The sequence below is a fragment of the Flavobacterium johnsoniae genome, from assembly GCF_001879205.1.
Classification (GTDB): Bacteria; Bacteroidota; Bacteroidia; order Flavobacteriales; family Flavobacteriaceae; genus Flavobacterium; species Flavobacterium johnsoniae_A.
The window spans coordinates 230,686-288,356 of the sequence record NZ_MLFK01000011.1 but is presented as its reverse complement, the minus strand read 5'-3'; the positions used below and the strand labels follow the sequence as shown (position 1 = coordinate 288,356).

Here is a 57,671-nt window from a genome sequence, read left to right as displayed (position 1 = left end):
TTCCGGATTTGTTTATTTTAAATCAGATCGAAAAAATACCCACGGTTTCGGTTAAGATAACTTATAATTCTAAATTTATTACTAGCTTAATGGGATATTTTCAGTCACTTAGAATATTTAATATTATGTCTTTAAGAGAAAGGCAGCTGATGTTTGGTTCGAGTGGGAATGGAGATCAAACCGTTTTTGAAGTTGTTGTTAAAACTCAGGATAAAACAAAAAAAATAAGCTTACAAAGTGTTAAAGGTCAGGCTGAGTTAACCGCTTTTTCTACAGTTTTGCATATTGAAAAAATGTTGAGCAATACTTTATTAAAAGGAAATTATTTCAGTCATCAAATACATTCGTCTCAGGAAATTTATGAAGCATTAGAGAGTTATGCTGCAATTAATATTAAAACCAGCTAATTAACCATGAAAAATATTCTAATCATCAATGGGCATCCAAATCCGTTAAGCTTTAATTTTGGAATAGCCGAATCCTATTTAAAAGGTGCAGTTGCTTCGGGAGCAACAGTAGAAACAATTACAATTGCGGATTTAAAGTTTAATCCAAATTTACAGTTTGGTTATCAAAAACGTACTGAACTGGAACCGGATTTGCTGGAATCCTGGGAAAAAATTAAAAGAGCTGATCATTTGGTTTGGATTCATCCGGTTTGGTGGGGTGGACTTCCCGCAATAACAAAAGGGTTTATTGATCGATTATTTTTACCAGGAATGGCATTTCAATACCGTGAAAACTCGGTTTGGTGGGATAAATTATTAAAAGGAAAAACAGCACATATTATTACCACTTTAGATCAGCCGGGTTGGTATTATTGGTTTTCTTTCGGGAGGCCAAGTGTAAATCAGTTGAAGAAATCTACTTTGGAATTTTGCGGTGTCAAACCTGTCAAAGTCACCTACATCGGAATTATAAAAGGTTCTGCCGATCTGCAAAGAGCAAAATGGCTTGAGAAAGTCTATAATTTAGGATTGAAGAACAAATAATTTACTTAACTCGAATTACATTTATTTAAAAAGAATTAAAGTGAATTCGTGTAATTCGCTGAAAACAAACTATACATGTAAATCCAGCCCAAATGTAGAACGCAGCAGTTCGATATTTGGGTTGATTTCGAGAAGTCGGTTATAGCGGTCCTGGTCGTTGTAGCTTCTTTTGGTTTCTACTTTTTCATTAACCACAATTTCAATTGTAATGTCATGATTGTGTAAATGACCTTTCAAATGTCCTAACAAACCGTTGATTTGAGTTTCAAAATCTAATTTAGAACCCTCATTTGGAAGTTCTAAAGTAATCTTAGTCCCGTCTAAAGTTGGATCGTTTATCAGCAGTAAAGATTCCATGATTTTGAAACCTTTTTGACCTAAACGCTCTGCATATTTGTTCCACTGCACCAACATTTCGGTTTCAGTAAAATCTTCTGTAGGTAAAACCGACGTTGGCTTAACGTAGCTTTTACTGCTTTCCTCCATTTCTTTTTTCTTGCGGATACTCGCCAAAGAAAACGCCGAAACTTTTGGTTCACCGCCTATTTCAACTCGTGGAGTTTCAATTTTTGGTGTTTCAGCCTTTGGGATTTCAGGAGCTGGAGTGTTTACAACACTGGAACTGGCATTGTCATTTTGATTGACATTGGCGTTTTCGTCCGTATTTGGAGTTTGCGATTTTGAATTTGGAGTTTTAACCTCAGTTATCGAGAAACTCCCATTTTTATAATAAGTGGGAGGAATTATGTATTGCTCAACTTTTTTTTTTCTCCATCAAAGTTGATAGAGGCCAATTGCATCAGGCATAATTCAACTAAAAGACGCTGATTCTGACTCAATTTGTACTTCAAATCACAGTCATTTGCAATGTCAATTCCTTTTAATAAAAAATCCTGAGAGCATTTTTGAGATTGAACGCCATACATTTGCTGTGCCTGCTCTCCAACTTCAAGTAAGGCAATAGTAGCAGGTGTTTTGCTTACTAACAAATCTCTAAAATGAGAGGCTAATCCGGCAATGAAATGATGTCCGTCAAAACCTTTAGAAAGAATGTCGTTGTATGCAATTAAAAGATCCGGGATTTTATTTTCCAGAATCAAATCAGTAATGCTGATATACGTTTCGTAATCTAAAACGTTTAGGTTTTCGGTTACGGCCTGACGTGTTAAATTGGTACCGCAATACGAAACCACACGATCAAAAATAGATAAAGCGTCGCGCATTGCACCATCTGCCTTTTGGGCAATAATATGCAAAGCATCGTCTTCAAAATTGATTCCCTGACTTTGAGCAACATCAGCTAAATGTTCTTTAGCATCTTTTACGGTAATTCTTTTGAAATCAAATATTTGACAGCGAGATAAAATCGTTGGGATGATTTTGTGTTTTTCTGTTGTTGCCAAAATAAAAATGGCATGTTTTGGCGGTTCTTCTAATGTTTTAAGAAAAGCATTAAAAGCAGCCGAAGACAACATATGAACCTCGTCAATAATATATACTTTGTATTGTCCGGTTTGCGGCGGGATTCTAACCTGATCGATAAGGTTACGAATATCATCAACCGAGTTGTTTGAAGCAGCATCTAACTCAAAAACGTTAAAAGCAAAATCTTCATTTGGATCATCATATCCGGGCTGATTTATTTTTCGGGCCAGAATACGGGCACAGGTTGTTTTTCCAACTCCACGCGGTCCGGTAAATAAAAGAGCAGAAGCAAGGTGATTGCTGTCAATAGCATTCAGCAAAGTGTTGGTAATGGCTTTTTGTCCCACAACATCCTTAAAGGTCTGCGGGCGATACTTACGAGCCGATACTACAAATTGTTCCATATTCTGTTTTTATTCGATAGCAAATATAGCCCGAAAATTACCAAATCACAAATCTGAAAATCATAAATATTTAAGGGAATTTTGAGAGGTTTGAATGTGAGGAAGTAAGACGCTGTTGTAAATGATTTTATTATAGTATTCAGAAAATTGAGGACTAATAAACTGGATTTGTTATATCAAAAATACAGATTTAGGCAGATTTTTTTTCGTTATATTTGTTTTTCTGCCCTCCCAATAAAAAGGTAATAAGCCATCACAATCGACAATCAAATCTTCACTAGGAATTAAGAAGTCTCATGAAGAGAGAAAACTAAATCTAAGATCTATTTTATCCAAAATAAAATGAAAGTTTGCAACGTTCCAAAATCAATAATTCTTCTTTTATTATTTTTAATTTTCCCAAAATCAATTTCCCAAACTATGAATCTTAATCAAGTAAATTTCAAGAAAATTACAAATCAATTTTCTGTAAAGGATTTTGAAAAGGTTAAAAACTTTATTTTAGAAAACGGAAAGACGACGACCTATCGCAATTACGATAATAATAATCCGTATTATGATTTTGGCAGATTTCAGGTTTATTTGAGTGCAGATATTGGACAGAAGAACATCAATAATGATCCTAAGTTATCTGACTTTAATGAAATGACTTTGAAAGATGAAGATCTATATTACAAAATTTTAATCGTGAGAAAAGGAGATATTCTGGCTTTAAAAACGGGAGTATTAGACGGAATGGGGGAAAATGAAGTATACTATATTGATAGTTATTCTATTGGAGTAGATGAGAAGTCAGATCTTTTGTCAGATTATTTAAATATAATGAAAAGGTTAAAGTGATGTTTTTAATGCATTTACAAGTCATAATTAATGTTTTAATTATAAAATTCACATGTTGAAATTTTGTTTCACAATGGAAAAAATGTAAAAATTGTAAGATTATTATGTAATATTTAAGTTTTTAATTCGTTTAACTTTAGTATAAATTAATTAAAAATATCCATTATGAAAATTAAATCAGTTTTATTGGGATTAAGCCTTGCTGTGGCATTCGTGGCTTGTAAACCTAAAGATGCAGATATTGAAAAAGATATTGCTGCAAAAATTGGCGGTCTGCCGGGAGTTGAAGTAACAGTACAAGATGGTGTTGCCACCATTACAGGTACATGTAAAGATGATGCTTTTAAACAAAATGCAGAAAGCATAGTGAAAGGTGTAAAAGGGGTTAAATCAGTAGTAAATAATTGTGAGATTCCAGCTCCGGAACCTGTAGTAACTGCTCCTGTAGAAATTAATCCTGATGCTGTTTTAACTACTTCGGTAAATGAGGTTGTAAAAACATACAGCGGTGTAACTGCTGCAGTTAAGGATGGTGTTGTTACACTTACGGGAGAAATTAAAAGAAGCCAATTGCAGTCTTTAATTAAAAGCGTGCAGGAATTGAAGCCGAAAAAAGTTGAAAACAAATTAACTATTAAATAACTAGGTTATGAGTTTAAAAGATAAATATAAAGAGCTGACAGATTTGGCTTCTAATTTAGGAATAGCTGATTTGCAGGTAAGGGAACAAGATAATGTTTTGTATGTTGATGGAACAGCAAAATCTGCAGATGACAAGGAAAAACTTTGGAATGCTTACGGAAAAATTGATCCTGATTTTAGATCAGCAGATGTAGTAATGAATATTGAAGTTGCAGAAAGAGCATCGACAGAATATACTGTTGTAAGCGGTGATTCTTTATCTAAAATAGGAAAAGCACACGGCGTTTCATGGCAGGCAATTTACGAAGCCAATAAAGATGTTGTTAAAAATCCCGACGTGATTCAGCCGGGGTGGAAATTAAAAATACCAACAGTATAATTTTTTATTTATGTTGATTAAAAAGTCCGTCTTATTGATGGGCTTTTTTTTGGGTTAATTCCCATTTTATATCATTTCGACGAAAGGAGAAATCGCAGTTATAATTCGACAAGTTTAACGATTCACCTTTATGGAGTTTCTCGTGAGATTTATTTCGTTTGTTTGCTGTCGATTGAGTCTGCTTTCGTCGAAATGACAAAACTGAATGGAAAAAGCAAAAGAAACTACCTTCCCCTAATACTTAAATCAAATAAAAATTTGGCAGTTTCCTGATCTGAATCAGCAGAAAAACCTGCTACATAAACTCCTTTTTTGCCCGTAGTGGACTTAATTCCGTATACAACTGCCTCATCGCCAGGGTCCGAATCCCCTTCGTATCGATACACATGAACAATTTCAAATTTCTCAGGATTTTTTTTAATCATGTCTGCATTTCGATTAAAATCGCAGGTAAATCCTTTTTCATTCAATTGATCTAAAGCCTTGGAGACAGTTGCGTAATGATACATTCTTTTCATGATAACTGAATTTAAAATTATAGATTTTTAAAGATAACTATTTTAAAATTAAAAAGTTATGATAAAATTCATAAAATCGGAAATTTAAAACCAATATAGTTAAGTGATAAAATCGTACTTTTGCCACGCAGACCGCCTTATCGCTGTTCCTCCTGATAGCTATTGGGATGGGAGAGAGGAAAGTCCGGACACCACAGAGAAGCATAGCGGGTAACGCCCGTCGGTCCAGATAACTTGTTATCAGGATTAGGACAAGTGCAGCAGAAAGTATGTACAGGTAATGCTGTAGTGAAACCAGGTAAACTCTATGCGGTGAAATACCAAGTATATCAGCATTTAAGGGCTTCTCGTCCGTTGTTGAAGGGTAGGTAGCTTGAGTTCCGAAGTAATTCGGAATCTAGATAAATGATAAGGCCTTGATTTATCAGGGACAGAATCCGGCTTACAGGTCTGCATTTTTTATATATTTGTGAACTATCTTAACCTGCTTTCATGAATATAAACACTCCAAATCCCGCTTCAAAAGCAAACAAAGGCATTTTTTATGCTGTAATTACCAATCTTACTTTTTGGGTTTTGATAGCCATTATTGCCGGGGTTCTGCTCGGACATTTTTCGCCCGAAAACGGAGTGAAAATGGAAATTTTGGGTGCTAAATTTATCAGTTTAATCAAATTGTTTATCGGGCCTATTATTTTTCTGACCATTGTTTTGGGAATTTCCGGAATGGGAAATCTAAAGAAAGTTGGCCGAATTGGCGTAAAAGCCCTGACCTATTTTGAAATAGTTTCTACTGTTGCGCTGGCGATAGGCGTTGCAGTTGCTTACCTTTTTCAGCCGGGAAAAATCGATAAATCTAGTTTAACACTGGGCGATGCAAGTCAATATACCGGCGGAGCTGCAAAGCAGTTTTCGTGGCTGGAATTTTTCTTGTCAAATTTTACACTGCAGGTTTTACTGGCTGCAATTGTATGCGGTATTGCGCTGAATTTTTATAAAAAAAGAGAGCAGACGATTCTAGTTTTAGAACGAATTTCAAATGTGGTTTTCCTCGGATTAAAATATGTAATGTATCTCGCTCCAATTGGTGCTTTTGGAGGAATGGCCTACACCATCGGAAAATTTGGTTTAGGAACTTTGATTCCGCTTGGAAAATTAATGCTCTGCGTTTATCTCACTATGGCGCTTTTTGTATTTTTAATTTTAGGAACCATTTTAAGATATTATAAAATAAGTATTCTTTCAATCTTAAAATACATTAAAGAAGAACTTTTATTGGTTTTGGGAACATCTTCTTCTGAGGCAGCTCTGCCAAGTATTATGGTAAAGCTGGAAAGAATGGGATGCAGTAAATCGGTTGTAGGATTGGTGATTCCTACAGGTTATTCATTTAATCTCGACGGGACCTCAATTTACTTATCAATGTCGGTAATATTTTTGGCGCAGTTGTATGATGTGCATTTGAGTTTTTTCGAAATCCTGACGGTTATCGGTATTTTGATGATTACTTCAAAAGGTGCAGCAGGTGTTACCGGAAGCGGTTTTATTGTGTTAGCTTCGACTTTAACGGCGCTGCATAAAATTCCCGTAGAAGGTTTGGCTTTTTTATTGGGGGTGGATAAGTTTATGAGCGAAGCCAGAGCCATTACAAATCTGATTGGCAATACAGTAGCAACCATTATAATCTCAAAAACGGAGAGAGATTTTACTGAGCTTGATCTGAATCCTGTATTAGAAGAGTAATAGATATTAGCAAATTAATTAACGGATTCTGTCATTGTGAGAAACGAAGCAATTGCACTGTTTCATTTATGATTTATTGGAATTTGGAATTTAAAAATTGTAATTTAAAATCTTATGAAAAAAATTGGAATTTTAGGACTAGGCGGAGTAGGTGGTTATTTCGGTGGCTTATTAGCTAAAGCGTATTACGAATCAAATGATGTGAAAATCATTTTTATCGCACGCGGTGAAACCCAAAAAGCGATTGCAGAAAACGGATTAAAAATTGTAACAGATGATTCTGAAATGATTGTTCATCCTGATTTGGTTTCAAACGATCCATCGGAAATTGGTGAATTGGATTATTTAATTTGTGCTACCAAAACCTACGATATAGAAGAAAGCCTAACGTCTTTTAAAGAATCTATTAAAAAAGAAACCATTATTCTTCCTCTTTATAACGGCGTTGACGCACCGGAAAGAATTCAAAAATTGTTTCCTGAAAATGAAGTATTGCAAGGCTGTGTTTATATTGTTTCAATGATTTTTTCGCCGGGAACCATTCGTAAAATTGGGTTTTATGAAAAGTTATTTTTTGGTTCTAAAACGGCCTCATTTTCAAAATTGGAAGAATTGCAAAATATACTGCAAAAAGCAAAAATCGAAAGTAATCTTGTTGAAAATATCGAGGAAACCGTTTGGGAGAAATTCATTTTTATTTCAGCTTTAGCTTCGGCTACTTCTTATTTGGATCAGAATATTGGTGATATTTTAAGTAATTCAGAATCTAAAGTAACTTATATCGAACTGCTTCATGAAATTGAAGATGTCGCTCAGGCAAAAGGGCTAAAATTACCGCATGATATTGTTGCGCAGACTATACAGAAATTAGAAAAATCACCAAAAGAAGCAACTTCGTCTATGCATAGGGATTTTCTGGCCGGAAAAAATACAGAGGCAGTTTCGCTCACGCAATTTGTAGTAAATGAAGGAAAAAAATATGGAGTAAAAACTCCTCTTTATGAGAAGATTGCTGCCGTTTTGATAGCGTAAAATCTCTTTTAAACACACAGAAACATAGATTTTCGACTTTTTTGTGTTTTAAAGCTATATTTCTATGTGCCTAAAATACTACGATTCGTCTTTTGTTGTACGAACCAGACTGATTCCCGACATAAAAAAAACGATTCCCAAGATACCATAAATAATTAATGATTTAATATCTCTGGTTTCGCCCGAAGTGCCGGCAAAAATTACGGCAGTATAAATAAGTCCTACTATTCCGAGGATTGTCAGCAATCCTCCGAAAAATCTTTTTAGGTTCATGATTTTAGATTTATAAGTTCTTATCAAATGTATAATTTCAATTGCTATGAATTGTTATACAATTGTTTATGAAAACTTATATGATTTGCAGGATTACTTTTGAATTTTAAATTCCAAACCAATATTTCGCACACTTTCAATCTTGATTTTTGGATCTGAATTAAAATATTTTCTAAGTCTGCTGATAAAAACGTCCATGCTTCGGCCTGAGAAATAATCGTCTTTTTTCCAGACAGACATTAAAATTTGGTCTCTTTTTAGTAACTGATTATGGTTTAGATATAAATATTCAATAAGAGAAGCTTCTTTCTCCGTAAGCTGCTGAACGTGATTTTTATTATTAAGAGTTAAACGTTCGTTATCAAAAATATACGAACCAATTTCAATGATATTATTTCCTTCCAGACTTCTCTTTTGTTCAATTCTCTTTAGAATATTCTGCAAACGCAAAATCAGTTCGTCGACTTCAAAAGGTTTTATAATATAATCGTCTGCACCAAGTTTTAATCCAATAATTTTGTCTTCCTTTAACTTTCTTGCAGTCAGAAAAATAAAAGGAATTTCGGGGTTGATTGTAATTATTTTTTCGGCCAGTGAAAATCCGTCTAATTTGGGCATCATTACATCAAAAACACAAATATCAAAAGTTTGGTTTTTAAAATAGTCTAAAGCTATTTCGCCGTTTTCTGCCCAGGTTACTTCAAATTGATGCAGTTCTAAGTATTGTTTTAAAATTGCTGCAAAATCAAAATCGTCTTCAGCTAAAAGTAATTTTTTCAAAATAAGGGAATTAAACTTTTAATAAAATAGTAAACTCTGTTCCTTTTCCTAAATCACTAATAACGTTAACAGATCCCTGATGTGCTTTAATGATTTGATCCACATAATACAATCCTAAACCTAAACCTTTTGTATTGTGAAGATTTCCTTGTTCTACACGATAAAATTTTTCAAAAAGAAGCGATTGGTTGTTTTTCGAAATTCCGATTCCGTTATCTTCAATGCTTATAGAAAACTGATTTTCAATTTGTTTTGTTTTTATGATGATCTTATTAGAACCATATTTTACAGCGTTTTCCAAAACGTTTAAAAGTGCCGTTGTTAAATGAAACTTATCCAGAACAAGAGTGGTTTTTTGAGTTTGAAAATGGGTTTTGATATCGATTTTGGGATAAGTGATTTTAAAATCATTTACAATAGTCTGCAGAAAATCTTCTGTTTCAATCTTTTCCTTTTGCAGTTCGATTTCATTTTCAGCCAGAGAATTGGCCATAACCTGATCGATTAGACTTTGAAGGCGATTATTCTGGCGTGAAATTGTATTGACAATGGTATTGAAATTTTCGTCGTTGTCACGAATGTTTTTCTGTTCCAGAATTTTGGTAGAAATGCTCAAAGTAGCCAAAGGCGTTTTAAGTTCGTGTGTAATATTATTGATGAAATCGGTTTTTACATCGCTTACCTTTTTCTGTTTTATCAAAGCTTTTAAGGCAATTACAAAAAGTGTAATAAGCGTAAGAATAGACAGTAAAGATAAAACCAGAACGAAAGCCATTCGTCTTAAAATAATCATTTCCCAATCGATAACAGAGACATACATAGAATCTTCTGTTAGTAATTTATAGTCTTGATTTTCAAAAGTTCCGTTGGTCGTTCCAACATAACTCCGAACCAAAAAGGCATGATTTAATGAAGCCAGATTTCCGTATAATTTGTTTTGAATAAAAGGTTTTTCTGAGAAAATAGTATCGGCCTTTTTAGTGTTTTTATACAGAATGAATTTGTTGAGGACAATCGCAAAATCAATTTTAAAATTAGGCAGATCTCTTTCGAATTTTCGCTGAATTTCCTGTGTTAACGAACTTTGAGATTCATTTTCCAGAATTCCGTTTTTAATATCAATTTTAGAATTTTTTCCCTGAATGTATTGCTCGGATAATTTTTTGTAAAGTGCCTCTTTTTTAGAAACTAATGCCGAATCAATATCGCTGTAGTTATTCGAAATTTTGGCAATTTCATTTTTAATCTGCGTATGAAACTGCGCCACTTTATAATCATAAGTGGTTTTTACCAAATAACATTGCACGGTCGATAAAACGATTAACGCGATAACCGAAAATGTTATTAATAAATTAATTCTTTGTTTCATTTCTTTTATTTGGCCCGCGGATAATGCGGATTAAACGGGTTTACACAAATTTATTTTTTTATGCAGATTGAAAATTATCTGCTCAATCTGCGAGAGATTATAGCTCACGGATAACGCGGATTGAACTGGTGTAAACAGATTATATTTTAGCTGAATTTTAAAGAATAAACCAGTGCAAACCAGTTTAATCTGTAAAATCCGTGGTCTGTTTTCCCGATTCAAAAATAAAGCTTTTATCAGACAAAAATGATATTAACCCCCCATTAACCTTCAATTAACCTTTGTAACTCTTTTTTAGAAGCATTTTTGCATCATCTCAAAACCACAAAATCTTTTAAAAAATGAACCTTTATTTGCCTTTAAAATTTCTTATAGCACTTTTACTTTTTTTTCTTTCACTTACTGCAAATGCTCAAAATGAGAAGTCTAAAGATTCGATTTCAAATCAGCAGTTAAAAGAAGTTGTAATTACTCAAAACAAAAAAACTTTTACGAATTCAAACGGAAATATAAAAGTTGACGTTGCGAACTCTGTTTATAATTCGATTCCGAACACGGTTGATTTACTGGCCAAACTGCCAACAGTTCAGGTTAGTTCCGACAAAGAAAATATTACGATTATCGGGAGAGGAAATCCGTTGATTTATATTGATAATCAAAAAGTAGGTATAAACGATTTAAATGCTTTGGTTCCGGCTGATATTAAAACGATCGAAATTATTCAGAATCCGTCTTCGAAGTACGAAGCCGAAGGGCGTTCGGTTATTTTAATTACCAGAAAGTTCAGTAAAAAAGACAGTTTTAGAACAGATATTTCTGAAGTTGCTTCTTTTAAGAAAAATTACAACAACTATTTGGGTTTTAATTCGAGTTTTAAGAAGTACAAATTAGAATGGAAAGCCAATTTTGATTATAATCGTCTCAATCCCTGGGAAAGTCATAGTATTGATTATGAGATTCGAAATGCTGATATTAAGTCAAAATATGATGTAACAGCCACTACAAAACGAAAACAATATGTTTTTGGCGCCGGGTTATTTTATAAAATTAACGATGACGATTATTTTTCGTTCAATTTTAGTTCCAGACTTCGTACAGACACTTTTCCTATAAATACATTCACATACAATAAAAATCAAAATGTCGAAAATAATGTTTTGACCTGGAGTGATAACTCTAGTAAAAAAGATTTTATAAACTCTTTTCTGAATTATTCAAAGAAAATAAAAACCATTGATACGCAGCTTTTTGCAGGTTTTCAATATTCTAATTTTCAGCAGAATTTAGAAACTATGGTAAAAAATAATTACAACGAAACAGAATTTGATCTGGCTCAAAATCGGAATCAAAAGTTTAATGTAGATGTTTTTTCGGGCAGGATTGATTTGGAAAAAAAGTTTAAAAATGAAATCAATCTCGAATACGGCGGACTTTATTCCGCAGCAAAATCAAAATCAGATACTGATATTTTTGATTTCGAAAAAAATGAAAATGCAGCTTTAAATTATGATTTTAAGGAAGCGAATCTGGCAGCTTACACACAGCTTTCGGGAAAAATTAAAAAGATTAGTTTTTCTGGCGGACTTAGAGTTGAAAATACCAATGTAAGCGGAAAATATAAAACAGATTCTACGCCCTTAATTGATAAAAACTACACGAATCTTTTTCCAAAATTGCAGATTTCTATGGAAATAGACAGTACAAAAAGTATTAATTTGAATTATGCTAAAAGTATTTCGAGACCTAATTATTCATCGTTAAGCAATATTGCAACTTACATAAATCCTTATTTTATTTATGCCGGTAATATTAATCTGGGGCCTTCATTTGTTAATGAAATTTCGTCGACTTTTCAATACAATGATAAATCAGTAAAATTGAGCTATTATCAAGTTAAAAATCCGGTTTACAATAGCTTTTTGTATGATAAAGCTAAAAATATAATGACTTTTAAAGATATAAATTTTGATAAGGAAACGGGTTTTAATCTTGATTTTGAATTGCCTTTTACTTATAAATTTTGGACAACGACTAATTCAATACTTTTCTTTCTGGAGAAAGTTGAAGATCCTTCGGCAGAGTTTTTAGACTCAAAACCTTATTTGTATTATTATTCCAATAATGAGTTTAAGCTTCCAAAAGACTACACTTTTGTTTTAAGTTTTTGGGGATTAACCAAACAGAAGAAAGGTGTTTTTGAAAGAAGTCCCAGGTTTGTTGTAGATATGGCACTTTCCAAAACATTTTTTAAAAAATGGAATTGTACTTTAAGCTGTAATAATGTATTTAAAAATGTAACCGAAACAGAAGAATTTACAATTAATGATACCAGCTCGAAAGCAAGATATGTGGTAGATGCTCATGAAATTTCGATCTCGGTTAAGTATTCTTTTGGGAAAATTAAAAATACTGAATTCAAGGAAAAAAGTGTAGATGAGAATTCAGATAGAATTCGATAAAATGAAAAATTCCAAAATTAAAATCCCAAATTCAACTGAAGTTTGAAATTTGGGATTTTAAAAATTTTAAAAATTGATATCGATTATCCTTCGTCTTCCTCAACAATTTTTAGAGGAGAATCATCGGGAAGTTCTTCATCGTCATCGGTTGAATGCAATTCGAAGAAACTAAAAAACGAACCGCCGTAACTTTTCTGAAATGAAAAATTACTTAAATGGTCCATTTTGGTGTATTTAGAATGTTCAATAATCATCATGCCGTCTTCTGAAAGTAATTCTTTTTCAAAAACCGTAAGAACAATTTTCTCAAAAGCATTCTGATCCAGTCCATAAGGCGGATCGGCAAAAATAATATCGTAAGATGTTTTACAGTTTTCCAGAAATTTATAGACATCACTTTTAGTGGCCGCAATGTCGAAATCATATTCTGATGAGACTTGTTTGATGAATTTTACGCACCCAAAATCGCCGTCTACAGAAGTGATTGGAGCACTTCCGCGTGAAGCGAATTCATAGCTGATGTTTCCGGTTCCCGAAAATAAATCTAAAACCTTTAAGCCGTCAAAACTAAAATGATTATTCAAAACATTAAACAATGCTTCTTTACTCATATCAGTCGTAGGTCTTACAGGAAGGTTTTTTGGTGGGAATATCCTACGCCCTTTGTATTTTCCTGAAATGATTCTCATGATTGAAATAAGATATAATGTTTTTGATTTTGAGCAGTTGTGTAATTATTTTTTTCTTTTAAAGTACTTACGTCCAGAAAAGAAACATTACGTATGTATTTGTAAGCTATTGCGTAAAACGGATCATTTTGGTTAATGGTGCCCAGTAATTCCAAATGAAAGATCTCCGGATTTAGATTTAGTTGTTCTGCGGTGAAAAGCAGGTAATAAACAAAATCTTCGGGAGTTTGATATTCAAAAGAATTGAACAACAATAGTTTTTGATTTTGTACAACGATAATCTCAAAACGCTCCGGGCTAAAATTAACCACCATTTTTTTCTCGTCGTTGTTTTTTGAACCTTCCAGAATTTTTTCGACCAAAATGCTGTTTACGTGTTTGTAATCGAACGAGCCTACATTATCAATTAAAAAGTTGTTGATGTTGATGTAAGGAATGTAAACCGAATGCATTTCATAATTTGATATTTGATCGAAAGTAAAAAAATCAGTATCAAATACTTTTGTAGTGTACTGCAGATAACTTCCTAAATAATCTTCATCAAACAATGGAGTTGGTACAAAAGTCGAAAGGTTATTGTTGTGTATGACTAAAATATCATCATACGTTTCCTTTAATTCAGGATAATTCTTAAAAGCCGAAGCGTATAAATCTTCAATTTTATTTTGTTTTTGAGAAGTATCAAACTGAACTTCATCAAACGCTGTAATCGTATTATTTAGGGTATCAAAACAACAAAATGAAAATCCGTTCAGGGAAACCTGAATAGAAAGTTTTTTGTAATTTTTTGATGTGATATTTGTATTGTGTAATGACATAGTTGATTTACAATTCGTTACCTGTTTTGTTTCAAGAAAGAATTTAAGGCGAGCACAAACTTACAAAATTAAAAAGGAACAATTATAATTGCAATTTTAAAAAACAATATTACAAGAAGGTTAGCGAAGCATTATCGTTGCGTTATTTTTTTTAACCATATAAGTTATGTATGTAATTTAAGCCTGCAGTGCAAATTATACAATTTAAAAAAATTAAAATACCATCAATAAAACTAAAATAACTTATATCACTTATATGGTTTTAAATTATTGACATTGCCATTTAAAAAGCCGAACTTTGTATTTCAAATTTACCTTATGAATTCAGCATTGTTTTACGGCATTTTACAAAAAAGATTTCCTTTTGCGCCTACTTACAAACAGGATATTTTTTTTCAAAAAATTGCCATTTTTTTAACCGAACCGGCAAACGATACCATTTTTGTTCTGAAAGGATATGCAGGAACCGGAAAAACAACAGTGATTTCGACTATTGTAAATAATCTGGGAGATATTAATAAAAAGTTTGTTTTGCTGGCTCCAACCGGACGCGCAGCAAAGGTAATTGCTAATTATTCGAACACACCTGCTTTTACTATTCATAAAAAAATATATTTTCCTAAAAAATCATCAGGCGGGGGAGTAGCTTTTACCAAGCAGGTCAACAAACATAAAAACACCATTTTTATAGTCGATGAGGCCTCGATGATTTCAGACAGTACTCTCGACAGCGGTTCGCTTTTGGATGATTTGATTAATTATGTTTATTCCGGAAGCAATTGTAAGATGATTCTTCTTGGAGATACAGCACAGTTACCGCCGGTAAATTTAGATATTAGTCCGGCTTTAGATATTCAGACTCTGGGTGTTCATTATGATAAAGAAATCGAACATATCGAGCTCGATGAAGTAATGCGTCAGGAAGAAAGTTCCGGGATTTTATTTAATGCAACCGAATTGCGTGAATTACTCAAAGAAAGTTTTATTACTGAGTTTAAATTCAATGTCAAAAAATTTAAAGACATTGTTCGTTTAACCGATGGTTATGATATTCAGGATGCTATAAATACAGCTTACAGCAATTATAGTATTGAAGATACCGCTTTTATCGTTCGTTCGAATAAAAGGGCAAATCAATACAATGAACAAATCAGAACCCGGATTTTGTTTAAAGAAAGTGAACTTTCGGTTGGCGATTTTTTGATGGTGGTCAAGAATAATTATTTCTGGCTCAAAGAAACAGATGAAGCCGGATTTATTGCCAACGGAGATATAATCGAGGTTTTAGAATTATTTGGAATCAGGGAATTATATGGATTTACTTTTGCTAAAGTAAAAATCAGAATGGTCGATTATCCGGACCAAAAACCTTTTGAAACGGTATTGATTTTAGATACAATTAAAAGTGAATCTCCGTCTTTGACGTACGAAGAATCAAATCGTTTGTACGAAGAAGTAATGAAGGATTATGAAGACGAAAGTACAAAATACAAGAAATTCCAGAAAGTAAAAGAAAACGAATATTTTAATGGTCTTCAGGTGAAATTTTCTTATGCCATAACCTGTCATAAATCGCAGGGAGGGCAGTGGAACACTGTTTTTATCGAACAACCATATTTGCCAAACGGAATCGATCGTGATTACATTAGATGGCTTTATACCGCTATGACGCGTGCTAAAAATAAATTATATTTGATAGGATTTAAAGACGAGAGTTTTGAGGAATAAAGGTTTGCCACGAATTAGACTAATTTTTAGAGCTTAAAAATAATTAGTGAAATTCATGGCAGAAAAGAACTTTAGCAAATGACAACACTAAACGATTTACATTCGATTTCATCAGCGTTTTCGAATACAGATAAAATGCCGGTTCTTTTTCTGGGACATGGCAGCCCCATGAATGCCATTGAAGAAAATCAGTTTGTAGCGGGTTTTCGAAATCTGGCTAAAACATTGCCACAGCCCAATGCAATTTTATGTGTTTCGGCGCACTGGTTCACAAAAGGAACAAAAGTAACTTCTATGGAAATGCCCAGAACAATTCACGATTTTGGAGGATTTCCACAGGCACTTTTTGATGTGCAGTATCCCGCAAAAGGAAGTCCGGAACTGGCTTTAGAAACTAAAAGAATCTTAGATCCGGTACAGATCGATTTAGACGAACACTGGGGGCTGGATCATGGCGCGTGGAGTGTGATCAAGCATTTATATCCGGAAGCAGACGTGCCGGTAATTCAGTTAAGTATTGATTATACAAAATCCGGGCAATATCATTTTGAGCTGGCTCAGAAATTACAATCCCTTCGTCATAAAGGCGTTTTAATTATCGGAAGCGGTAATATTGTTCACAATCTTCGTTTGGTTGATTTCAGGAATTTTGACAAAGATAATTATGGTTACGATTGGGCAATTGAAGCCAGAGAAACTGTAAATAATTATCTGTTGGACGGAAATTTCCAGCCTTTAATTGATTTCGAAAAAATGAATAAAGCAGTGCAGCTGGCAGTTCCAACCCCGGAACATTACCTGCCTTTATTATATACTTTAGGATTAAAAGGAAAATCAGAAGAGGTGAGTTTGTTTAATGACAAGCTTTTGGCTGGTTCTTTAAGTATGACTTCAGTCAAAATTATGTAGAAGTTTAACCGCAAAGCACGCAAAGGTTTTTATTATGGATTACCCTTATTAAACGCCAAGTTCGCAAAGCTATATTGATAGAGCTTTGCGAACTTTGTGTTTTTATAAAACTATTTAATTTAAAATCTTTGCGTGATTTGCAATTAAATGCAAAAAGAATTATTTTTCTAAGTTATAAGCATATAAATATCCATCAGCACTTCCAAAATAAATGGTATTGCTGCTTATAAACGGCGAAGAGAGAATAGATCCTAATCTGTAAAATTGATCCATTACTTTTTTGTTGTTATCGTAAATTGATAAATCTTCATTTTGAGCAGTGTACCCAAAATCCAAAAGGTCATTTTTTAAAGTAGAAGCTGCAAATTGTTTCCGGTTTTCGGTACTTACAGAGTTAAATTCTTTTCCGTTAGAAAGTAGGTTTAAAGCAAAGAAATTCCCTGTGAAATCTCCAAAATAAACCGTATTTCCTGCAATTGCGGGAGATGAATAAACATAACCGTTTGTTTTAAGTCGGTATTTTTCTTTTCCGGTTTTTAAATCTAAAGCCAGTAACGCATAAGTATCCGAAGTTCCTACATAAATTGTATTGTCCTTAATTACAGCCGAACTTAAAATCCAGGAATTTTCGGCATCGTATTTCCAGTTTAATTTTCCTGTTTCAGCATCAAGCGAAAAAAAATGCGGATCACGTGCTCCAAAAAGTACTTTTCCGTCAGCAACAGCAACAGTAGATTGAATTCCTTTAAAACCCATTTGTGTTCCGGTTGCAAACTGCCAGATTTCTTTTCCATTTTCGACATTCAGGGCATATAAAACAGCGTCCCATCCTCCAATATAGATTTTGTTTTGATCAATTACCGGAGTTCCATGAACAGGTCCATTGGTTTTAAATTTCCAGATTTCTTTTCCTATTTTAGCATCAACAGCATAAATATTTCCGTCACTGCTTCCAAATAAAACTAAATTCGTTTTCCCGTTTTGATATACAATTGGAGACGATAAATAAAAATCCCATAAATCCTCCATATATTCTGTTTCAGGTTTCATTCCCCATAATCCAATTTCGCCCAGCCAGTGTTCGCCTCCGGTTTTAAACTTCCAGATTTCTTTTCCGGTCTGGATATTTACAGCGTAATAATAACCATCAAAACTGCCAAAATAAATGGTTTTTTCTGATATGCTTGGCGAACTGTGAATAGCGCCATTGGTTTTAAATTTCCATTTCTCATTTCCTGTTTTCTCATCAACGGCATAAAGAAAACCATCTTCGCTGCCAATGTAAACAATTCCGTTTTGAGCAATTGGAGAGGAGAAGATTCTGCCTTCGGTTTTAAATTTCCATTTTAAACTGGCAAGAGGCTGATATCCTTTTCCGTTAAAAATTTGATTGGAAAAAGCATTAAGCGTTTTGTTATTTTGGCTTAAAGCCGAATTGCTAAAAAATAAATTCACTAAAAGAAGCAGCACGATCAACAGTTTTCTCATGATTTTTTTTCTCATAAATATAATATCTTTTTTAAGACACTGCCAATCAGTTTTGTAACGATCTGTTTCAATTATGTTTTTTATCTAAGTTTTGAATACTTACATTTGTTTTGCTTAAAATTAATTTAAAATGAAAATAATAGCGGTAATTCCGGCAAGATATGCTTCAACACGTTTTCCTGCAAAGCTTATGCAGGATTTGGGAGGCAAAACAGTAATTCTACGAACGTATGAAGCGGCGGTTTCGACAAACTTATTCGACGTTGTTTTTGTAGTAACCGATTCAGATTTGATTTTTGACGAGATTGTTTCTAATGGAGGAAAAGCCATAATGAGTATCAAAGAACACGAATCTGGAAGCGACCGAATTGCCGAGGCTGTTGCCAATCTTGATGTAGATATAGTGGTGAATGTGCAAGGAGATGAGCCTTTTACAGAAGCCGGGCCTTTAGAACAGGTTTTATCTGTTTTTAAAAATGATGAAGAAAAGAAAATTGATTTAGCCTCTTTAATGCGTGAAATCACCAATGAAGACGAAATCAACAATCCGAATAATGTAAAAGTTGTAGTTGATCAATCGCAGTTTGCGTTGTATTTTTCAAGATCTGTAATTCCGTATCCGAGAGATAAAGAGGCTGGTGTTCGTTATTTTCAGCATATCGGAATTTACGCTTTTAGAAAACAGGCATTATTAGATTTTTACAGCCTTCCTATGAAATCTTTAGAAGCTTCTGAGAAACTGGAGCAGTTAAGATATTTAGAGTTCGGAAAACGCATTAAAATGGTTGAAACAACACATGTTGGAATTGGAATTGATACGGCTGAAGATTTAGAAAAGGCTCGTGCAATGTTGAGAGATATTTAATTACTCGTAGTTTGAACGGATTCGCTTTCGCAAAGACGCTGATTTAAACGGATTTTTTTTGTTTGTTTTTGTCAGGCTGAGCGAAGTCGAAGCCCTCAAAGTAAATAAACGCAATCTTGTCACCCGAGGAACGGAGAGATCTCTGTGAGTAACGCTGCAAATATTGCATAAAGAACTTTGTCAAAGTTTAAAACTTTGACAAAGTTGACAAAGGGTAAAAAATAAAAAAGCTCCAATTTGGAGCTTTTTTTGTATCTAAAACATTCTAAATTACTGATATAAATTTGGAAATTTAGAAGGATTAACTTCGTTCATCATGCTGTATACTTTCTCGAAAATATCTTCGGCAGAAGGTTTAGAGAAATAATCACCATCCGTTCCGTAAGCTGGTCTGTGCGCTTTTGCAGCAAGAGTCTGCGGTTTGCTGTCAAGATATTTGTAAGCATCCTGTTCTTCCAGAATTTGTTGTAAAATGAAAGCAGAAGCCCCGCCCGGAACATCTTCGTCTATTACTAAAAGACGATTTGTTTTGGCGATACTTTTTACAATGTCTTTATTTACATCAAATGGAAGTAAAGATTGAATGTCAATAACTTCACAGTCAATTCCTAAAACTAATAACTCCTCAGCGGCTTGCTGCACCAGTCTTAAAGTAGATCCATAAGAAACTAAAGTGATATCAGCACCTTCTTTTAGGGTTTCAACAACACCAATCGGCGTTTTGAACTCACCAAAATTAAGGGGAGTTTTTTCTTTTAAACGGTAACCGTTTAGACATTCGATTACCAATGCCGGCTCGTCACATTCCAGCAGCGTATTATAAAATCCTGCAGCTTGTGTCATATCCCTCGGAACCAAAACGTGGATACCGCGAATGGCATTTATAATCATTCCCATTGGAGAACCAGAATGCCAGATACCTTCTAAACGGTGTCCACGTGTTCTGATAATTAATGGTGCTTTTTGTTTTCCAACAGTTCTGTATTGCAATGTAGCCAAATCATCACTCATGATTTGAATTGCATATAATAAATAATCAAGATATTGGATTTCGGCGATTGGACGTAAACCTCTCAATGCCATCCCAATTCCCTGACCAATAATGGTAGCTTCACGAATTCCGACATCGGCAACACGAAGTTCTCCATATTTTTCCTGCATGCCTTCTAAACCTTGGTTTACGTCACCAATGTTTCCAACATCTTCCCCAAAAATTAAGGTTTCCGGATATTTGCTAAATAAAGCATCAAAGTTGTCACGCAAAATCATTCTTCCGTCTAAGTCCGGTTTAGCATTTTCAGCATATTCCGGAAGCACTTTTTTAACTGAAAATACATTTTGATCCGATTCTGAATGTAAATTACTGCTGAATTTTTCTTGAGTAATTTCTATAAAGTTTGTGATCCAGTTTGATAAAATGACCTTACTGTTTGGAACCTCAATAAAGCGTAAAATCTTTCTTGCGATTGCCAGCATTTCCTTTTTTAAAGGCGATTTTATAGCACTTAATTCTGTAATGTATTTTCTGATTCTTTCTTTATGGTTAATACTTGCTTCAGCAATCTGCTCCAATAAATTCAACAAATTTTGCTGATCTTCAATTATTGGATTAATGAAAGAATTCCATGCTTCTTTTTTAGCTTCAAGAACTTCTTTTTTCAATTCAAAATCAAGTTCTGCTAATTCTTCAGGCGAAGCAATATTGATTGCAATCATCCATAAACGCATCTGGCGGATACAGTCAAAATCCCTCTCCCAAGCGAGTCTTTCTGCACTTTTATAGCGTTCGTGTGAGCCAGAAGTAGAGTGGCCTTGCGGTTGTGTTAATTCGTTTACGTGAATTAAAACCGGAATATGCTCTTCGCGCGCAATGGCACCGGCTCTTTCGTAAGTAGAAACCAGTTCGGCATAATCCCATCCTTTTACCCTAAAGATTTCATATCCTTTTGAGTCTTCATCACGCTGATATCCTTTTAAGATTTCAGAGATATTTTCTTTTGTAGTCTGGTGTTTAGCATGAACCGAAATTCCGTATTCATCATCCCAAACGCTCATTACCATCGGAACCTGTAAAACTCCTGCCGCATTGATGGTTTCAAAAAATAAACCTTCAGAGGTGCTTGCGTTTCCAATTGTTCCCCAAGCCACTTCGTTTCCGTTTACAGAGAATTTGTCTTTGATTGTAATATCGTCAACATTTCTGTAAATTTTAGAAGCCTGAGCCAATCCCAATAATCTTGGCATTTGCCCTGCTGTAGGTGATATATCTGAACTTGAATTTTTTTGTTTTGTTAGGTCTTTCCAGGATCCGTCTTCGTTTAAACTGTGTGTAACAAAGTGTCCGCCCATTTGTCTTCCGGCCGACATCGGATCGTATTCTAAATCAGTATGACCGTATAGACCTGCAAAAAATTGTTTTGCTGTTAGTTCGCCAATCGCCATCATAAAAGTTTGATCGCGATAGTAGCCAGAGCGGAAATCCCCATTTTTAAAAGCTTTTGCCATTGCAAGCTGTGGTACTTCTTTTCCATCACCAAAAATTCCAAATTTGGCTTTTCCTGTCAATACTTCTTTACGACCTAAAAGGCTACATTCACGGCTGGTAACTGCAATTCTGTAGTCGTTCAATACCTCAGTTTTGAAATCTTCAAATGTTAACGTAGTATTGCTTTTTTCTGTTATCATAATCTGTGGGGTCATGTTGAGTCTGCGAAATTACTTAAAAACAATCAATAATCATAATTCTTTAAAATAAATATAATTTAATTATTTGTATTTAAAATCAAAAAACTACGTAGTTTGTTTATGTTATTTTTATTGTTTTTGTTCTTTTTCTGATAATAATTTATGTTTTTGATTAAAATTTATTCAATTAAAACCATTTTCTAGTAAAAAGAGTGACTAATGTTTTTGGAGCAAAAGTGACAACAAATCTAATTTTTTCACTGTATTTATTTTGAGAAATTTCCCATCCATTATTGGAATAGACCGGAAAATAAAGTTCAAAATAATCCGGAACTAAGTTTAAACGTATTCCACTGTCGTATCCGAAGTACTCTTTTTGATGTTTATTTTTTACAAGACCAACGTCGCCATAAACTTCAATCCAGTTCCATAAAGCATAACTCACATTTAAAGTTGTCATCCACTGGTTAGCAAATGCCGGGTTTAGTTTAGATTTAAAACCACCCTCGGCTATTACATACTGCTGACTAAAAAACCCGGTGGTTTCTGATCTTCCAAAAATATTGTAATCAAATAAATAATCAGTAGGCTTGTCTAAACCAAAACTAAAATAGTCGGAGTTTGTTGTGTTATATAAGAAGCTTCCGGCAAATAATCTCAAATTTATTTTGCGATTGTTTTCAAACAATCTTCGGTATTCAATTTCTCCGGAAATTTTCCCAAAACCACTGGAAAACTGGACATCTGTCATAAAATTAAAATGATCAACCAGCTCGGTTTTAGTGTTTACGTACCGCGCATTGAAAATCGAATAATTAGGTTTGGAATTATCCGTAATAAATTGACTTGCTTCTCGATTTACGATTACCTGACGAAATAAGATAAGCTGTTTTCTATTGTCTCTAAAGTTCTCTTCACGAATTCGAAACTGAACCATTGGATTCAATCTTAGATAAGTGGCATCTGGCGCATAATGAAAATAGTTCTGGCTTAGAGAATATCGTACATTATACAAAGTGCTGTTTCGATAGTACTGACTCCAAGAAAAAGCAGACGATCCTGATAATGTTCCGGCCTTTAAAGAGTAGGCGGGATTAATGTCAAAAATAAAAGGTTTGTCTAGTATCGTTTTATTGTGAAAACGAACTCCAGGTGTAAATCCGTCATAATAATTGTAAGTAAGCGTCGGAATGTATAAGATCTGGTTGTAATAGGGATCTTCTAAATCTTTTGCAAAATTAAATTTTATAGGTCTATTTGTGATCACCAGACTTTTTAATGATTTCCAGTTGTTTCTTTGATTGAATTCAGGAACTTCATTGTCATAATTGATAACCAGTTTGTCAGCATTTTTGCGATCAAACTGATAAACAGAATCGGCTTTTTTGGGTTCAATCCATTCTTTAAAAACGATTTCATTTTTCTTTAAGCCATATACCGGAATTGGAGCATAAATATCTGTTTTGTTTTTTATCGAAAATTTTACACTGTCTGCAGTTCTTGATACGTTTGTAAATTTATAGTCAATAATTTCCCGCGAATCGATTATGGTGTTAAAGAACCAGTCTAATTTTTTCGGACTTTTCTCAATCAGAATTTTTTCGAAATCAAAACGATTTGTCTGCTGTACCTTATTTAAATTATAAAATTCCTGAACACTCTCGGGAACAATATTATGATTTAAGTAATCGTCTAAATAACTCAAACTTAAACCTGCGCGGTATTTGCTTGCAATTTGTTCGTTAAACTTTATCAGCGTATTTTTTGGATCCCCAAGAGGCTGATCCAGGTTTTTACGTGCCATCAGCATATAATAATAGCTGTATTGCTCGTTAAAAGTCAGGTTGGTAATGTTGTAGCTTTTAAAGAGTTTCATTTTAGAAAGTCTTCCCAGCATTTTTTCGTCCAGATGATTTTCTTCCATATATTTCATCATGGCATAAATCTGGATTCCATCGTAAACCCAGTTATCTTTTCGCGGATCAAGACGGAGTGAATTTTTTAAATAATTGTTTAAATAAGTTTTGAAGAAGGTAATCTCAAACATAAACTCATCAGAAAACGGACTTATAAATGCCGGAAGCTGATTTAAACCATAAAATGGATTTCGCTCATAATCTGCCTGAGAAACAGTAATCTTTTCATGCGGGTATTTGCCCAGAAATTCATTTGCAAAGGCAGCAACTCTGTTGATTACGATTGCTTTTTGAATTTCGGTAATCTTCTTGTTTTTTAAATCCGAAAGTACTTCAATCGTTCCGTTATTATAACTTCTAAAATTATTTTGTTTTTCAATAAACATATTGAAATCAGTTCTGTTGTTTCCTGAAAATAAATAAGTGCTGTATGCTGTATTAGAAACGTCTTTTGAAACCGAATTTAAATCGGTTGTAATCGTATAATCGTTTGGAATTTTTATTTCAACTTCATAACTCGTAACCGCATTGGCAATATCATCAAGGTTGAAATTGTTGTATCTTGTAAAGCGGTGGTTTTCAAAACGCGCCGGACTCAAAAACCAGTTCTTTAAATTCATTCCGTTTGGGTCAAATCCATAATGCGTGAATTTACTGCTCGGAATTTTTGAAATATAAGTGATATGAAGATCAATCTGTTCTCCCGGACGCAGCTTTTTATTTAGCCTTACAACAATAAAATCAGGATTTTTGTCTGTTCTTTCCCATTCAAGTGCCATAGCGTTTGAATCGGTCAGGTTTAAAATGGTGGTATTTCCTCTTTCCGCAGCTTTTGCTAAATGAAAACCGCGATAAAATTCATCTGAAAAGCGTTTTGCTAATGGAGTATTTTTATCTGAAAAGGCATTATTCCAGTCATTCAGAACAATCGAAACCAATGTATCGTTAGAAGTATTAAAATAAGTAATATCCTGTTTTACATTCAGTGTTTTAAGTTCAAGATTGACCGCCACTTCCATCTTAGACTGATGTTGTGCATATTGTTTTATAGAAGTAAATAAAACAAAAAGGAGGATTATAATTTTATATAATGATTTCAAAAATTGGCTTAAAATTATAGATATACCTTAAATTACGTGCATAAAGTTGTTTTGGTTTTATGTAAAAATAGCATAAAAAAAGCTGTTTTAAAAAACAGCTTTCATTTTTTGTGATAATATAGAACTCAAACTTTAGAAGTTTGGACTCAAATCGTATTTCTTGTAGAATTTATCCAGAACGTCAACTACTTCATCTTCAGTATCAACGATCTTAAATAAGTTTAAATCTTCCGGACTTACAGTGTGCATTTTTTCCACTAAAACTGTTTTTACCCATTCGATCAAACCAGACCAGAATTCAACACCTACTAAGATAATTGGGAATTTTCCAATTTTTTTAGTCTGAATTAAGGTGATTGCTTCAAACATTTCATCCAAAGTTCCAAAACCTCCAGGCATAACCACAAAACCTTGCGAATATTTTACGAACATAACTTTTCTCACAAAGAAATAATCGAAATTCAGGTTTTTATCATGGTCAATATAAGGGTTAAAGTGCTGTTCAAAAGGTAGTTCGATATTTAACCCAACTGAGGTTCCGCCTCCTAAATGCGCACCTTTATTTCCAGCTTCCATGATTCCGGGACCACCTCCTGTGATTACTCCGTAACCTGCTTTACTGATTTTATACGCAATTTTTTCAGCCAATAAATAGTACTTATCGTCCGGCTTTGTTCTCGCTGATCCAAAAATTGATACGCACGGACCAATACGTCCCATGCTTTCGTAACCGTTTACAAATTCGGCCATGATTTTAAAAATCGCCCAGCTGTCGTTTGTTCTAATTTCATTCCACGTTTTTTGTTTCAAACGGTCCTGAATTACTTTGTCCTCATCATTATCAAAATCTTCTAATCTCATTTTAGGTATTTTAATTATTTATATTTTTATTTCTAGCTTTGTCTTTCATTGTGGTCAAAGTTGTCATCCTGAGCGTAGTCGAAAGAGAAGGAGTTGTTTACTTCGTTAGTTCGCTATCGCTTGTGTCCTGATGTCCACTATAATTCCCAATAAACAAAAAACTCCGGCTAAAAAGCCTTGTTTTCTAAGTCGGGAGATGCCGCTCCATCAGGGCTAGTACATCATTTTTCAATTGAAACAATCGTTTTTGCCCATAAAAAATTGCCAAAATCAAAAATTTGACAAAAAGGGCGTACTAAATTACTGCTTTTTTCGAGAATTGTCACAAGAATGTCTATTTATTAATTTAAATGTAACATTTCTTGGGTGTTGACTTTGGTTGTGGATTCATTATCAGGAGATTGGTGTGTTGAATATTGGCTTTACTATTTTAACCACACTCAGCATATCAATTTTAATTCTTTTTTGAATTGTGTAATCACATTTTGTTCCAATAAACAAAGGATGAAAAAAACGTGTAGACTAAATTTGAACGTAGACCTTTGTCAAAGTTTCAAATTTTGACAAAGGCCTCGCTGCTTAAGATTTTTTTAGTAAAGATTTTAAGCTTCCAATTCTTTTTTCAAGAATTTAGCCGTATAGCTTTTTTTGTTTTTTGCTACTTCTTCCGGAGTTCCTTTGGCGATCAATTGTCCGCCGCCTTTTCCGCCTTCAGGACCAATGTCTATTATGTAATCGGCAAGTTTGATAACGTCCATGTTGTGTTCAATAACCAGAATTGTATTTCCTTTATCAACCAGTTTATTGATAACATCCATTAGAACTCTAATGTCTTCAAAATGCAGTCCGGTAGTAGGTTCGTCCAGAATGTAAAATGTATTTCCGGTATCTTTTTTAGACAATTCTCCGGCTAGTTTGATACGTTGCGCTTCACCACCGGAAAGCGTTGTACTTTGCTGTCCAAGTGTAATATATCCTAAACCAACATCCTGAATTGTTTTTACTTTACGGTAAATTTTTGGAATGTTTTCAAAGAACGGAACCGCTTCATCAACCGTCATATCCAGAACATCCGAAATAGATTTTCCTTTGTATCGAATCTCTAGTGTTTCTCTGTTGAAACGTTTTCCCTGACAGGTTTCACATTCTACGTAAACATCCGGTAAAAAGTTCATTTCTATCGTTCTTACACCAGAACCTTCACAGGTTTCGCAGCGTCCGCCTTTTACGTTAAAGCTGAAACGACCCGCTTTGTAACCGCGAATCATACTTTCAGAAGTCATCGTAAACAAGTTTCTGATTTCTGTAAAAACTTCGGTATAAGTTGCCGGGTTTGAACGCGGTGTTCTTCCAATCGGACTTTGATCAATATCAATTACTTTGTCAATATGTTCTAAACCTTCAATCTTTTTATAAGGCTGCGGTTTTTTTACGCCGTTAAAATAATAAGCATTCAAAATAGGGTAGAGCGTTTCGTTAATCAAAGTCGATTTTCCGCTTCCTGAAACTCCTGTAACGCATATTAATTGACCTAAGGGTATTTCGATAGAAACATTTTTGAGGTTATTTCCTGTAGCACCGGTTAGTTTTAAAAACTTTCCGTTTCCTTTTCTTCGCTCTTTCGGAATCTCGAGCTTCATTTTACCGTTCAGATATTGAGCAGTAATAGTATTAGATTTTAGAGTTTCTGCCGGAGTGCCAATACTGATGATTTCTCCTCCGTATTTTCCTGCTTTTGGTCCAATATCAATTACATAGTCTGCTGTTTCGATCATGTCTTTATCATGTTCTACCACAATAACCGAGTTCCCGATATCACGTAACTGCTCCAGAGATTTAATTAGTTTTTCATTGTCTCTTTGGTGTAAACCAATACTTGGCTCATCCAGAATATATAAAACACCAACCAGTTGCGAACCAATTTGTGTTGCTAAACGGATACGCTGTGCTTCTCCGCCCGAAAGTGATTTTGAACTTCGGCTTAAAGCCAGATAATTCAAACCAACATTCATCAGGAAGTTCAAACGATCTTTGATTTCTTTAACCACTTCAGAAGCAATTAAAAGCTGTTTTTCAGATAAATGAGTGTTCAGATCCTGAAACCATGCGGTTAGGTCAGAGATATCCATATCACATAATTCTGTGATATTCTTTCTGTTTACTCTAAAAAACTGTGCTTCTTTTTTTAAACGAGAACCTTCGCAAACAGGGCAGTTAATTTTGTCCATGAAATCTTTTGCCCAGCGTTTTATGCTTGTGGTTGCGCTTTCGTCGTATTGGTTTTTGATGAAATTAGAAATTCCTTCAAAATCAATTTTGTAATCTCTGGTAACGCCCAGATCTTTTGAACTAACAGTAAATTTATCTTTTCCGCCATGTAGAATCATGTTCATGGCTTCTTCCGGAATTTTTTCAATTGGATCTGTAATCTTAAATCCGAATTTTTCTCCTATGGTTTCTAACTGCTTAAAAATCCAGGATGATTTATATTCGCCAAGCGGAGCAAATCCACCCGCTTTAATTGATAATTTCGGATTTGGAATTATCTTTTTAACGTTGATTTCGTGAACTGTTCCCAATCCGTTACAATGCGGGCAAGCTCCTTTTGGAGAGTTGAAAGAAAATAAATTCGGCTCCGGATTCTGGTATGAAATTCCGGTTGTAGGGCACATTAAATTTCGGCTGAAATAACGTACTTCATTGGTATCCTGATCTAAAATCATTAATACATTTTCACCATGATGCATGGCTGTATTGATACTTTCAGCCAGTCTTTTTTGATTATCTTCTGTATCTTCAATCAGCATTCTGTCAACGACAATTTCAATATCGTGGGTTTTATAACGATCCAGTTTCATTCCTGCCACTAAATCCTGAACTTCACCATTTACACGGACTTTCAAAAATCCTTGTTTGGTAATCTGCTGGAACAATTCGGCATAATGACCTTTTCGGGTTCTAATAATCGGCGCCAGAATATTGATTCGTTTTCCGTTAAAATCCTGAATAATCAAATCTTTGATTTGTTCATCAGAATACGAAACCATTTTTTCGCCTGTGTTGTAACTGTAAGCGTCTGCGCCACGAGCGTATAAAAGTCGCAGGAAATCATATATTTCAGTAATCGTTCCTACGGTCGAACGCGGACTTTTACTGGTTGTTTTTTGTTCAATCGCAATAACGGGAGAAAGTCCGTCGATCTTATCTACATCCGGGCGTTCTAATCCGCCAAGGAATTGTCTGGCATAGGCCGAAAAAGTTTCGACATAGCGACGCTGTCCTTCGGCATAAATCGTATCAAAAGCCAAAGAGGATTTTCCCGAACCAGATAAACCGGTAATAACCACCAGTTTTTCACGCGGAATAGAAATGTCGATATTTTTTAGATTATGAACTCTTGCACCAAGAACTTCAATAGTATTGTCTTTTTCTAACATAATTTTGAGCAAAACGCAAAGTTACCACTTTGATTTGTTCTTTTTGTGCTCGATAGCAAAACTTTATGTTACAAATAGTAACAAAATGAAATCGTTATTAACGCTTTACTTGTTGTGAAATAGTGAATAAGGTTATTCAATCGTCATAGCACGAAGCTTTGTTCGATAAGCTTCAAGTGCGATAGATTTTGAGATGATTCCAAAATATTTTTCATTTCGCAGAACAGGAAGAAAAGCTGATTTTGATCTTTCAAATTTAGTCATTACAATTTCCATGCTGTCATTAGATGAAATTGTGGCAGCAGGGGTTTTCATTACATCTTTAATCAAAGTATATTTTACGCGGTAAGCATTGAAGATAATTTCGCGGATATCATTGAAATGTACGATACCAACAAGATCTCTTTCGTTGTCTACAACAGCAAAAACGACCTGATTAGAATGGGAGATAAGATCCACCAATTTACTTAAATGATCTTCCGGGGAAACCGTTAAATAATCCGTTTGAATAATAGTATCGATGTCAAGTGTAGATAAAATATTCGAATCTTTATTGCTGGTAAAAGCGTGTCCTTTTTTTGCCAGATTTTTTACGTCAAGCGAATATTTTTCAAAACGTTTTGAAATGGCAAAGCTTATTGAAGACACAATCATAAGCGGAATCATCAAGCCGTAACCTCCTGTAATTTCTGCAATAAGGAAAATTGCGGTAAGAGGGGCATGAAATAGACCACTCAAAATTCCGGCCATTCCAACCATTGTAAAATTACTAATTGGCAATTTGGATAGCCCAATGAGTGTAATGAATTTTGAAAAAAAATAGCCTAAATAAGATCCTAAAAATAGAGAAGGAGCGAAGTTACCACCATTTCCGCCACTTCCTATTGTAAGTCCGGATGCGAATACTTTTACCATCATGGTGCAGCCAACAAACAAAAGCAAAACCCAATGATTGTTTCTCCAGCTGGCAAACAATGTATTGTCTAATAATTGTCCCGGATCACTTTCAGACAAAGTTTTGATGCTTTCGTAACCTTCCCCAAAAAGTGTGGGGAAAATAAAAATAAGCAATGCTAAAAGAGAAGAACCAATCAGGGCTTTTTTATACGGTCCCATTTTTAGTTCTGAGAAATAATGCTCAACTTTCTGAAAGTTTCGTGCGTAATAAACCGCAATAAATCCGGTTAACAAGCCCAAAATAACATAGAAAGGAATGTTGTGATAATCGAATGTTTCTTGTTTTTTAAACGATAAAAGGATGCTTTCGTCTAATACAATTGCCGAAACCAAGGCGCCTGTTGCGGCAGAAATCATAATAGGTGTGAAGGCAGAAATACTAACATCAACCAGTAAAACTTCAATCGCAAAAAGAACTCCGGCAATAGGGGCGTTAAAGGCAGCGGCAATCCCGGCCGCAACCCCGCAGCCAATAAGCAGAGTCCTGTCTTTATACGTCAGTTTGTAATTTTGGGCATAATTGGAGCCAAAAGCGGCACCTGTAATTACGATAGGGCTTTCCAGACCTGCAGACCCTCCTAAACCAACTGTTAAGGAGCTGGTTATAATCTGGGCATACATTTGCTTTTTCGGAATTATACTTGCTTTTTTAGCAACGGCATACAATATTTGAGAGGTTCCTTTTTGAATGGTTCCGTTTAAAACTTTGTTGACAACCAAAACCGTCAGCAAAATACCAATAATAGGCAGGATACTGTTAATAAAACCTAATTTTAAAATACCGCTGATGTAAGTGGCAAAAGAAAATACGCTATGCGCAAAAGTTTTTAAAACAATTACTGCAAATGCGCAGGAAATTCCAACCAAAACACTTGATAAAAAAATAAATTGCTTTGGTGTCAAAATAGATTGAGACAAGGCAATAATGCTTTCTAATTTTCGAAACAGTTTTTTTATCATTATTTTTTTTAAATTTACAGAGAATGCAAATTTAGCTTTAAACATTCTATTTTGTCAAATTTTTCTATTTAAATCTTTTTGTCTAAAATCCTGCCGCTTTATCATCACCCCGAAAATCAGCGCCTCCTTCAAGTTTATTATCAGGCAGCACCAAAATAGCATCCACTTTGCCAATTACCGGCGTGGTTTTCTCATTAATCAAATAGCCTTTTTCTTTTAGGCCCTGTAAAGTTTTAGAGCTGAAAGTATTGGGTTCGAAAGTGATTAAATCCGGAAGCCATTGATGGTGAAAACGAGGTGCATTTACCGCTTCCTGCATGCTCAAATTGTATTCGTAAACATTTAAAATAGTCTGGAGAACAGAGGTTATAATAGTAGATCCGCCCGGTGAACCTACAACCATAAATAATTTTCCGTTTTTCTCGACAATGGTTGGTGTCATAGAACTCAGCATTCTTTTTTGCGGTGCAATGCTGTTCGCTTCGTTTCCAACTAATCCAAACATATTTGGCGATCCCGGTTTTGAGCTGAAATCATCCATTTCATTGTTCAGGAAGAAGCCCAGTTCATCACAATAATATTTTGATCCGAAACCATCATTAATAGTAGTGGTTGCCGCAACGGCATTTCCAAATTGATCTACTATAGAATAGTGGGTTGTTTCGGTACTTTCATTATACGTCACTTTTCCTTCTTTTATATCGGATGACAACGTAGCTTTTTCGGAATCAAAACTTGACATCCTTTCTTTTAAGTAAGCATCTGCCAAAAGTCCGTTAACTGGAATTTTTACAAAATCCGGATCTCCCAGAAACTGGCTTCTGTCAGCATATGCGCGTCTTTCGGCTTCCACAATAACCTGAATAGACTGCTCAGAATTATGCCCCATTTTCGATAAATAAAAAGGAGAAATCATTTTCATGATCTGAGCAAGGCAGATACCGCCGCTGCTTGGAGGCGCCATAGAAGTAATTTTTAAATCCTTATAATCAAACTGCAGAGGTTTTCTCCATTTTGCTTCGTACGAGGCTAAATCTTTCAATGTTATAATGCCGCCTTTTTTCTTAAGATAATCAACTAAAACTTGTGCAGTTTTGCCTTTGTAGAATTCATCTTTTCCATTCTTTAAAATTCGTTTTAGCGTATTGGCAAGTGCAGGATATTTAATAGTGTCATTTTCTTTGAATTTTCCGGCCATTAATGTATTGGGACCGTTTGCTTTTACAATGGCGTCATGATAAGCTTCAAGTTGTTTTTGCTGTTTTTGAGTTACAATTACTCCTCGTTCGGCAAGGGCAATAACTGGTTTTAGTATTTCAGACATGGGAAGTGACCCCAATTTTTTATGAACGGCAAAAACTCCGGCGATAGTTCCCGGAACACCAATCGCCAAAGCAGATTCTGTGCTTTTTCCTTTTATTACATTTCCGTCTTTATCCAAAAACATATCTTTTGTAGCGGCAAGCGGTGCTTTTTCGCGATAATCTAAACTTCCTGCTTCCCCATTAGCTTTGCGGTAAACCATAAAGCCGCCTCCGCCAAGATTTCCTGCATAAGGGTAGGCTACTGCGAGCGCCAGTTCAGTTGCGGCCATTGCATCAAATGCATTACCGCCTTTTTTCATGATTTCGACACCAATTTTTGATGCTTCTTCACGCGCCGAAACGACCATGGCTTTAGATGCTGTTAAACCGGTGGGTGCAGCAGTATGCTGTGCAAAACTACAAAGGGAAATAAAATAAAATAGAATTGTAATTTTTTTCATAACGATAAATATTATTTTATAAATCGGTTTGATATTATAATGAGAGTAATTTTTGGCTGGCATGCTTTTGAAGATCTTCAAAAAAAATGGTAAATTCCTGTTCAAATTCATCGTAAAATTCTTTTAGTTCTTCGCTTGCAAACTGCATTTTAGAGATGTTTTTTGACCTTCGATCCATCTGGGTCAAAATTTGATGGATGCCTTCGACTGTCTGGTAACTCAAAAGCCAGTTCCTTTCTATCATATAAGGCATTAAGCCCTGCGTTTTTTCGGTTAAAATAGAATAATTGGCATGTAATGAATTGTAGAATCGATTAATGAAATCTTCCAGTTTTTCATCAGAATACCGCGTCCAGTTTTTGGCTAAAAAGTGGTCGTAAACAATATCAACAATTACACCTGAATAATGATGGTACTTTTCGTGCAGGCGCTTGGTGCTTTGCCTGAAAATATCGTGATTGTCTGTGTAAGTATCTATAGATCGGTGCAGCAAAATTCCTTTTTGAACATCTTCAGGAAAATGTTCAAATTGTTTTCCGCGAATGCCATCGGCCATAAAATTGCCAATTTTGATTAAATCATTGTCGCCGGAAAGATATATGTGGGCTAGGAAATTCATTCTTTTTGAGATGCTAAGGTTCTAAGTCGCTAAGGCACTAAGTTTTATTACTAACAGACTAAGTGGTTAATACTATAAGCTTGTTTTAGTAAAAGTATGAAAACTTTTTGACTTCATTTCAAGCAATGAGAGATAGCTTCATTCTTCTTGCTTAAAAATTTCAGCACCTTAGCATCTTTCTGACTTTAAGGTTCTAAGCTGCTAAGGCACTAAGTTTTATTAATAACAGACTAAGCGACTTTATTATTCATGCTAAAAAATCTTAGCACCTTAGCACCTTAGCATCTTTGTGACTTAAAAAAAATCTATATTTGTATTTGGTAACCATAACTCACAAAAATGACTTTAATAAAATCGATTTCAGGAATACGAGGAACAATCGGTGGAAAAGTAGGAGATAACCTGACTCCTGTTGATGCCGTAAAATTTGCATCGGCATACGGAACTTTTCTAAAAAATAATATTTCAAAAGAAAAACTAACAGTTGTAATTGGCCGCGATGCAAGAATTTCGGGACCAATGATTCATAATCTTGTTGTAAATACCTTAATTGGTTTAGGAATAAATGTAATTGATCTTGGTCTTTCGACAACGCCTACGGTAGAAATTGCTGTACCGTTAGAAAAAGCCGACGGAGGAATTATTTTAACGGCATCTCATAATCCAAAACAATGGAATGCTTTAAAATTATTGAATGCAAAAGGTGAATTTTTAAGTGGAGCAGAAGGCGCTAAAATTCTTGAAATTGCCGAGGCTGAAGCTTTCGATTTTTCGGATGTAGATAATCTAGGTGAAATCACGGTAAATGATGCTTATATGGATATTCATATAGACGAGGTTTTAAATTTGCCTTTGGTTGATGTTGATGCAGTAAAAGCTGCAAAATTTAAAGTGGTAGTGGATGGAGTAAATTCTTCTGGTGGTATCATTATTCCTAAATTATTGGAACAAATGGGCGTTGAAGTGGTAAAATTATACTGCGAACCAAACGGACATTTCCCGCACAATCCAGAACCTTTAAAAGAACATTTAACGGATATTTCTGAATTGGTTGTAAAAGAAAAAGCGCATCTAGGGGTTGTTGTAGATCCTGATGTAGATCGTTTGGCTTTTATCAGCGATGATGGAGAAATGTTTGGTGAAGAATACACTTTAGTAGCCTGCGCTGATTATGTTTTGAGTAAAACTCCTGGAAATACAGTTTCGAATATGTCGTCTTCCCGTGCATTGCGCGATGTAACAAAGGCTCATAACGGAAGCTACGAAGCAAGCGCTGTAGGTGAGGTGAATGTAGTAGAGTTAATGAAGAAAAATAATGCCATTATTGGAGGTGAAGGTAACGGCGGAATTATCTATCCTGAATCTCATTACGGACGTGATAGTTTGGTTGGAGTTGCTTTATTCCTGACGCATTTGGCTAACAAAAAAATGTCGGTTGCAGCATTGAGAGCTTCTTATCCGGAATATTATATGAGTAAAAACAAAATCGAATTAACGCCGCAAATTGATGTCGATGCGATTTTAACTGCGATGACGGAGAAATATAAAAATGAAGATATTTCTACCATTGATGGTGTAAAAATTGATTTTGCAAGTGAATGGGTTCATTTAAGAAAATCAAACACGGAACCAATTATTCGTATTTATACTGAAGCGCCTTCTCAAAAAGAAGCTGACGCATTAGCATTGAGAATTATTGATGAAATAAAAGTAATTGCAGGAATCTAATTTTCGGCATCAGAATAAAATCTAAACAGAAAAAAATTAAACGCAAAGTCCGCAAGGTTTTTTTAATGTTGGTTTTTATAAAAACAAAGTTCGCAAAGCTAAATCAATACAAAGCTTTGCGAACTTTTTGTTTTTCTATTAAATAATAAATCTTGCGTGCTTTGCGGTAAAAAATTAGTTTTTTATGATTTTCAATGATTTTTTTATCGAACCGTATGTGACATTTAGAATGTAAATTCCGGTGGATAATTTATCATCAATTTTAATATCCTGATTGGTTGAATAATCATCAGAAGAAAAACAAATATCTCCTTTCATATCAATTATTTTTAAAGATAAAGGTTCTGTTATTGTTGATTTTATATGCAGCGTCGATTGACTTTTAATCGGATTGGGATAGACAGTAATAGCTTCATTTTCAGTTTTTGGATCATTTACACCTAAACTTGATACCGATACATCAATATAATTAAAACTCATATCGTTTGATTTGAATTTAATTTTTAAATAGACTTCCCCTTTTGGCAGCGCAATACCGTTTACAATTTTGTTGGTATACGTTTGTAGACCTCCCGTAGCCGGAAATGTCTCATCAGTTTTAACGACAATATCATTTACTAAAATATCAAATTTGCCGGGGTTTGTTACTGATGCCATTCTAAAGGTAAAATTATACGTTCCGGCATTATCAATATTGAGCATGAATTCGTTCCAATCGCCTTGATCTATGCCGCTTACATTTTGACCTGTTCCGGAATCTGTTGTGTTTTGCAGGCTGGTACCTTTTCTTCTGTAATGTTTATTGGCGATTATCCTTCCGGGAAGATTCATTTTTTTTGTGGTATAAGCGGTATTGATATATTCACGTCCGATAGGTCTTAAAATGCCGCTTTCGGGAGCTAATAAAGGGCCTTCAGCCATATCCAGCCATAACGGATCGACCCTTCCGGTAAACCATGAATAACGGTAAATATCTGGATCATTTTCAAAATTAGTTATGATCTCTTTCATAAAGGTCGTTTTTTGCTCGGCAGTTTGAATGACTCTGTTAGCAAATTCCGTTACCCAAATAGGTTTATTGTATTTTTTTAAAAGGCTTGTTACGCCAATAACAGATCCGGAGGAACTATCGTAGGTATGAAAAGCAATATAATCGACTTTGCAATTTGGGCACAAAAGAAAAAATTGGTCATGCCATGCAATAGGACTGCTGTAGCCTCCATAATTATTATTGGGATCATTAAATGCGGGCGATGCACTAACGATTTCTAGATTTTTAGCTGCAGCTATTTTTTCGACATTTACCCATGCATTTACAGCGTCCTGCGGTGTCAATCGGGAACCATCATTAAAATTAGGTTCATTAAAGGCTAATAAGTATTTTGTTCCGGGTTTTATTCTGTTTATAAAAGCCTGGACTTCATTATCATTTACTTGGCGCCAAGCCATAGGGACATATTCAACACCAATAGATTCGTAGTTGGAGTTTGTATCGTTTTCGGGTGTAGATCCCCAGTTGTACCACCAGGAAATTCCGGGTTTAAGTGCCAGTAAATCGGCTGCAGAATTATTTCCATAAGCAATACCTCGTTTCGGGCTTTGGGCAAAAACAGCGAGGGAAACTGTAAGTAAAAATGTAAAAAGGAACTTTTTAATCATTGTTAGAAAATTTGAAGTTTTAATAGATTTTGGGAACTTCAAATTTATATTGTTTATATCATTTTCAGGTCAAAAAAAATATTACAAAAACACATCAAAAAGGAATTTTAGTTCTGTTTAAAATTTTCAAATTCAATCCATAAAAAAAGCCCAGAAAACAATATTGCTTTCTAGGCTTTTTTTAAAGTTATTACTCAACTCGATGTTTCCACCTTTTATGAGTCCACAAATAATATTCCGGAGCTTCGTAAATTTGTTTTTCTACTTCTCTCAGGTATTTCTCTGTAATGTCGAAATTTTCGTAATCGTGCGGATTATCTGCAATGGATAAAAATGTCGCTTCGTAATAGCCTCTTTTAATCTTTTTTACTTTTACCATTATCACGCTCAAATCGTATTTTTTGGCCAGCATTTCGGCACCGGTGTGTACAGGAACTTCAACGCCCATGAATTTCATCGAATGAAAAATCCTGTCCAGTTTAGGCGATTGATCGCTCGCTAAGCCGTACATGCTTAAAAGCCCTTTACGCTGATTTTGAGCCATAGTCGGAATTGCTTTTCTGGTTTCGACCATTTCTGTTTTGTATTTTGAACGTATTTTTCTGATCAGTTTATCAAAATACGGATTGGCAACTTTTTTATAAACCGCAATTCCCTGAAAACCAAGTTTAGGATTAATTGTTAAAAGCCATTCATAACTGGCATAATGAGAAGCAACCAGAATTACGCTTTTACCTTTTTTAGCATATTCCTGTACTAGTTCAATGTTGGTTACGTGGAATCTTTTTTCCATTTCTTCCGGAGAAATAGTCATCGTTTTTATCATTTCTAAAAACATATCACACATATGCTTGTAGAATTTCTTTTCAATTTCTTTTCTTTCGGTCTTATTTAAATGCGGTAGTGTAAGTGCAAGGTTCTCGCGCACTACTTTTCTACGATACCCAATAACTCTGTAAACTAAAAAGTATACAAAATCTGAAAACCAATAAAATAAGCGAAATGGTAGTATAGAGATGAGCCAGAGCAATGGATAGGCCAGAATATAAACAATAAATTGCATCTAATATTTTTTGTACAAATATATGTAAAAATGAATAATGACCGATATTTTGGATTCTGATCAAGATGTGTTTGATATTAACTATATTTACATTTCACATTAAATATTATTTATGAATACCATTTTAATTGGAATTATAGTTGCCAATGTACTAATAAGCTATAAAGGTTTTAATGATCTTGCATTTTTTAGAAAATACGAATTTCATGTAGGAAGTATTCGTGCCGGAGAACAAATCCGAATGCTTTCATCAGGTTTCCTGCATGCTGATATGATGCATTTATTGTTTAACATGCTGACTCTTTGGTTTTTTGCACCTGTAGTTTTACAATGGCTCGGAAACTTTTCATTCCTGCTGGTTTATTTTGGAAGTTTAATTTTTGGGAGTTTATTAACGATGCTGTTTCATAAAAACGATTACAGCTATCGTGCCGTTGGAGCTTCGGGAGCGGTAACCGGGGTTTTGTATTCTGCAATTTTACTGCAGCCGGATATGATGCTGGGTATATTTTTTGTCATTCCTATGCCGGCTTATTTATTCGGAATTTTATATTTATTGTATTCTATTTATGGAATGAAAGCCAAAAATGATAATATTGGCCACACCGCACATTTTGGCGGCGCAATTGGCGGATACTTAATTACTTTGGTAAAAGAACCTTCGTTATTTGTAGATCATAGTTTGATGGTTATCTTATTGGCAATTCCAATTTTGATACTTTTTGTTATGGCAAAAGCAGGAAAATTATAATGCTGGCATAACTTTTGAAATGTCTTTATCAAATAACTTTAATATAACAAAAATGAAAAAATTAGTATTATTTTTAACAATCATGTTTATGACTATGTCTTACGGCCAAGAAATCAAACAAGTTCCTCAAATCAATGTAAATGGAGAAGGAAAAGTAAAAGTAGCCCCTGATCAGGTTTGTATTTCAGCTACGGTTGAAACTAAAGGGAATAATGCTAAAGACGTCAAAAAGCAAAATGACGAAAAGATGGATGCGGTTTTAAAATTCATCAAAAAATCGAATGTTCCAACAGCAGATTTTAAAACGAAGCAAGTAGCTCTTAATCCGCAATACGATTACGATAAAAAGAAAACCAGCTACAATGCCACACAGACGGTTGAAATTGTGTTAAGAGATTTATCTAAATACGATGAATTGATGGAAGGTTTAGTACAGCAAGGAATTAACCGTATCGATAATGTTTCTTTTGAATCGTCTAAATTATTGCAACACCAATCTGAAGCTAGAAAATTAGCAATTAAAGATGCTAAAGCAAAAGCGGAGGATTATGTATCTGTTTTAGGTCAAAAAGTGGGTAAAGCGATTACTATTTCAGACAATTCACAAGTTTATCACCCAAGACCAGTTTATGCTGCTATGAAAACTGAAATGATGGATGCAGCCGGGGCTTCAAATGAAACTTTAGCAATTGGCGAAATCGAAATTACAGCAAATGTCAGCGTAAGTTTTATTTTAGACTAAGCTTATAAATAATAATCCCAAAAGGGGATAAAGTTTAAAATCCAAATTCCAATTTCATTATTGGGATTTGGATTTTTTTTGTTTCTCTATTTTAAACCAGGAGATTCTTTTTCTGTAATAAATTCGAGGAAAGTAGTACTATAATCGGTTAAAATAAAGAAATACCAAAACTCCACCCAACCCATCCGGTCAGGCCTTTGCCGTTATCTTTTATGACATTATAGCGTTTTGTCCGATCCTGAACAAAAGTTGAGGTGCTATTACCGGGAATAGTTTTATCTCTCTTTTCAGAAGAATAGATAGTAAAAGATGGTCCGGCAGATATTGCAACACCTTTGAATAGACGAAAGGTAAAAGGAGAATCGAATTTATATAAAAAGTTATAATAATCCCAATTGCCTAAATAAAGATATTGCGTACTTATCTCCATGTTATAAGTAAAACGCTTTCCTAAAGGAATGTTTTTACCCAATCCTATTCCAAAAGAAAACAGCTTTTCTTCGTTAGTACGTTCGCTTTTTCCTGCCGTCAAAATAGTGTAGAGTTTATTATCTCCCGTTTTTACAGCAAGATTTATATCTGAAATTTCATTGCGTGTAATACTGATTTTTTGGTATCCATTCTTTTTAAAATTTAATAATCCAAAGCTGTAACCAGAAGGTGAATCGGTAATATTAACCAGTCCAAACTGAATTCCGTCCAGCTCTTTGGCATAATTAAAAAGTCCGGCAATTTGTGCCCCGCGGACTTTTTCGTTTCCGGTATTATAAATACCCGAAATCTGCAATCCGTTTTGAGACCCTTTCACCGTATTATGAATACCGGCCACTTGGACTCCTCTGGAATCTCCATGTACATTGTTGTAAATACCTGTTACCTGTAAACCGGCCTGAGAACCTTTTACGCTGTTATGAATACCGCTCATTTGCAGTCCTCTTAGATCGCCAAAAACATTATTGTAAATCCCGGCCAGTTGAACTCCGTTTACAGAACCTCCCACGGTATTGAATATTCCTGCCATTTGCAGCGCATTGACATTCATTCTGTTAATGTTGTAAAGGCCGGCCATTTCTAAACCGCGTACGCCGCCTGTATATCCTCCTAGCAAGTTTAACGAAAAACTGCTGTTAATTTGTGAGTTCATCATACCTCGTGTGCTCAAACTCGGAATTAACGAAGCTTGTACAGGAACTTCAGAAATGAATCCCCCAAGGTTGAGTGACTGAATTTTTTGTTTGGAAGAAATAAAGAAACGGCCAATTCCCGTTCGCTCAACGGCAGAAAAATCGCCATCGACATAATCTGAGGAAGAGGATGATTTTCTGGAACCCATTTGGATTTTGATTTCAGACAAAAAAATTGTTGTGATGGTTTTGTAGTTCTCCTTTATGACAGTCAGCTCGATAGTTTCGGGTACATTTTTCAGCTTCAGTTCAAAAAAACCGTCTTTGTCAGTTAGTGTAGACTGCAACGCATTTTTTTCGTAAACACTCGCATTCTCCAGGCGTTTGTTGGTTTTTACATCCATTATGTAACCATTAACAACTTGATGTTCGCCCACAACGCTGTTTTTTTCAAGTACAAGGGCAAGTTCTAAAGGGGCATAACGCAGAATAACAAAACCCTTTGATTCTTTATATTCGTACTTATTGCCCAGTAATTGGTCCAAAACATCTTTTATCGTAGATTGTTTAGAATGAATGGTAACGGCACTATCTTTTACAACCAGTTTACTGTAATAAGCGAATCGGAAATTTCCTTTTTGCTCCATTAAATCTAAAATACTGCCCAGTGGTTTTTTATCAGCATCTATAGACATTTCGGTATCTAAAATAGATTGGGCATGGGCATTAAAAAACGCACCGGAAATAACTAAAAATAAAATCTGTACAAAAGTAATTTTTGAATTGACAGGCATATAAAAAGGAATTATTCTAATAGAATTTGGTTGTTTTTATGTTCAATTTCAATCCTGAATGTTTCCTGGATTACTTCTAAAACCTGATCTAATGATTGATCTTTAAATACGGTTGTTAATGGTTTTTCTTTTAAAGAAGGATTTTTAATGACGATATCAACATTGTAGATCTCGTTGAGTGCCTCAACTAATTCCTGTAATGGTGTCTCATCGCAAACAAGTTCTTTGTTACGGTAATAGTTGTACAATCTGCCTTTGCTGGTGCTTTTTAGTAATTCTGGTTTTTGATCGGCAATAATTACTTTTTCTCCATGTCTTAGTTCTACCTGATCTTTGTTTTTGCTCACTTTTACAATTCCGGTTTCGACATCTACGGTTGTTTTTCCGTTTTTATTTTTGACATTAAAAGAGGTCCCTACAACTTGTACGGTAACATCATTAATTGTAATAATAAATGGTTTTGTTTTGTCTGGCGAAACATTAAAAAAAGCTTCCCCTTTTAAAGTAACGGGCCGGGTTCTGCCTTTAAAACTGCCGATGTAAGACAAAGACGAATTTTTATTTAAAGTTACGGTCGTGCCGTCAGGCAAAGTATCGTTTAAAGTAGTGTTTGATGCATATATCTGTATTAGCGAATTAGCAGTTTTATTTTCAAAATAAGAATAACCAAGCCATCCTAAAGTACCAATTAGGAGAATAGAAGCAGCAATACGCAGCCAATTACGGGAAGATTTTTTAGGAGTTAATACCCTAACATCCTTTTCATGAATGCGATTCTGCAGCCGTTTCCAGGCGGCGTTTTCATCAACGGTTTTATTTTCGGCAGCGATTAAAAGGCTGTCTTCCCATATTTTTTTGAAACCATTGTAGTAGTTTTGGTTTTTTTCATCGGCTTTAAGCCAATTTTCTACTGCTGCATTTTCGTCTGCATCAGTTTCGCCAACTAGATATTTCACTAGTAAATCATCGTTCATATTCATATTGTTTTGGCTCATGATCTTCGGATTAAATATAATACATGCAGAAGGAAAGGAAGATACTCAACCAGTTTAGATCGTAATACTTTAAGGGCTTTACCCATTTGGTTTTCAACTGTTTTAATTGAAATATTCAATTGATCGGCAATCTGCTGATATTTGAGCTGCTCGAAACGACTCATCTGAAAAATATTGCGGCATTGTGGAGGCAGTTCGCTGATTGCTTTTTGAATATCGTTTTCGAGTTCAGCGGCAATGATTTGATTGGATGCATCTTGATTTGAGGATTCCATATTACCTGAATACTGCAGTTGAAAAGAGTTTTTTATTTTTAGGTGTTTTAAATGATTGAGACTCTCATTATGAACTGCTCTGTAGAGATAAGCCTTTAAGGAATCATCAATTTGGAGCTGGTCTTTTTTTTCCCAAATCTTAAAAAATACATTTTGTACAATCTCTTCGGCAATAACATCATCCTTCATAAAAGTATAGGCAAAGGCATGAAGGTTTTTAAAATACATTTTAAAAACCTTTTCAAAAGCAGCTTCGTTTCCGTTTTTTAAAAAACAGATTTGGTCTATATTGCTATACTCCACTAATACGTTTTGACATTCAATCAAAGATATATACTTTTTATATTTAATGTTCTTTTTTTGATTAATTGTAAGATTGGGCAGCCTGATTACATATCAAATTATGATTGGCCAGCAGTTGAATAAAAGGATCAATTGTAGTATCGATATCAAGATCAGTGTTTATGCTGAATTCATAACAATGAATAATACAGCTGTGATCTGAGAGATATGTAAAAGATAATCCTTTATCTGTTCCTTCAGTAATTACAATTTCATTGCCTAGAGTTTTTACACAATTATTTTTTCGGGTAAAGTATTCGAAAAGCTGTTGCTGAAATTGTTCTTGTTTTTCTTGACTTGTTGGCATGATGGAGTTAATTTAATAGGTTGAACGCTTTCTTTTTTTAGTTTGTTTTTAGCAATAGCATCTGGACTGGCAAAAATGTAATACATCTTTTTCCGAAAACCTTCTGCCTTTTTTACGTCTTTAATAATATCCTGAAATTCATGGATGTTGAGATAAAGCGGATTGAGTTTGCTTTTAAGTATACTTGTAATACCGTAACGTGGTTTTTCTTCTTCGTATTGAAAGGAGCCAAATAAGTGATCCCAAATCATAAATGCCGCACCAAAGTTTTTATCCAGATATTTTTCCTGACTTCCATGATGAACACGATGATTAGAAGGAGTTCCGAAATATTTCTCAATAAAGGGATGCAGTTTTCCAATAGCTTCGGTATGTACCCAAAATTGATATAAAACACTTAGCTGATTGGCAATAAAAAATATGGCAGGATGAAAACCGGCAAAAACTAACGGAATAAAAAACACAATTTTAATGTACTGAAACCAGCTCTGTCTAAAGCTTACGGTAAGGTTGTAATGATCTGCAGAATGATGAACAACATGAGTCGCCCAGAAAAAACGGCAATAATGAGAAATTCGGTGTGTCCAGTAAGAACTAAAGTCATAGAATATAAAACACGGAATTAAACTCCACCAGCTGAATTCCATGCGGTAAGGCAGAATATTATAAATTCCGACTACGGCATAAAGCAGCCCTGTTTTCATTAATAAATTAACGGTTAGATTTCCAAAGCCTATCAATATAGAGCCAATAGTTTCTTTGGCATCATGTTCCTTGCGTTCCAAGAAATAAAAAATTACAAATTCTAATACAGTAAACAGCAATACTATCGGAAGTGCATAAACAATTAAGTCCGGAGCACTTTTTTCGACTTCATGAATTCTTTCTATTACGATGGGCTGGGCGCCAAAAAATGTAAGCTGTGTAAATAAATAACTGATGACTTTAACCATAATAATTATTTTTTAGATTGAACTATGCGATTTGAATGTTGATGGTAAATAGGGAGTGATGCAATTCGACTTTTTGGCAGATACCATTCTGGAAATGATAATCATTGTAGTTTCCATCCGGCAAGACAATACGGTAGGAATGATTGTTTGTTTTTTTGATGGTTAAAAACTGCTGAAAACTATCTGAATAAACCTGATCTTCGCTAATCGGTTCTTTACTGTAAAGCAGCATAAGGTTATAGTCGATATTTTGCTGTTTTATTTGTCCTTTTTTATTTTCAGCTAAGGTTTTATAACTTGAATCTATAAGCTGTGTGGTTTTATTGGCTTTTTCTTTTCCGTTAACGTGTCGTTTTACGTAGGACGACATTAACTTCCCGTTTTTAAAATGAGAACCTTCTTCGGTTTTTACATCAATACTAAAGATGAACCGGGTTTTTACTTCCGAAGAAATTTTTAAATAGATTTCTCCATTATAGGTTTTTTGGTAAAATTGCATCTGCCCAATGATAGTGCCATTACGGAGGATATTATAGTTTACTGTTTTTTCCTGCGCCTGAGAAGTTATTGTAAAAAGAAAAAAAAGTACAGAGAATTTTATCAGGAAATATTTTCTTAAACAACGGAAAGCTTCAAGTCTGGAAGTATGTTTTTTTAATGACCAAAATAATAACGCAGCAGTTATAATTAAAGGTATCATAAGGCAGTTTGAAATTAAAAGTTAATTAATTGTACTCTTGTTATAGTAGTAATACAATCGAATTAGATTTTACCCCTATGTCCTTTTTATTTTTTTTTATTTATAAAATCGTGTTTCTTTTAAACAAGCAATTAAGATAGATTTGTTGTACCTTCCGGTTTTTAATTCCTTCTGGATATGCTTATTGTTAAATATACCCCGCTTTTCAAAGAGAACTGTATTGAAATATTTAAAAGCAACCTGCCAAAGTTCTTTGCTCCTGAAGAGTTGGAGCTGTTTAAATCTTTTTTAGATCAGGATACTGAAGACCATTACTATGTGATAATGGAGGATAATCGGGCGGTGGGCTGCGGCGGAATCTTTCTGGATAAAAAAACTGATGAAGCAGGCCTGTCATGGGGCATGGTGCATAACGCATATCATTTGAAAGGAATTGGTAAAATTTTGACAGAGTACAGGATAAATCTTTTAAAAAAATTATATCCTTCTAAAACCTACAAAATAGATACCTCACAGCATACAGCGGGATTTTACGAAAAAAAGGGTTTTAGAACTGTAACTATTATACCAGATGGTTTTGGTAAAGGAATTGATCAGTACGTAATGAAAATGGATGCCGGAATTTCTGAAACATAATCTCTAATAAAGTTTCTATAATTCTGATAATTAGATATTTGTTTTTTTTATGATTGAGGAAAATTTTGAAAACAGAAATAAAAAATAGTTTTAACTACATATTAATTGATTTCTTAAATTTGTGTGACGCACCATAAAAACTCTTTATTATGCCTATAATTGAACAATCAGAATATAATTTCCCTTCTATTATTCATCGCAACAGGCATGTTTCTACTATTTATGCTGCTTTGATTAAAAGATTTGACGCACCCGGATATACAAGAGAAAAACGGGAGTTAAGCGATGGGGATTTCATTAATATCGATTTTATTATAAATGATTCTAAGAAAGCTGTTATTCTATGTCATGGTTTAGAAGGAGATTCCCGCAGAACTTATAATAACAGTTGTGCTGCTTATTTTCAGCAGAAAGACTTTTCAGTTTTTGCCTGGAACAATCGCACCTGCGGCGGAGAAATGAATCGTCTTCCAAGGCTTTATCATCACGGCGCAGTTGATGATCTTGATGAAGTAGTTCAGTTTGTACTGCAAAAAGGATTCGAAGATATTTATTTGATTGGATATTCAATGGGAGGCGTGCAGCTCTTGAATTATTTAGGCTGGACGAAAGTAGATGAGCGCATAAAGGCTGCTGTTTCGATTTCAGTTCCAACACATATTGCAACAAGTGCTGCTGTTCTTAAACAAGGTTTTAACAGAGTCTATTTGAAGAATTTTACAATTGATATCAAGAAAAAACTAAAGTACAAAGCGGCGCAGTTTCCCGATTTTATAAATAGCGATCAGATAGATAAAATTTCTTCTTTTGATGAGGTTGATCAATATTTTACAGCACCACTGCATGGTTATGCAAGCCGTGACGACTATTATGAGCGTGTGTCTCCTGAATTTTCCCTTAAAAATATTACAACTCCGGTTTTAATTATTAATTCTCTTGATGATCCTTTTTTGGGAGAAAGATGCTATCCCAGAGACATAGCGCAAGACAGTGCGTACGTTTATCTGGAAACTCCAAAGTATGGCGGACACTGTGCTTTTCCATTGCGTAATTCCACTTATTCGTATGCAGAGAAAAGAGCGTATGAGTTTTTTGAATCCTGCTCGCTGAAAAAAGCTTAACAAATGATTAGTTTAAGGTAATCTGATAAGCACATCTTCTTTCGCCCGCAACGATGTGACTTACTCGATTAATAATGACGTTATCTCCTAATACCGATCGGAAAGTATTTAATTCTGATGAGCAAAAGCCCTGGCAAATGGTGGCGGCAGCACAAATCGGGCAATGATTTTCAACCAAAAGATAACCTTCGTTATTCTTCGAATATTCGGCCATATAACCTTCTCTTGTTCTTATTTCAACAAGCTTTTCTATTTTCTGTTCCAGATTTCCAATAGTATCTATTTCTTCGTGATACTTTTTTTTACCTGCTTCTTCATAGACATCAATAACCGTCTGCATGGTATTTCCGCCCATAGCGTTAATGATGTTAATGAGTTTTAGTGTTAATTCGGCGTGAGTATCCGGAAATTTAGAATTTCCATTTTCAGTCAGGCTGTAGGTTTTTTGAGGTCTTCCCACACCTTTAGATTCTTCCTGAGGATGAATAAAGTCATCTTCAACAAGTTTAAGCAGCTGTTGTCTAACACCTTCCTTTGTTATTTTAAGTTCGTGAGCAATTTCGAGAGCCGTTAGCGGGCCTCGCATTTTGAGCAGCATTAAAATCTTATTTGTAGTCATAAATTAATAAAACAAGTATTTAGTTGTTTTATTATGCAAAAATATTAATTTTGCATTACTTATCAAAGCTGATTGCAAGATATTATTAGTCTGAGTCAATCAAAATGGTAGACCACAAATTTAGTAACCCAATAGTATAGAGTATGTTATTAGAATTACAATCTTCTCAAACTAGTTCATACGATAGAATTGATCCTCCAATTTATATCGTTCCGTATTGGAATGTATTAATGAAAATCTATGCATAGAATAATGCGTCTCTTGTAGATTTACAAAATCCCGCATAAACTTATTTAAAAGCTAAAGCAGCTTTACAAAATACTCAACATGGTAAAATAGTACTGTGTCTGGGCGGGGAATACCTATGTCTAAAAATTAGAAAAAATCTCAATTTAAATCTCAGCAAAAAACAATTTTTTAATCATCATAAATATGGAAATAATAAATAAAATAGAAGCTTCGGGTATACAAACTCTCGATTTAAGGCTTTATAAACCAAACGATAAAGATTTTGAAGTGTTTGATATTGTACCATTTCTTATAGAAGATTTTTTGCTTCAGGAAAAAGCATTCCGGTTAGAAATGGCCAATATAGATTGGAGCCAATATTCAGGAAAAGAAGTGATAATTACTTGCTCAAATGATGCCATAGTACCGCTGTGGGCTTACGTATTGATAAGTTCGCTAATAGCTCCTCATGCATCAATCGTAGTGTATTCTGCAACAGAAAATCCGATAAACCTTTTATGGATGGAAAGAATACGGAAAATAGAATTTTCGGCTTTCATGAGTCAGAAAGTAGTGCTTAAAGCAAATTCATCTTTACCTGAAGAAATTCTGGTATTGGCTGCAGGCCAGTTGATTAAATATGTACAAACTCTAATGTGGGGAGAAGCAGGTTCTCCTTTAATGATTTACAAAAGAAAATAAACCAAATAATGAAAAAAATAACAGCAATCCTTTTTATAGGAACACTTTTGATAGTTTCATGTGAGACTAAAAAAACAGAACAATCAGAAAGTCCAACAGCTTACCCGACACTTAGGCTAAAGGAACAAAAAGCCGATGTTTCGGTAGAATATCCTACCACATTAGAAGGCGAACAAAAAGTAGAAATACGTTCAAAAGTAGATGGATATATAGAGCAGGTTTATGTCGAAGAAGGGGCGGTTGTCACCAAAGGGCAGCCTTTGTTTAAGATTGATGCCAATAGTTATTTGCAGGAAGTAAACAATAAAAAAGCCGCAGTTTTAGCCGCAGAAGCCAGTTTGGAAACTGCCTCTATCCAAACCAGAAGAACAGCAGCATTGGCTGAAAAGAAAATTATAAACAACTATGAATTAACATCTGCCAAAAATATTGAAAGGGTAAAAAAAGCCGAGTTAACTCAGGCGAATGCAGATTTGTCCTCGGCAAAATCAAAATTAGCATTTACGAATATTGTAAGCCCGATTAACGGCATAGTAGGAAGTCTACCTTTCAAAATAGGAAGTCTGGTGAGCAGTTCGGCATCAGATCCTTTAACAACGGTAGCCAATACCAAACATATTTTTGCGTATTTCTCTTTAAGCCAGCAGCAATTAAATTCATTTTTGGGACAGTATTCCGGAAATCAATTAAAAGATAAATTTAAAAATATGCCCGAAGTTTCTTTGTTAACAGCCGATGGCGAAGTTTATTCTTTAAAAGGAAAAATCCAGACTTTGAGCGGCGTGCTGAATGCAAGTACAGGGTCGGCAGACTTTAAAGCAGTTTTTCCAAATCCGGAAGGAAAATTGTGGAGTGGAGCAAGCGCTACGATTATTATCCCAACAAAGTATGAAAATACAATTCTGGTTCCTAAAAAAGCAGTATTTGAATTGCAGGGACGTTATTTTGTCTTTACGGTAGATGCTCAAAACGTAGTGCACAACACCGAAATAAAAATAAGAAACACAGCAACCGAAAAAGAATATGTAGTTAAAGAAGGAGTAAAATCCGGAGATATTATAATTACAGACGGAATAGGGAATTTAAGAGATGGAGTAAAAATCGCGTCTGCAGCCACTGCATCAAAAAAATAAAAGACATGTTTAGAAAATTTATAGAAAATCCGGTTTTATCCACCGTGATATCAGTCATTATAGTGATTTTAGGATTGCTTGGTTTAGCTTCATTACCTATATCACAATATCCTGAAATTGCTCCGCCAACCGTAGTCGTAAATGCTTCTTACCAGGGAGCAAGCGCCGATGTGGTGATGAAAAGTGTAATAATACCCCTTGAAGAACAAATTAATGGAGTAGAGAATATGACTTACATGACTTCTACTGCCAGCAGTAACGGCGGTGCGGCGATAACCATATTTTTTAAGCAGGGAACAAATCCTGATATGGCTGCCGTAAACGTGCAAAACAGAGTTACTAAAGCCACGAGTTTATTGCCAAATGAGGTAATAAAATCGGGTATTACGACTAGTAAACAGTTAAGCAGCACGGCTTTTAGCTTTTTGTTGTACAGTAAAGATGGAAAATATGATGAAAAATTCCTTGATAATTATTTGAGGATCAATATTATGCCAGAGATGAAACGTGTTGTTGGAGTAGGAGGAACCGAAATTTACAGCAGCCGTGAATATTCTATGCGTATTTGGCTAAAGCCTGATGCTATGGCAAATCAAGGGCTTGTACCAGATGATATTATTGCAGCTCTGCAAGAACAAAACATCGAAGCCGCTCCCGGAAAAATTGGAGAGAATAGTAAAGAATCTGTTCAATATTCTTTAAAATTTACAGGCCGACTTGAAAATCCGGCAGAATTTGAAAATATTGTGCTGAGAAGCGGTAAACAAGGAAGTTTATTGCGATTAAAAGATGTGGCAGATATTGAGTTTGGAGCTTTAGACTATACTTCTTCGCTTACTACACAAGGTAATGTCTCATCAGGAGGGGCAATTAGTCAGATTTCGGGTTCGAATGCGAGAGAACTTATTATTGCCTGTGAGGATATATTAAAAAAAGCGTCTAAAGATTTTCCACCAGGAATAGAATACCATACATTTTTGAATGCCAATGACTTTCTGGATGCTTCTGTCGAAAAGGTGCTTTACACCATTATCGAAGCTTTTATTTTGGTTTTTATTGTGGTATTTATCTTTTTACAGGACTTCAGGTCAACGTTAATACCGGCTATTGCAGTTCCGGTTTCAATTATTGGTACTTTTTTCTTCTTGAAATTATTTGGGTTTACGATTAATTTATTGACGCTTTTTGCTTTGGTTCTGGCTATTGGTATTGTGGTCGATGATGCAATTGTGGTGGTTGAGGCTGTTCATGCCAAACTGGACCAAGGAGCAAAATCGGCAAAAAAAGCAACCATCCATGCCATGAGTGAGATTAGCGGCGCAATTATCTCTATTACTTTAATTATGTCGGCGGTATTTGTTCCGGTGACTTTTATCACGGGATCGGCAGGAGTATTTTACAAACAATTTGGATTAACACTGGCTGTAGCTATTTTAATCTCGGCTGTTAATGCACTTACTTTGAGCCCGGCGCTTTGTGCTATTTTGTTAAAACCGCATGACAGCGAAAAATTAAATCATCAAAAAGGTTTCCTGCCTAAATTTTATACTGGTTTTAATGCCGCTTTTGATGCTGTTACGAATAAATATATAAGGGCAGTTAGATTCCTGATCCGCAGAAAATGGATTTCTGTCGCTGCAATTGCAGTTTTTGGGATTATATTTTATGTTTTAATCCAAACAACGCCTACTGGTTTCGTACCCAATGAAGATGGTGGTGCTATCTATGGAAATGTAGTTTTACCAGCCTCTTCTACATTGGAAAGAACGGAAGAAATTACAAAAGAAATAGACAGTATTGCCAGAAGTATTCCTGAAGTAGAACTTGCATCTACGCTTGCAGGAATGGATTTAATTCATGGTTCCGGAGGTTCATACGGAGCTTTATTTATCAGATTAAGACCTTGGAATGAAAGAAAAGGAAAAAACCAGGATGTCAGTTCCGTTGTGGCTAAACTGTTTGAAAAAACAGCACATATAAAAGGAGCAAATATTATTTTCTTTGCTGCGCCAACTTTACAAGGATTTGGAAATAACAACGGATTCGAAGTACAGCTTCAGGATAAAACAGGGGGCAGTTATCAGGATTTTGATAGAAATATTACAAAATTTATGGCAGCCATCAATAAACGACCGGAGATTATGTACGCAGCAAATCCTTTTAATATTACGTTTCCGGAAATGGAAGTGAATGTAAATACAGCCAAATGTAAGGAAGCCGGTGTTAGTGTAAAAACGGTTCTGAATACGCTTCAGGGGTATTTTGGAGGGATCTATGCTTCTGACCTCAATAAGTTTGGAAAACAATACAGAGTAATGCTGCAGTCTCACCCTGACTACAGAGCGAAAGAAAGCGATATTAATAAAGTTTTTGTTCGAACAGATACAGGGGCAATGGCTCCAATTTCGGAATTTGTGACATTGAAAAAAACGTATGGCCCGGAATTTATAAACCGTTTTAATCTTTTTACATCAACAACCGTTACAGGGGCGCCAAACGCCGGGTATAGTTCAGGTGATGCAATTAAGGCAATCGAAGAAGCCGCGGCGCAAACATTAGACAGAGGTTATACATATGAGTTTTCCGGTTTAACCAAGGAAGAGCTTTCCAGCGGAAGTCAAACTACTTTAATTTTCGGGCTTTGTCTCATCTTTATTTATTTCCTTCTGAGTGCCCAATATAAGAGTTATATTCTGCCTTTTTCGGTATTGTTATCCTTGCCTATTGGTCTTGCGGGAGCATTTATATTTGCAAATCTATTTGGAATCGACAATAATATTTTTCTTCAGATTAGTTTGATTATGCTGATTGGGCTTTTAGCAAAAAATGCAATTCTTATTGTAGAATTTGCCTTATTGCATCGCTTGAGCGGAAGAAGCCTTGTTCAGTCGGCCATATTTGGAGCACGAGCCAGATTAAGACCAATTTTGATGACTTCTTTTGCTTTTATCTTCGGATTAATTCCATTGATGATTGCTACAGGAGCCGGAGCTTTAAGTAACAGGTCAATTGGTACAGCCGCTGTGGGCGGAATGCTGATAGGTACGCTATTCGGTGTTTTTGTAATTCCGGTTTTGTTTATCATTTTTCAGTCATTGCAGGAAAAAGCGGGCGGGATAAAAGTGCCTTCACATGAACCGAGAGTAATTGATTAGTAAAGGGGCAAATGAACAGAGAAACAAAGGTTCAAAGGAAATAGCTTTGCGGTTACATTTTTTCTCATTTCAAATTCAGGAAGGTTATTTTACCGCAAAGCACGCGAAGATTTTTATCTGGTAAGACTTATAAAAACACAAAGTTCGCAAAGCTTTGCGCTCTTTGTCTGAAATTCAGCTTAAGGAACTTAGCGGCCTTTGTGGTTAAATTTTTAGCCAGTTTAATAAAAAATAAAAACATAGTATAATGAACAAATACAATTATAAATTAGTCGTCATATTGCTTATTGCTGCCAGTATTTGGAGCTCTTGTAAAATCACGAAGCCCTATAAAAAACCAACTTCATCTGTAACTTATCGTGAACAAGAAAGTACAGATTCAACAACTATAGCAGCAATGAAATGGTCAGAGATATTTACAGATCCCGCTTTGCAGCAACTTATTTCCGACGGATTGGCGGCCAATCTGGATTTAAAAATTGCGGTAGAACGCATTAATCAGTCGGCGGTTAATCTTAAATTAAGCAAAGCTGCTTTTCTGCCTTCGGTAAATGGGAATTTATCAGTAAAAGAATCCAGATTGGCTTTTCCGCAGGGATTTGGACTTTTTGACCAGTCTACGCAATACGATTTGGGGATTTCTGCCGGATGGGAAATCGATGTTTGGGGTAAATTAAAAAGTGCTAAGAAAAGTGCTTTAGCAAATTTACTTTCTACAGATGCTGCCAAACGTGCCGTGCAAACCCAATTAATAGCCAATATTGCCAATTCGTATTATGAGTTATTAATTTTGGACGAACAATTAAAGGTTCTTAAAAAGACAGCTCAAAACAGAGAATCTGATGCCGAAACGATTAAAGTGCTTTTTGAAAATTCTATTATCAATGGAGTAGCCGTGGTACAAAGTGAAGCAAATTATTATGAAGCTGAACTGGCGATTCCGGATATCGAACAGAAAATAATGGAAACGGAGCATACTTTATGTCTGCTTTTGGCAAAATCTCCATCTAAAATTGAACGTACTTCTTTAGAACAGCAAAATCTCACCTACGATCTGAAAATTGGAGTTCCGATGCAGCTTTTGGCAAACAGACCAGATGTACAGCAGGCAGAATACAATTTTAGAGCAGCATTTGAAGAAAGTAATACGGCAAGAGCCTATTTTTATCCTGCTTTGACAATTAGCGGCGCCGCTGGTTTTTCCAGTTTTGGATTAAAAGACTGGTTTACAAACGGCGGACTTTTTGGTAATATTGCTGGAGGACTTACACAGCCTATCTTCAATAAAGGAATTAATAAAGCAAGATTAGCTGCTGCATTATCTTTGCAAAAAGAGGCACTGTATAATTTTGAGTTTTCGATGCTGAAAGCAAGTGAAGAAGTTTCCAATGCGCTGTCTAAATATAATAACGCGGCTCTCAAAGAAGAAAAAAGAAAAAAGCAGTTAGAAGCATTATTTAAAGCTGTCGAGTTCAATAAAGAATTATTAAACAATTCTACTACCAATTACACTGACGTGCTGGCGGCGGAACAAAACTTATTAAATGCACAATTAAAAGGTATTGACGACCAAAGTCAAAAACTGCATGCTGTTGTCAATTTGTATCGCGCGCTCGGGGGCGGCTGGAATTGATTTACATTACTAATTTTAAGAAACCTATTTCGTAACGAAATAGGTTTTTTTATGTTATTTGCTGTAATGGATTTCAGTTATTTTTTTAAATTTTTCAAGTGATGTTAATCTGATAATTGCAGAGCCTAGAAAGCAGGATCTTTTTACTTTTTAAACTCAGTAGGTCTCATGTTCGTTAGTTTCTGAAAATTATTGCTGAACGCCGCTATATTCGAATATCCAATTTCATAGGCTATCTCGGTCATGTTCAAATCGGTATCTTTTATTAATTCCATTGCCCGAATAATCCTCAACATTTTTAAATATTGTATAAAAGTGATGTGCAGTTTTGTTTGAAATAACCTTGTCAAACTTCTTACACTCATTCCGGATAGCTTTGCAGTGTCTTCTAAGGTAAGACTTTCATTGAGCCGATTTCTAAGATTATCGATAATTGCATTCAGCCGCTGATCGTCTGTTGTTGGAAGCTGGATTGTAAATTTTTTAAGATTTTCTTTTGAAAGCACATTTTTGAGCGTTGATAAAAACTCAAATTCCCACGAACCTCTATAATAATCACCCTGCCATTTTTCGCTGAAAAAGAGCATTTCTGATAAAAGTTTACTCACGGGATAAATACCTAATTCATCGTAAAAACCACTCATTCTTTCTTTTGGGAAATAGATGTTGATAATATACAGATCCTGTGTATTAAACATCAAATTGTGAGGGTAATTATTTGGTATCCAGATATAATGATTAGCAGGAATGTAAAAATCTTTTTCATCAGTCTGCAAGTAAGCGATCCCGCCATAAACTAATAACAACTGAGCTTTATCATGCTGGTGTGAAGGCAGACGCTGTTCAGTCTGCTGTCGCATGACCAAGATTGAATCAGGATTTTGATCAACAGTATTTATTAATTGGTTAAGGATTTTCATGTGGCCAAATATAACAAATATTAGGCTAATTATATAAAAAGAGACTTTGACATGTTGGATAATTTTGCTGTATAAATTATAATAAAATTATTATGAAACAGAAAATATTAAGCTCTGATAAAGACATAAAGCTTGAAAAACCAGATGAATGTTTTGATAATGCATTATCCTCTTCGGTAGAAAAAATTGACACCGCTAATATCTACTGGCTGACCTATTCTTATCCTTATTATTGTTATTCTTTCATGCCTATGGCAGATTTGACCTTTGTTTTTGATGAATTGACGAAGATGGTTAAAAAGTGGTTAGCTGGAAAAGGAAAACGTGCAAAGCATTTATAAAACAGAAATCGATGAAACAATCTAAAACACTTCCAATTTTAGCCATCCTTTTGCTGCTATCTGTACAATCTCTTCATGCCCAAAATACAGAAAATGTCCAAATATTGAATTTGGAAGAAATATGGAAAGCCGCCGAAGCAAATAATCGCCAGCTGAAACTATCAGATTTAAATCGTCAGCAAAGTAATTTAGAAGTACTTGAAGCTAAAGACCGTATGCTGCCTGAACTTACCTTAGGCGGGGATTTAAAACTCAATTCAAAATTTCTTATTTATGACAATGGATTATTCTCATCTCCGCAGGATGTACCCATTAAAGGTTATGGTTATATGGTGGGATACAATTTAAATTTTAATCTCTTCAATGGTGGTAAAGACAGAAGAAATGTTCTGATGAAGAAAGAAGAGGAGACGCGAAAACAATACGAAGCCGACCTGCAAAAACACAGTGTAAAATATAATGCTGCAGCTGCTTATTTCGAGCTCTATACGTTTTTACATTTCAAGGAATTTCTGGGTGCAGAAATCACTGCAGAGAAGAAACAGTTATCACTAATAGAAAGTTTACACAAAAACGGTATTGTGCTTAAGAGTGATGTATTGAGAACTTCAGTGAAATTATCACAGTTGGAACTAAATCTGTCCGATGTTAAAAAGAAAATCGACATCGGCAAACAACGTCTCAATATTCTGATGGGGCGTGATAGCGAAGAGGAATTACAAATTCGGTATCAAAATGATGCTTTTACAGATGACTTAACAAATAATCCTCTTAGCGATTATATAGAAATTGCTCTTAATCAATCTTCGGCTTATAAAATGGCCAACAGCGATATCAAATGGAGTGAACTAAATATCAAACAGATTAAAGCTGCGCTGCTGCCTAAAGTTTTACTATACTCAAATTACAATTACACTTATCCACAGATTTCCTTTTATCCGTATTCGAATGATTTGTGGGGATTTGGCCAAACAGGAATTAAAGTACAGTTTTCTATCGATAACTTATATAAAAATATACATACAGCAGCTCATGCCCAACTCATCTATGATCAGGCAAAAGAAAGAGCCGATATTAAAAAGGATGAAATTTTGTTTCAGATAAAAGAAGCTTATCTGCAGCAGGAACTGGCTGTTGAAAGTGTAGAAACAGCAGAAAAAAATATTACAAAAACAACTGAAACTGTTCGGGTCATTAGAAGCAGTTATCTCAATCAGGAATCTCTTCTGATCGATCTTTTGGAAGCAGAGAATGCTTTATTGGAAGCAAAATTTAATTTAACAACGGCTAAGGCAAACGTAAAACTCACTCATATAAAGCTGCTGGCAATAGCAGGAATTCTTTAATAAAAAAATTATGAACAAAAATAAAACAGATAAAATTATTGTTACGCTGACCAAATGGTTTGGAATCGCATTATTGGCAGCAATAGTTATTTGGGGCGTGGTGTATTTTTTAAAGGGATACCGCTATGAACAGACCAATGATGCCCAGATTGATGCTTATTTATCGCCTGTCAATGCAAAAGTGGGCGGTTATATTAATAAAATTTATTATAAAGACAATCAGGAAGTTAAAAAAGGAGATACACTTGTTGTGATTGAACTTGACGAGTATGGACTAAAAAGAGATGCAGCGTCAGCAGAATTAATGGCTTCTCATGCCAAATTACCTATTCTGGCTGCAAACGAAGAAACACAGCTTAAAAGTATTGAGGTTATAAAAGCACAATTGGCAGGCGCAAAAGCGAGATTGAAGCAGCAGGAAAGAGAATTTGACCGTTATAAAAAGTTGATGGCTGATGAATCTGCTACACAACAAAAATTTGATAATGTCAGTGCTTCTTTGTCGATCATGCAGTCGGAATATAATCAGGCAAAAGCTTCTCTGCTGGTAGCCGAGTCTAAATTAAAAGATTACAAAGCACAGCGTAACGCCGTAGAGGCTGAAATAAAAATCAAAGAAGCGCTTCTTGAAAGACAGCAATTGGATATTAGATATACTGTTATTACTGCACCTTTTGATGGACAAATTGGTAAAAAGACCATCCAAAGAGGACAACTTATACAGCCAGGGCAGACATTAGCATTTTTGGTG

General features: G+C 34.8%; 48 protein-coding genes and 1 other RNA gene (2 of these 49 only partly in view). 24 read left to right on the top strand and 25 right to left on the bottom strand.

Annotated features, from left to right (window positions below):
* A protein-coding gene (locus tag BKM63_RS21880; protein WP_071638705.1) for a saccharopine dehydrogenase crosses the window boundary here: on the top strand, positions 1 to 407 show its final stretch. The gene continues 622 nt to the left of window position 1, outside the view; the window shows 407 of its 1,029 coding nt (coding positions 623–1,029); its start codon lies off the left edge, out of view; it ends in the stop codon at positions 405 to 407.
* A gap of 6 nt (positions 408 to 413) precedes the next feature.
* Complete coding sequence (locus BKM63_RS21875) at positions 414 to 992, top strand: NAD(P)H-dependent oxidoreductase (RefSeq protein WP_071638704.1); 579 nt, start codon at positions 414 to 416, stop codon at positions 990 to 992.
* Between the two features lie 69 nt (positions 993 to 1,061).
* On the opposite strand, the gene BKM63_RS21870 is transcribed toward BKM63_RS21875, so the two are convergent.
* Both BKM63_RS21870 and dnaX read right to left on the bottom strand, forming a co-directional pair.
* Positions 1,062 to 1,478 (bottom strand): DNA polymerase III subunit gamma/tau, encoded by a 417-nt coding sequence (locus tag BKM63_RS21870; protein ID WP_071638703.1) that lies wholly within the window; start codon positions 1,476 to 1,478, stop codon positions 1,062 to 1,064.
* Between the two features lie 257 nt (positions 1,479 to 1,735).
* Positions 1,736 to 2,821, bottom strand: a complete 1,086-nt coding sequence (gene dnaX / locus BKM63_RS21865) for a DNA polymerase III subunit gamma/tau (protein WP_071638702.1) — start codon at positions 2,819 to 2,821, stop codon at positions 1,736 to 1,738.
* Positions 2,822 to 3,241: 420 nt separating this feature from the next.
* Between dnaX and BKM63_RS21860 the strand changes: the two genes are divergently transcribed.
* The 3 genes from BKM63_RS21860 to BKM63_RS21850 all read left to right on the top strand — a co-directional run bounded on the left by BKM63_RS21860 (position 3,242) and on the right by BKM63_RS21850 (position 4,682).
* Positions 3,242 to 3,661 (top strand): hypothetical protein, encoded by a 420-nt coding sequence (locus BKM63_RS21860; RefSeq protein WP_071638701.1) that lies wholly within the window; start codon positions 3,242 to 3,244, stop codon positions 3,659 to 3,661.
* Between the two features lie 165 nt (positions 3,662 to 3,826).
* Positions 3,827 to 4,303 carry a BON domain-containing protein gene (locus BKM63_RS21855; protein WP_071638700.1) on the top strand — a complete coding sequence of 159 codons (477 nt, stop codon included), beginning with the start codon at positions 3,827 to 3,829 and terminating at the stop codon, positions 4,301 to 4,303.
* Between the two features lie 7 nt (positions 4,304 to 4,310).
* The gene (locus tag BKM63_RS21850; protein WP_071638699.1) at positions 4,311 to 4,682 is read left to right on the top strand and encodes a LysM peptidoglycan-binding domain-containing protein; all 372 of its coding nucleotides are present in this window, start codon (positions 4,311 to 4,313) and stop codon (positions 4,680 to 4,682) included.
* A 224-nt stretch (positions 4,683 to 4,906) separates the two neighbouring features.
* Here the strand turns inward: BKM63_RS21850 and BKM63_RS21845 are convergent, their stop codons facing one another.
* Positions 4,907 to 5,200, bottom strand: coding sequence for a hypothetical protein (locus tag BKM63_RS21845; RefSeq protein ID WP_071638698.1), 294 nt, complete (start codon positions 5,198 to 5,200; stop codon positions 4,907 to 4,909).
* A 124-nt stretch (positions 5,201 to 5,324) separates the two neighbouring features.
* Here BKM63_RS21845 and rnpB point away from each other — a divergent pair.
* The 3 genes from rnpB to BKM63_RS21830 all read left to right on the top strand — a co-directional run bounded on the left by rnpB (position 5,325) and on the right by BKM63_RS21830 (position 7,975).
* Positions 5,325 to 5,661, top strand: an RNA gene (gene rnpB, locus BKM63_RS21840) — RNase P RNA component class A.
* Between the two features lie 31 nt (positions 5,662 to 5,692).
* Positions 5,693 to 6,943, top strand: a complete 1,251-nt coding sequence (locus tag BKM63_RS21835; protein ID WP_071638697.1) for a cation:dicarboxylate symporter family transporter — start codon at positions 5,693 to 5,695, stop codon at positions 6,941 to 6,943.
* Between the two features lie 114 nt (positions 6,944 to 7,057).
* A complete protein-coding gene (locus tag BKM63_RS21830; RefSeq protein WP_071638696.1) occupies positions 7,058 to 7,975 on the top strand; it encodes a ketopantoate reductase family protein in 918 nt (305 codons plus the stop codon).
* 78 nt (positions 7,976 to 8,053) lie between these two features.
* Here the strand turns inward: BKM63_RS21830 and BKM63_RS21825 are convergent, their stop codons facing one another.
* From BKM63_RS21825 to BKM63_RS21815, 3 genes are all read right to left on the bottom strand, one after another.
* Positions 8,054 to 8,248, bottom strand: coding sequence for a hypothetical protein (locus BKM63_RS21825; RefSeq protein WP_008467912.1), 195 nt, complete (start codon positions 8,246 to 8,248; stop codon positions 8,054 to 8,056).
* A 93-nt stretch (positions 8,249 to 8,341) separates the two neighbouring features.
* Positions 8,342 to 9,028, bottom strand: a complete 687-nt coding sequence (locus tag BKM63_RS21820) for a response regulator transcription factor (protein WP_071638695.1) — start codon at positions 9,026 to 9,028, stop codon at positions 8,342 to 8,344.
* Between the two features lie 10 nt (positions 9,029 to 9,038).
* Positions 9,039 to 10,397 carry a sensor histidine kinase gene (locus BKM63_RS21815; protein ID WP_071638694.1) on the bottom strand — a complete coding sequence of 453 codons (1,359 nt, stop codon included), beginning with the start codon at positions 10,395 to 10,397 and terminating at the stop codon, positions 9,039 to 9,041.
* A gap of 341 nt (positions 10,398 to 10,738) precedes the next feature.
* Between BKM63_RS21815 and BKM63_RS21810 the strand changes: the two genes are divergently transcribed.
* The gene (locus BKM63_RS21810) at positions 10,739 to 12,856 is read left to right on the top strand and encodes a TonB-dependent receptor domain-containing protein (RefSeq protein ID WP_071638693.1); all 2,118 of its coding nucleotides are present in this window, start codon (positions 10,739 to 10,741) and stop codon (positions 12,854 to 12,856) included.
* An 83-nt stretch (positions 12,857 to 12,939) separates the two neighbouring features.
* On the opposite strand, the gene BKM63_RS21805 is transcribed toward BKM63_RS21810, so the two are convergent.
* Positions 12,940 to 13,545, bottom strand: coding sequence for an RsmD family RNA methyltransferase (locus tag BKM63_RS21805; protein WP_071638692.1), 606 nt, complete (start codon positions 13,543 to 13,545; stop codon positions 12,940 to 12,942).
* The gene (locus BKM63_RS21800; protein WP_071638691.1) at positions 13,542 to 14,363 is read right to left on the bottom strand and encodes a DUF3822 family protein; all 822 of its coding nucleotides are present in this window, start codon (positions 14,361 to 14,363) and stop codon (positions 13,542 to 13,544) included. The genes BKM63_RS21805 and BKM63_RS21800 overlap by 4 nt, the downstream gene beginning before the upstream one ends.
* Before the next feature lie 318 nt (positions 14,364 to 14,681).
* Between BKM63_RS21800 and BKM63_RS21795 the strand changes: the two genes are divergently transcribed.
* Entirely contained in the window at positions 14,682 to 16,091 is a 1,410-nt protein-coding gene (locus BKM63_RS21795) for an ATP-dependent DNA helicase (protein WP_071638690.1), read from the top strand.
* A 78-nt stretch (positions 16,092 to 16,169) separates the two neighbouring features.
* Entirely contained in the window at positions 16,170 to 17,000 is an 831-nt protein-coding gene (gene ygiD, locus BKM63_RS21790; RefSeq protein WP_071638689.1) for a 4,5-DOPA dioxygenase extradiol, read from the top strand.
* Between the two features lie 159 nt (positions 17,001 to 17,159).
* Here ygiD and BKM63_RS21785 read toward each other — a convergent pair whose 3' ends face one another.
* Positions 17,160 to 18,503, bottom strand: coding sequence for a PQQ-binding-like beta-propeller repeat protein (locus BKM63_RS21785; RefSeq protein WP_242661213.1), 1,344 nt, complete (start codon positions 18,501 to 18,503; stop codon positions 17,160 to 17,162).
* A 115-nt stretch (positions 18,504 to 18,618) separates the two neighbouring features.
* Here BKM63_RS21785 and kdsB point away from each other — a divergent pair, with 115 nt between their 5' ends.
* The gene (gene kdsB / locus BKM63_RS21780; RefSeq protein ID WP_071638688.1) at positions 18,619 to 19,353 is read left to right on the top strand and encodes a 3-deoxy-manno-octulosonate cytidylyltransferase; all 735 of its coding nucleotides are present in this window, start codon (positions 18,619 to 18,621) and stop codon (positions 19,351 to 19,353) included.
* A gap of 270 nt (positions 19,354 to 19,623) precedes the next feature.
* On the opposite strand, the gene BKM63_RS21775 is transcribed toward kdsB, so the two are convergent.
* From BKM63_RS21775 to BKM63_RS21745, 7 genes are all read right to left on the bottom strand, one after another.
* Positions 19,624 to 22,038 carry an alpha-ketoacid dehydrogenase subunit alpha/beta gene (locus BKM63_RS21775; protein ID WP_071638722.1) on the bottom strand — a complete coding sequence of 805 codons (2,415 nt, stop codon included), beginning with the start codon at positions 22,036 to 22,038 and terminating at the stop codon, positions 19,624 to 19,626.
* A gap of 187 nt (positions 22,039 to 22,225) precedes the next feature.
* Positions 22,226 to 24,973 (bottom strand): aminopeptidase, encoded by a 2,748-nt coding sequence (locus BKM63_RS21770; protein ID WP_071638687.1) that lies wholly within the window; start codon positions 24,971 to 24,973, stop codon positions 22,226 to 22,228.
* Positions 24,974 to 25,186: 213 nt separating this feature from the next.
* The gene (locus BKM63_RS21765; protein ID WP_068845660.1) at positions 25,187 to 25,915 is read right to left on the bottom strand and encodes a TIGR00730 family Rossman fold protein; all 729 of its coding nucleotides are present in this window, start codon (positions 25,913 to 25,915) and stop codon (positions 25,187 to 25,189) included.
* 602 nt (positions 25,916 to 26,517) lie between these two features.
* A complete protein-coding gene (gene uvrA, locus BKM63_RS21760; protein WP_071638686.1) occupies positions 26,518 to 29,352 on the bottom strand; it encodes an excinuclease ABC subunit UvrA in 2,835 nt (944 codons plus the stop codon).
* Positions 29,353 to 29,484: 132 nt separating this feature from the next.
* On the bottom strand, positions 29,485 to 31,269 hold the full coding sequence (locus BKM63_RS21755; RefSeq protein WP_071638721.1) for a chloride channel protein: 1,785 nt from the start codon (positions 31,267 to 31,269) through the stop codon (positions 29,485 to 29,487).
* Positions 31,270 to 31,351: 82 nt separating this feature from the next.
* Positions 31,352 to 33,034 (bottom strand): gamma-glutamyltransferase, encoded by a 1,683-nt coding sequence (ggt, locus tag BKM63_RS21750; RefSeq protein WP_071638720.1) that lies wholly within the window; start codon positions 33,032 to 33,034, stop codon positions 31,352 to 31,354.
* 34 nt (positions 33,035 to 33,068) lie between these two features.
* Positions 33,069 to 33,653, bottom strand: a complete 585-nt coding sequence (locus BKM63_RS21745; protein WP_071638685.1) for an ACP phosphodiesterase — start codon at positions 33,651 to 33,653, stop codon at positions 33,069 to 33,071.
* Positions 33,654 to 33,992: 339 nt separating this feature from the next.
* Here BKM63_RS21745 and glmM point away from each other — a divergent pair, with 339 nt between their 5' ends.
* The gene (gene glmM / locus BKM63_RS21740) at positions 33,993 to 35,381 is read left to right on the top strand and encodes a phosphoglucosamine mutase (RefSeq protein ID WP_071638684.1); all 1,389 of its coding nucleotides are present in this window, start codon (positions 33,993 to 33,995) and stop codon (positions 35,379 to 35,381) included.
* A 174-nt stretch (positions 35,382 to 35,555) separates the two neighbouring features.
* Here glmM and BKM63_RS21735 read toward each other — a convergent pair whose 3' ends face one another.
* Positions 35,556 to 37,040, bottom strand: a complete 1,485-nt coding sequence (locus tag BKM63_RS21735; protein ID WP_071638683.1) for a glycosyl hydrolase — start codon at positions 37,038 to 37,040, stop codon at positions 35,556 to 35,558.
* 190 nt (positions 37,041 to 37,230) lie between these two features.
* Positions 37,231 to 38,103: a lysophospholipid acyltransferase family protein gene (locus BKM63_RS21730; protein ID WP_071638682.1), complete on the bottom strand. Its 873-nt coding sequence runs from the start codon at positions 38,101 to 38,103 to the stop codon at positions 37,231 to 37,233.
* Positions 38,104 to 38,215: 112 nt separating this feature from the next.
* On the opposite strand from BKM63_RS21730, the gene BKM63_RS21725 reads away from it, so the two are divergent.
* Complete coding sequence (locus BKM63_RS21725; protein ID WP_071638681.1) at positions 38,216 to 38,854, top strand: rhomboid family intramembrane serine protease; 639 nt, start codon at positions 38,216 to 38,218, stop codon at positions 38,852 to 38,854.
* Between the two features lie 52 nt (positions 38,855 to 38,906).
* Entirely contained in the window at positions 38,907 to 39,596 is a 690-nt protein-coding gene (locus tag BKM63_RS21720; RefSeq protein WP_071638719.1) for an SIMPL domain-containing protein, read from the top strand.
* A 148-nt stretch (positions 39,597 to 39,744) separates the two neighbouring features.
* Here BKM63_RS21720 and BKM63_RS21715 read toward each other — a convergent pair whose 3' ends face one another.
* From BKM63_RS21715 to BKM63_RS21695, 5 genes are all read right to left on the bottom strand, one after another.
* Entirely contained in the window at positions 39,745 to 41,514 is a 1,770-nt protein-coding gene (locus BKM63_RS21715; RefSeq protein ID WP_071638680.1) for an STN and carboxypeptidase regulatory-like domain-containing protein, read from the bottom strand.
* An 11-nt stretch (positions 41,515 to 41,525) separates the two neighbouring features.
* A complete protein-coding gene (locus BKM63_RS21710) occupies positions 41,526 to 42,509 on the bottom strand; it encodes a FecR domain-containing protein (RefSeq protein WP_083572311.1) in 984 nt (327 codons plus the stop codon).
* On the bottom strand, positions 42,506 to 43,111 hold the full coding sequence (locus BKM63_RS21705) for an RNA polymerase sigma-70 factor (RefSeq protein WP_242661212.1): 606 nt from the start codon (positions 43,109 to 43,111) through the stop codon (positions 42,506 to 42,508). The genes BKM63_RS21710 and BKM63_RS21705 overlap by 4 nt, the downstream gene beginning before the upstream one ends.
* A gap of 243 nt (positions 43,112 to 43,354) precedes the next feature.
* A complete protein-coding gene (locus tag BKM63_RS21700; RefSeq protein ID WP_083572310.1) occupies positions 43,355 to 44,386 on the bottom strand; it encodes a sterol desaturase family protein in 1,032 nt (343 codons plus the stop codon).
* Positions 44,387 to 44,408: 22 nt separating this feature from the next.
* Positions 44,409 to 45,086 carry a DUF6134 family protein gene (locus BKM63_RS21695; protein WP_071638677.1) on the bottom strand — a complete coding sequence of 226 codons (678 nt, stop codon included), beginning with the start codon at positions 45,084 to 45,086 and terminating at the stop codon, positions 44,409 to 44,411.
* A gap of 177 nt (positions 45,087 to 45,263) precedes the next feature.
* On the opposite strand from BKM63_RS21695, the gene BKM63_RS21690 reads away from it, so the two are divergent.
* Positions 45,264 to 45,722 carry a GNAT family N-acetyltransferase gene (locus BKM63_RS21690; RefSeq protein WP_083572309.1) on the top strand — a complete coding sequence of 153 codons (459 nt, stop codon included), beginning with the start codon at positions 45,264 to 45,266 and terminating at the stop codon, positions 45,720 to 45,722.
* Between the two features lie 149 nt (positions 45,723 to 45,871).
* On the top strand, positions 45,872 to 46,843 hold the full coding sequence (locus BKM63_RS21685) for a YheT family hydrolase (protein WP_071638675.1): 972 nt from the start codon (positions 45,872 to 45,874) through the stop codon (positions 46,841 to 46,843).
* A gap of 7 nt (positions 46,844 to 46,850) precedes the next feature.
* On the opposite strand, the gene BKM63_RS21680 is transcribed toward BKM63_RS21685, so the two are convergent.
* Positions 46,851 to 47,462 carry a helix-turn-helix transcriptional regulator gene (locus tag BKM63_RS21680; RefSeq protein WP_071638674.1) on the bottom strand — a complete coding sequence of 204 codons (612 nt, stop codon included), beginning with the start codon at positions 47,460 to 47,462 and terminating at the stop codon, positions 46,851 to 46,853.
* Between the two features lie 432 nt (positions 47,463 to 47,894).
* On the opposite strand from BKM63_RS21680, the gene BKM63_RS21675 reads away from it, so the two are divergent.
* From BKM63_RS21675 to BKM63_RS21660, 4 genes are all read left to right on the top strand, one after another.
* Positions 47,895 to 48,392, top strand: coding sequence for a DUF2480 family protein (locus BKM63_RS21675; RefSeq protein ID WP_071638673.1), 498 nt, complete (start codon positions 47,895 to 47,897; stop codon positions 48,390 to 48,392).
* A gap of 8 nt (positions 48,393 to 48,400) precedes the next feature.
* Positions 48,401 to 49,525 carry an efflux RND transporter periplasmic adaptor subunit gene (locus tag BKM63_RS21670; protein WP_071638672.1) on the top strand — a complete coding sequence of 375 codons (1,125 nt, stop codon included), beginning with the start codon at positions 48,401 to 48,403 and terminating at the stop codon, positions 49,523 to 49,525.
* Between the two features lie 5 nt (positions 49,526 to 49,530).
* On the top strand, positions 49,531 to 52,680 hold the full coding sequence (locus BKM63_RS21665; protein WP_071638671.1) for an efflux RND transporter permease subunit: 3,150 nt from the start codon (positions 49,531 to 49,533) through the stop codon (positions 52,678 to 52,680).
* A 247-nt stretch (positions 52,681 to 52,927) separates the two neighbouring features.
* Positions 52,928 to 54,313: an efflux transporter outer membrane subunit gene (locus BKM63_RS21660; protein ID WP_071638670.1), complete on the top strand. Its 1,386-nt coding sequence runs from the start codon at positions 52,928 to 52,930 to the stop codon at positions 54,311 to 54,313.
* Positions 54,314 to 54,456: 143 nt separating this feature from the next.
* On the opposite strand, the gene BKM63_RS21655 is transcribed toward BKM63_RS21660, so the two are convergent.
* Positions 54,457 to 55,233, bottom strand: a complete 777-nt coding sequence (locus tag BKM63_RS21655) for a helix-turn-helix domain-containing protein (protein WP_071638669.1) — start codon at positions 55,231 to 55,233, stop codon at positions 54,457 to 54,459.
* 92 nt (positions 55,234 to 55,325) lie between these two features.
* Between BKM63_RS21655 and BKM63_RS21650 the strand changes: the two genes are divergently transcribed.
* The 3 genes in view from BKM63_RS21650 to BKM63_RS21640 are tightly spaced (at most 11 nt apart) and all read left to right on the top strand, a layout consistent with a single transcriptional unit that may run on beyond the window.
* Positions 55,326 to 55,574, top strand: coding sequence for a hypothetical protein (locus BKM63_RS21650; protein ID WP_071638668.1), 249 nt, complete (start codon positions 55,326 to 55,328; stop codon positions 55,572 to 55,574).
* Between the two features lie 11 nt (positions 55,575 to 55,585).
* Positions 55,586 to 56,920, top strand: a complete 1,335-nt coding sequence (locus BKM63_RS21645; protein ID WP_071638667.1) for a TolC family protein — start codon at positions 55,586 to 55,588, stop codon at positions 56,918 to 56,920.
* Positions 56,921 to 56,930: 10 nt separating this feature from the next.
* On the top strand, positions 56,931 to 57,671 hold the 5' portion of the coding sequence (locus tag BKM63_RS21640; protein WP_071638666.1) for an HlyD family secretion protein. It continues 306 nt past the right edge of the window; only the first 741 of its 1,047 coding nucleotides appear in the window; the start codon lies at positions 56,931 to 56,933; the stop codon falls past the right edge of the window.

What these genes read in the sequence shown, in the direction of transcription:
- BKM63_RS21785 (WP_242661213.1), bottom strand. Translation starts at nt 18,503, where the DNA reads ATGAGAAAAAAAATCATGAGAAAACTGTTGATCGTGCTGCTTCTTTTA.
- BKM63_RS21655 (WP_071638669.1), bottom strand. Translation starts at nt 55,233, where the DNA reads ATGAAAATCCTTAACCAATTAATAAATACTGTTGATCAAAATCCTGAT.
- BKM63_RS21715 (WP_071638680.1), bottom strand. Translation starts at nt 41,514, where the DNA reads ATGCCTGTCAATTCAAAAATTACTTTTGTACAGATTTTATTTTTAGTT.
- kdsB (WP_071638688.1), top strand. Translation starts at nt 18,619, where the DNA reads ATGAAAATAATAGCGGTAATTCCGGCAAGATATGCTTCAACACGTTTT.
- BKM63_RS21660 (WP_071638670.1), top strand. Translation starts at nt 52,928, where the DNA reads ATGAACAAATACAATTATAAATTAGTCGTCATATTGCTTATTGCTGCC.
- BKM63_RS21745 (WP_071638685.1), bottom strand. Translation starts at nt 33,653, where the DNA reads ATGAATTTCCTAGCCCACATATATCTTTCCGGCGACAATGATTTAATC.
- BKM63_RS21815 (WP_071638694.1), bottom strand. Translation starts at nt 10,397, where the DNA reads ATGAAACAAAGAATTAATTTATTAATAACATTTTCGGTTATCGCGTTA.
- BKM63_RS21795 (WP_071638690.1), top strand. Translation starts at nt 14,682, where the DNA reads ATGAATTCAGCATTGTTTTACGGCATTTTACAAAAAAGATTTCCTTTT.
- BKM63_RS21735 (WP_071638683.1), bottom strand. Translation starts at nt 37,040, where the DNA reads ATGATTAAAAAGTTCCTTTTTACATTTTTACTTACAGTTTCCCTCGCT.
- BKM63_RS21825 (WP_008467912.1), bottom strand. Translation starts at nt 8,248, where the DNA reads ATGAACCTAAAAAGATTTTTCGGAGGATTGCTGACAATCCTCGGAATA.
- BKM63_RS21720 (WP_071638719.1), top strand. Translation starts at nt 38,907, where the DNA reads ATGAAAAAATTAGTATTATTTTTAACAATCATGTTTATGACTATGTCT.
- BKM63_RS21700 (WP_083572310.1), bottom strand. Translation starts at nt 44,386, where the DNA reads ATGGTTAAAGTCATCAGTTATTTATTTACACAGCTTACATTTTTTGGC.
- BKM63_RS21765 (WP_068845660.1), bottom strand. Translation starts at nt 25,915, where the DNA reads ATGAGATTAGAAGATTTTGATAATGATGAGGACAAAGTAATTCAGGAC.
- BKM63_RS21710 (WP_083572311.1), bottom strand. Translation starts at nt 42,509, where the DNA reads ATGAGCCAAAACAATATGAATATGAACGATGATTTACTAGTGAAATAT.
- ggt (WP_071638720.1), bottom strand. Translation starts at nt 33,034, where the DNA reads ATGAAAAAAATTACAATTCTATTTTATTTTATTTCCCTTTGTAGTTTT.
- BKM63_RS21775 (WP_071638722.1), bottom strand. Translation starts at nt 22,038, where the DNA reads ATGATAACAGAAAAAAGCAATACTACGTTAACATTTGAAGATTTCAAA.
- BKM63_RS21675 (WP_071638673.1), top strand. Translation starts at nt 47,895, where the DNA reads ATGGAAATAATAAATAAAATAGAAGCTTCGGGTATACAAACTCTCGAT.
- BKM63_RS21685 (WP_071638675.1), top strand. Translation starts at nt 45,872, where the DNA reads ATGCCTATAATTGAACAATCAGAATATAATTTCCCTTCTATTATTCAT.
- glmM (WP_071638684.1), top strand. Translation starts at nt 33,993, where the DNA reads ATGACTTTAATAAAATCGATTTCAGGAATACGAGGAACAATCGGTGGA.
- BKM63_RS21875 (WP_071638704.1), top strand. Translation starts at nt 414, where the DNA reads ATGAAAAATATTCTAATCATCAATGGGCATCCAAATCCGTTAAGCTTT.
- BKM63_RS21770 (WP_071638687.1), bottom strand. Translation starts at nt 24,973, where the DNA reads ATGGAAGTGGCGGTCAATCTTGAACTTAAAACACTGAATGTAAAACAG.
- BKM63_RS21835 (WP_071638697.1), top strand. Translation starts at nt 5,693, where the DNA reads ATGAATATAAACACTCCAAATCCCGCTTCAAAAGCAAACAAAGGCATT.
- dnaX (WP_071638702.1), bottom strand. Translation starts at nt 2,821, where the DNA reads ATGGAACAATTTGTAGTATCGGCTCGTAAGTATCGCCCGCAGACCTTT.
- BKM63_RS21845 (WP_071638698.1), bottom strand. Translation starts at nt 5,200, where the DNA reads ATGAAAAGAATGTATCATTACGCAACTGTCTCCAAGGCTTTAGATCAA.
- BKM63_RS21690 (WP_083572309.1), top strand. Translation starts at nt 45,264, where the DNA reads ATGCTTATTGTTAAATATACCCCGCTTTTCAAAGAGAACTGTATTGAA.
- BKM63_RS21860 (WP_071638701.1), top strand. Translation starts at nt 3,242, where the DNA reads ATGAATCTTAATCAAGTAAATTTCAAGAAAATTACAAATCAATTTTCT.
- BKM63_RS21695 (WP_071638677.1), bottom strand. Translation starts at nt 45,086, where the DNA reads ATGATACCTTTAATTATAACTGCTGCGTTATTATTTTGGTCATTAAAA.
- BKM63_RS21730 (WP_071638682.1), bottom strand. Translation starts at nt 38,103, where the DNA reads ATGCAATTTATTGTTTATATTCTGGCCTATCCATTGCTCTGGCTCATC.
- ygiD (WP_071638689.1), top strand. Translation starts at nt 16,170, where the DNA reads ATGACAACACTAAACGATTTACATTCGATTTCATCAGCGTTTTCGAAT.
- BKM63_RS21755 (WP_071638721.1), bottom strand. Translation starts at nt 31,269, where the DNA reads ATGATAAAAAAACTGTTTCGAAAATTAGAAAGCATTATTGCCTTGTCT.
- BKM63_RS21855 (WP_071638700.1), top strand. Translation starts at nt 3,827, where the DNA reads ATGAAAATTAAATCAGTTTTATTGGGATTAAGCCTTGCTGTGGCATTC.
- BKM63_RS21665 (WP_071638671.1), top strand. Translation starts at nt 49,531, where the DNA reads ATGTTTAGAAAATTTATAGAAAATCCGGTTTTATCCACCGTGATATCA.
- BKM63_RS21850 (WP_071638699.1), top strand. Translation starts at nt 4,311, where the DNA reads ATGAGTTTAAAAGATAAATATAAAGAGCTGACAGATTTGGCTTCTAAT.
- BKM63_RS21805 (WP_071638692.1), bottom strand. Translation starts at nt 13,545, where the DNA reads ATGAGAATCATTTCAGGAAAATACAAAGGGCGTAGGATATTCCCACCA.
- BKM63_RS21830 (WP_071638696.1), top strand. Translation starts at nt 7,058, where the DNA reads ATGAAAAAAATTGGAATTTTAGGACTAGGCGGAGTAGGTGGTTATTTC.
- BKM63_RS21680 (WP_071638674.1), bottom strand. Translation starts at nt 47,462, where the DNA reads ATGACTACAAATAAGATTTTAATGCTGCTCAAAATGCGAGGCCCGCTA.
- BKM63_RS21810 (WP_071638693.1), top strand. Translation starts at nt 10,739, where the DNA reads ATGAACCTTTATTTGCCTTTAAAATTTCTTATAGCACTTTTACTTTTT.
- BKM63_RS21650 (WP_071638668.1), top strand. Translation starts at nt 55,326, where the DNA reads ATGAAACAGAAAATATTAAGCTCTGATAAAGACATAAAGCTTGAAAAA.
- BKM63_RS21800 (WP_071638691.1), bottom strand. Translation starts at nt 14,363, where the DNA reads ATGTCATTACACAATACAAATATCACATCAAAAAATTACAAAAAACTT.
- BKM63_RS21670 (WP_071638672.1), top strand. Translation starts at nt 48,401, where the DNA reads ATGAAAAAAATAACAGCAATCCTTTTTATAGGAACACTTTTGATAGTT.
- BKM63_RS21725 (WP_071638681.1), top strand. Translation starts at nt 38,216, where the DNA reads ATGAATACCATTTTAATTGGAATTATAGTTGCCAATGTACTAATAAGC.
- BKM63_RS21870 (WP_071638703.1), bottom strand. Translation starts at nt 1,478, where the DNA reads ATGGAGGAAAGCAGTAAAAGCTACGTTAAGCCAACGTCGGTTTTACCT.
- uvrA (WP_071638686.1), bottom strand. Translation starts at nt 29,352, where the DNA reads ATGTTAGAAAAAGACAATACTATTGAAGTTCTTGGTGCAAGAGTTCAT.
- BKM63_RS21645 (WP_071638667.1), top strand. Translation starts at nt 55,586, where the DNA reads ATGAAACAATCTAAAACACTTCCAATTTTAGCCATCCTTTTGCTGCTA.